The sequence below is a fragment of the Sphingomonas ginsengisoli An et al. 2013 genome (genome assembly GCF_009363895.1).
Taxonomy (GTDB): domain Bacteria; phylum Pseudomonadota; class Alphaproteobacteria; order Sphingomonadales; family Sphingomonadaceae; genus Sphingomicrobium; species Sphingomicrobium ginsengisoli.
In genome coordinates this window covers 2,530,726-2,586,321 of record NZ_CP045434.1, presented here as the reverse complement: position 1 = coordinate 2,586,321, position 55,596 = coordinate 2,530,726, and the positions used below count along the sequence as shown (strand labels likewise).

53 protein-coding genes and 1 pseudogene (2 of these 54 cut by a window edge) are annotated in these 55,596 nt (G+C 68.5%); 25 read left to right on the top strand and 29 right to left on the bottom strand.

All coding sequences use genetic code 11. The features are described 5' to 3' along the window. Nucleotides 1-58 carry the 3' end of a TlpA family protein disulfide reductase gene (locus GCU42_RS12645; protein WP_162789370.1) on the top strand. The gene continues 419 nt to the left of window position 1, outside the view, so 58 of the gene's 477 nt are visible here — the last part of the coding sequence; its start codon lies beyond the left edge, outside the window; its stop codon occupies nucleotides 56-58. Here the strand turns inward: GCU42_RS12645 and GCU42_RS15140 are convergent. Together GCU42_RS15140 and GCU42_RS12635 are read right to left on the bottom strand one after the other, a co-directional pair. Next, nucleotides 55-1,026, bottom strand: coding sequence for a hypothetical protein (locus GCU42_RS15140; protein WP_162789372.1), 972 nt, complete (start codon nucleotides 1,024-1,026; stop codon nucleotides 55-57). The genes GCU42_RS12645 and GCU42_RS15140 overlap by 4 nt on opposite strands. A gap of 60 nt (nucleotides 1,027-1,086) precedes the next feature. Further along, nucleotides 1,087-1,464, bottom strand: a complete 378-nt coding sequence (locus tag GCU42_RS12635; RefSeq protein WP_152569583.1) for a hypothetical protein — start codon at nucleotides 1,462-1,464, stop codon at nucleotides 1,087-1,089. A gap of 187 nt (nucleotides 1,465-1,651) precedes the next feature. Between GCU42_RS12635 and GCU42_RS12630 the strand changes: the two genes are divergently transcribed. After that, entirely contained in the window at nucleotides 1,652-2,551 is a 900-nt protein-coding gene (locus GCU42_RS12630) for an aspartyl protease family protein (RefSeq protein ID WP_152569582.1), read from the top strand. Nucleotides 2,552-2,656: 105 nt separating this feature from the next. On the opposite strand, the gene GCU42_RS12625 is transcribed toward GCU42_RS12630, so the two are convergent. The 3 genes from GCU42_RS12625 to GCU42_RS12615 all read right to left on the bottom strand — a co-directional run bounded on the left by GCU42_RS12625 (nucleotide 2,657) and on the right by GCU42_RS12615 (nucleotide 6,252). Beyond that, nucleotides 2,657-2,872, bottom strand: coding sequence for a hypothetical protein (locus GCU42_RS12625; RefSeq protein ID WP_114229091.1), 216 nt, complete (start codon nucleotides 2,870-2,872; stop codon nucleotides 2,657-2,659). A 570-nt stretch (nucleotides 2,873-3,442) separates the two neighbouring features. Next, nucleotides 3,443-4,306: an SGNH/GDSL hydrolase family protein gene (locus GCU42_RS12620; RefSeq protein ID WP_114229092.1), complete on the bottom strand. Its 864-nt coding sequence runs from the start codon at nucleotides 4,304-4,306 to the stop codon at nucleotides 3,443-3,445. Between the two features lie 191 nt (nucleotides 4,307-4,497). Next, entirely contained in the window at nucleotides 4,498-6,252 is a 1,755-nt protein-coding gene (locus tag GCU42_RS12615) for a sensor domain-containing diguanylate cyclase (protein WP_114229093.1), read from the bottom strand. Nucleotides 6,253-6,420: 168 nt separating this feature from the next. Here GCU42_RS12615 and GCU42_RS12610 point away from each other — a divergent pair, with 168 nt between their 5' ends. Further along, a complete protein-coding gene (locus GCU42_RS12610; RefSeq protein ID WP_114229094.1) occupies nucleotides 6,421-6,906 on the top strand; it encodes a hypothetical protein in 486 nt (161 codons plus the stop codon). Between the two features lie 195 nt (nucleotides 6,907-7,101). On the opposite strand, the gene GCU42_RS12605 is transcribed toward GCU42_RS12610, so the two are convergent. The 5 genes from GCU42_RS12605 to GCU42_RS12585 all read right to left on the bottom strand — a co-directional run bounded on the left by GCU42_RS12605 (nucleotide 7,102) and on the right by GCU42_RS12585 (nucleotide 11,523). Next, nucleotides 7,102-7,452: a hypothetical protein gene (locus tag GCU42_RS12605; RefSeq protein WP_114229095.1), complete on the bottom strand. Its 351-nt coding sequence runs from the start codon at nucleotides 7,450-7,452 to the stop codon at nucleotides 7,102-7,104. Between the two features lie 88 nt (nucleotides 7,453-7,540). Continuing rightward, the gene (locus GCU42_RS12600; protein WP_114229096.1) at nucleotides 7,541-8,731 is read right to left on the bottom strand and encodes an LL-diaminopimelate aminotransferase; all 1,191 of its coding nucleotides are present in this window, start codon (nucleotides 8,729-8,731) and stop codon (nucleotides 7,541-7,543) included. A 45-nt stretch (nucleotides 8,732-8,776) separates the two neighbouring features. Then, nucleotides 8,777-10,339, bottom strand: a complete 1,563-nt coding sequence (locus tag GCU42_RS12595; protein ID WP_114229097.1) for a hypothetical protein — start codon at nucleotides 10,337-10,339, stop codon at nucleotides 8,777-8,779. A gap of 84 nt (nucleotides 10,340-10,423) precedes the next feature. Further along, nucleotides 10,424-10,810 (bottom strand): EF-hand domain-containing protein, encoded by a 387-nt coding sequence (locus tag GCU42_RS12590; RefSeq protein WP_114229168.1) that lies wholly within the window; start codon nucleotides 10,808-10,810, stop codon nucleotides 10,424-10,426. Nucleotides 10,811-10,893: 83 nt separating this feature from the next. Then, entirely contained in the window at nucleotides 10,894-11,523 is a 630-nt protein-coding gene (locus GCU42_RS12585) for a trimeric intracellular cation channel family protein (protein WP_240309581.1), read from the bottom strand. Between the two features lie 100 nt (nucleotides 11,524-11,623). On the opposite strand from GCU42_RS12585, the gene GCU42_RS12580 reads away from it, so the two are divergent. The 3 genes from GCU42_RS12580 (at nucleotide 11,624) to GCU42_RS12570 (ending at nucleotide 14,143) form a co-directional block, all read left to right on the top strand. After that, complete coding sequence (locus GCU42_RS12580; protein ID WP_114229099.1) at nucleotides 11,624-12,058, top strand: hypothetical protein; 435 nt, start codon at nucleotides 11,624-11,626, stop codon at nucleotides 12,056-12,058. Between the two features lie 102 nt (nucleotides 12,059-12,160). Next, a complete protein-coding gene (locus tag GCU42_RS12575) occupies nucleotides 12,161-12,355 on the top strand; it encodes a hypothetical protein (protein ID WP_114229100.1) in 195 nt (64 codons plus the stop codon). Nucleotides 12,356-12,409: 54 nt separating this feature from the next. Beyond that, a complete protein-coding gene (locus GCU42_RS12570; RefSeq protein WP_114229101.1) occupies nucleotides 12,410-14,143 on the top strand; it encodes a PHA/PHB synthase family protein in 1,734 nt (577 codons plus the stop codon). Between the two features lie 10 nt (nucleotides 14,144-14,153). On the opposite strand, the gene mce is transcribed toward GCU42_RS12570, so the two are convergent. Next, on the bottom strand, nucleotides 14,154-14,573 hold the full coding sequence (gene mce, locus GCU42_RS12565; RefSeq protein WP_114229102.1) for a methylmalonyl-CoA epimerase: 420 nt from the start codon (nucleotides 14,571-14,573) through the stop codon (nucleotides 14,154-14,156). Between the two features lie 57 nt (nucleotides 14,574-14,630). Between mce and GCU42_RS12560 the strand changes: the two genes are divergently transcribed. Then, the gene (locus GCU42_RS12560; protein ID WP_114229103.1) at nucleotides 14,631-14,939 is read left to right on the top strand and encodes a GIY-YIG nuclease family protein; all 309 of its coding nucleotides are present in this window, start codon (nucleotides 14,631-14,633) and stop codon (nucleotides 14,937-14,939) included. A gap of 89 nt (nucleotides 14,940-15,028) precedes the next feature. On the opposite strand, the gene GCU42_RS12555 is transcribed toward GCU42_RS12560, so the two are convergent. Then, on the bottom strand, nucleotides 15,029-16,561 hold the full coding sequence (locus GCU42_RS12555; RefSeq protein WP_152569580.1) for an acyl-CoA carboxylase subunit beta: 1,533 nt from the start codon (nucleotides 16,559-16,561) through the stop codon (nucleotides 15,029-15,031). Between the two features lie 147 nt (nucleotides 16,562-16,708). Here GCU42_RS12555 and GCU42_RS12550 point away from each other — a divergent pair, with 147 nt between their 5' ends. The 4 genes from GCU42_RS12550 to GCU42_RS12535 all read left to right on the top strand — a co-directional run bounded on the left by GCU42_RS12550 (nucleotide 16,709) and on the right by GCU42_RS12535 (nucleotide 22,546). Then, on the top strand, nucleotides 16,709-16,891 hold the full coding sequence (locus tag GCU42_RS12550; protein ID WP_114229105.1) for a con-10 family general stress protein: 183 nt from the start codon (nucleotides 16,709-16,711) through the stop codon (nucleotides 16,889-16,891). A gap of 194 nt (nucleotides 16,892-17,085) precedes the next feature. Continuing rightward, a complete protein-coding gene (gene glf, locus GCU42_RS12545) occupies nucleotides 17,086-19,464 on the top strand; it encodes a UDP-galactopyranose mutase (protein ID WP_240309582.1) in 2,379 nt (792 codons plus the stop codon). Between the two features lie 35 nt (nucleotides 19,465-19,499). Beyond that, nucleotides 19,500-21,635, top strand: a complete 2,136-nt coding sequence (locus tag GCU42_RS12540) for a family 1 glycosylhydrolase (protein ID WP_240309583.1) — start codon at nucleotides 19,500-19,502, stop codon at nucleotides 21,633-21,635. A 146-nt stretch (nucleotides 21,636-21,781) separates the two neighbouring features. Beyond that, a complete protein-coding gene (locus GCU42_RS12535; protein WP_114229107.1) occupies nucleotides 21,782-22,546 on the top strand; it encodes a histidine phosphatase family protein in 765 nt (254 codons plus the stop codon). A gap of 6 nt (nucleotides 22,547-22,552) precedes the next feature. On the opposite strand, the gene pyk is transcribed toward GCU42_RS12535, so the two are convergent. Next, nucleotides 22,553-24,013, bottom strand: coding sequence for a pyruvate kinase (pyk, locus tag GCU42_RS12530; protein ID WP_114229108.1), 1,461 nt, complete (start codon nucleotides 24,011-24,013; stop codon nucleotides 22,553-22,555). Nucleotides 24,014-24,137: 124 nt separating this feature from the next. Here pyk and GCU42_RS12525 point away from each other — a divergent pair, with 124 nt between their 5' ends. Further along, nucleotides 24,138-24,380, top strand: coding sequence for a DUF2312 domain-containing protein (locus GCU42_RS12525; RefSeq protein ID WP_114229170.1), 243 nt, complete (start codon nucleotides 24,138-24,140; stop codon nucleotides 24,378-24,380). Here the strand turns inward: GCU42_RS12525 and GCU42_RS12520 are convergent. Beyond that, the gene (locus GCU42_RS12520) at nucleotides 24,377-25,120 is read right to left on the bottom strand and encodes a CPBP family glutamic-type intramembrane protease (RefSeq protein ID WP_114229109.1); all 744 of its coding nucleotides are present in this window, start codon (nucleotides 25,118-25,120) and stop codon (nucleotides 24,377-24,379) included. The genes GCU42_RS12525 and GCU42_RS12520 overlap by 4 nt on opposite strands. A gap of 59 nt (nucleotides 25,121-25,179) precedes the next feature. On the opposite strand from GCU42_RS12520, the gene GCU42_RS12515 reads away from it, so the two are divergent. The 4 genes from GCU42_RS12515 (at nucleotide 25,180) to ruvA (ending at nucleotide 27,472) form a co-directional block, all read left to right on the top strand. Beyond that, complete coding sequence (locus tag GCU42_RS12515; protein WP_114229110.1) at nucleotides 25,180-25,923, top strand: YebC/PmpR family DNA-binding transcriptional regulator; 744 nt, start codon at nucleotides 25,180-25,182, stop codon at nucleotides 25,921-25,923. Further along, nucleotides 25,923-26,273 carry a DUF3147 family protein gene (locus tag GCU42_RS12510; RefSeq protein ID WP_114229111.1) on the top strand — a complete coding sequence of 117 codons (351 nt, stop codon included), beginning with the start codon at nucleotides 25,923-25,925 and terminating at the stop codon, nucleotides 26,271-26,273. The genes GCU42_RS12515 and GCU42_RS12510 overlap by 1 nt, the downstream gene beginning before the upstream one ends. Further along, a complete protein-coding gene (gene ruvC, locus GCU42_RS12505) occupies nucleotides 26,270-26,758 on the top strand; it encodes a crossover junction endodeoxyribonuclease RuvC (protein WP_114229112.1) in 489 nt (162 codons plus the stop codon). Before GCU42_RS12510 ends, ruvC begins: the two co-directional genes overlap by 4 nt. A 120-nt stretch (nucleotides 26,759-26,878) precedes the next feature. Then, nucleotides 26,879-27,472, top strand: a complete 594-nt coding sequence (gene ruvA / locus GCU42_RS12500; protein WP_114229113.1) for a Holliday junction branch migration protein RuvA — start codon at nucleotides 26,879-26,881, stop codon at nucleotides 27,470-27,472. Between the two features lie 57 nt (nucleotides 27,473-27,529). Here the strand turns inward: ruvA and GCU42_RS12495 are convergent, their stop codons facing one another. From GCU42_RS12495 to GCU42_RS12465, 7 genes are all read right to left on the bottom strand, one after another. Next, nucleotides 27,530-29,356 carry an autotransporter domain-containing protein gene (locus GCU42_RS12495; RefSeq protein WP_114229114.1) on the bottom strand — a complete coding sequence of 609 codons (1,827 nt, stop codon included), beginning with the start codon at nucleotides 29,354-29,356 and terminating at the stop codon, nucleotides 27,530-27,532. Between the two features lie 109 nt (nucleotides 29,357-29,465). Next, nucleotides 29,466-29,768: a GNAT family N-acetyltransferase gene (locus GCU42_RS12490; RefSeq protein WP_114229115.1), complete on the bottom strand. Its 303-nt coding sequence runs from the start codon at nucleotides 29,766-29,768 to the stop codon at nucleotides 29,466-29,468. Beyond that, the gene (locus tag GCU42_RS12485; RefSeq protein ID WP_114229116.1) at nucleotides 29,765-31,066 is read right to left on the bottom strand and encodes a M20/M25/M40 family metallo-hydrolase; all 1,302 of its coding nucleotides are present in this window, start codon (nucleotides 31,064-31,066) and stop codon (nucleotides 29,765-29,767) included. The genes GCU42_RS12490 and GCU42_RS12485 overlap by 4 nt, the downstream gene beginning before the upstream one ends. Continuing rightward, the gene (gene fahA, locus GCU42_RS12480) at nucleotides 31,066-32,346 is read right to left on the bottom strand and encodes a fumarylacetoacetase (RefSeq protein ID WP_114229117.1); all 1,281 of its coding nucleotides are present in this window, start codon (nucleotides 32,344-32,346) and stop codon (nucleotides 31,066-31,068) included. Before fahA ends, GCU42_RS12485 begins: the two co-directional genes overlap by 1 nt. Then, entirely contained in the window at nucleotides 32,343-33,641 is a 1,299-nt protein-coding gene (hmgA, locus tag GCU42_RS12475; RefSeq protein WP_114229118.1) for a homogentisate 1,2-dioxygenase, read from the bottom strand. The genes fahA and hmgA overlap by 4 nt, the downstream gene beginning before the upstream one ends. 87 nt (nucleotides 33,642-33,728) lie before the next feature. Continuing rightward, nucleotides 33,729-33,953, bottom strand: coding sequence for a hypothetical protein (locus GCU42_RS12470; protein ID WP_114229119.1), 225 nt, complete (start codon nucleotides 33,951-33,953; stop codon nucleotides 33,729-33,731). An 87-nt stretch (nucleotides 33,954-34,040) separates the two neighbouring features. Next, nucleotides 34,041-34,316, bottom strand: a complete 276-nt coding sequence (locus GCU42_RS12465; protein ID WP_205215034.1) for a KTSC domain-containing protein — start codon at nucleotides 34,314-34,316, stop codon at nucleotides 34,041-34,043. 110 nt (nucleotides 34,317-34,426) lie between these two features. On the opposite strand from GCU42_RS12465, the gene GCU42_RS12460 reads away from it, so the two are divergent. The 3 genes from GCU42_RS12460 (at nucleotide 34,427) to GCU42_RS12450 (ending at nucleotide 41,723) form a co-directional block, all read left to right on the top strand. Continuing rightward, nucleotides 34,427-36,151, top strand: coding sequence for a PAS domain-containing protein (locus GCU42_RS12460; protein ID WP_114229121.1), 1,725 nt, complete (start codon nucleotides 34,427-34,429; stop codon nucleotides 36,149-36,151). A gap of 86 nt (nucleotides 36,152-36,237) precedes the next feature. Next, on the top strand, nucleotides 36,238-40,866 hold the full coding sequence (locus tag GCU42_RS12455; RefSeq protein ID WP_114229122.1) for an NAD-glutamate dehydrogenase: 4,629 nt from the start codon (nucleotides 36,238-36,240) through the stop codon (nucleotides 40,864-40,866). After that, nucleotides 40,866-41,723 (top strand): ATP-grasp domain-containing protein, encoded by an 858-nt coding sequence (locus GCU42_RS12450; RefSeq protein WP_114229123.1) that lies wholly within the window; start codon nucleotides 40,866-40,868, stop codon nucleotides 41,721-41,723. Before GCU42_RS12455 ends, GCU42_RS12450 begins: the two co-directional genes overlap by 1 nt. A gap of 108 nt (nucleotides 41,724-41,831) precedes the next feature. Here GCU42_RS12450 and GCU42_RS12445 read toward each other — a convergent pair whose 3' ends face one another. The 5 genes from GCU42_RS12445 to GCU42_RS12425 form a co-directional block, all read right to left on the bottom strand. After that, nucleotides 41,832-42,074, bottom strand: coding sequence for a ribbon-helix-helix domain-containing protein (locus tag GCU42_RS12445; protein WP_114229124.1), 243 nt, complete (start codon nucleotides 42,072-42,074; stop codon nucleotides 41,832-41,834). A gap of 140 nt (nucleotides 42,075-42,214) precedes the next feature. Further along, on the bottom strand, nucleotides 42,215-42,937 hold the full coding sequence (gene phbB, locus GCU42_RS12440; RefSeq protein ID WP_114229125.1) for an acetoacetyl-CoA reductase: 723 nt from the start codon (nucleotides 42,935-42,937) through the stop codon (nucleotides 42,215-42,217). 25 nt (nucleotides 42,938-42,962) lie between these two features. After that, on the bottom strand, nucleotides 42,963-43,970 hold the full coding sequence (gene hemH, locus GCU42_RS12435; RefSeq protein ID WP_114229126.1) for a ferrochelatase: 1,008 nt from the start codon (nucleotides 43,968-43,970) through the stop codon (nucleotides 42,963-42,965). Then, a complete protein-coding gene (locus tag GCU42_RS12430) occupies nucleotides 43,967-45,928 on the bottom strand; it encodes a molybdopterin cofactor-binding domain-containing protein (RefSeq protein WP_114229127.1) in 1,962 nt (653 codons plus the stop codon). Before GCU42_RS12430 ends, hemH begins: the two co-directional genes overlap by 4 nt. A gap of 7 nt (nucleotides 45,929-45,935) precedes the next feature. Continuing rightward, nucleotides 45,936-47,606, bottom strand: a complete 1,671-nt coding sequence (locus GCU42_RS12425) for a class I adenylate-forming enzyme family protein (RefSeq protein WP_114229128.1) — start codon at nucleotides 47,604-47,606, stop codon at nucleotides 45,936-45,938. A 71-nt stretch (nucleotides 47,607-47,677) separates the two neighbouring features. On the opposite strand from GCU42_RS12425, the gene lgt reads away from it, so the two are divergent. The 4 genes and pseudogenes from lgt (at nucleotide 47,678) to pgeF (ending at nucleotide 50,807) form a co-directional block, all read left to right on the top strand. Continuing rightward, nucleotides 47,678-48,559 (top strand): prolipoprotein diacylglyceryl transferase, encoded by an 882-nt coding sequence (lgt, locus tag GCU42_RS12420; RefSeq protein ID WP_114229129.1) that lies wholly within the window; start codon nucleotides 47,678-47,680, stop codon nucleotides 48,557-48,559. A gap of 65 nt (nucleotides 48,560-48,624) precedes the next feature. Next, nucleotides 48,625-49,533 carry an SAM-dependent methyltransferase gene (locus GCU42_RS12415; RefSeq protein WP_114229130.1) on the top strand — a complete coding sequence of 303 codons (909 nt, stop codon included), beginning with the start codon at nucleotides 48,625-48,627 and terminating at the stop codon, nucleotides 49,531-49,533. Continuing rightward, nucleotides 49,530-49,931, top strand: a pseudogene (locus GCU42_RS15445) (GNAT family N-acetyltransferase); the annotation flags it as partial. The gene GCU42_RS12415 and the pseudogene GCU42_RS15445, both read left to right, overlap by 4 nt. 63 nt (nucleotides 49,932-49,994) lie before the next feature. Next, nucleotides 49,995-50,807 (top strand): peptidoglycan editing factor PgeF, encoded by an 813-nt coding sequence (gene pgeF / locus GCU42_RS15440; protein WP_275887924.1) that lies wholly within the window; start codon nucleotides 49,995-49,997, stop codon nucleotides 50,805-50,807. Nucleotides 50,808-50,810: 3 nt separating this feature from the next. Here the strand turns inward: pgeF and GCU42_RS12405 are convergent, their stop codons facing one another. From GCU42_RS12405 to GCU42_RS12395, 3 genes are all read right to left on the bottom strand, one after another. Beyond that, on the bottom strand, nucleotides 50,811-52,676 hold the full coding sequence (locus GCU42_RS12405) for a DUF885 domain-containing protein (protein ID WP_114229132.1): 1,866 nt from the start codon (nucleotides 52,674-52,676) through the stop codon (nucleotides 50,811-50,813). Between the two features lie 95 nt (nucleotides 52,677-52,771). Beyond that, nucleotides 52,772-53,662 (bottom strand): RcnB family protein, encoded by an 891-nt coding sequence (locus tag GCU42_RS12400; RefSeq protein WP_114229133.1) that lies wholly within the window; start codon nucleotides 53,660-53,662, stop codon nucleotides 52,772-52,774. A 64-nt stretch (nucleotides 53,663-53,726) separates the two neighbouring features. Continuing rightward, the gene (locus GCU42_RS12395) at nucleotides 53,727-54,215 is read right to left on the bottom strand and encodes a (2Fe-2S)-binding protein (protein WP_114229134.1); all 489 of its coding nucleotides are present in this window, start codon (nucleotides 54,213-54,215) and stop codon (nucleotides 53,727-53,729) included. Between the two features lie 46 nt (nucleotides 54,216-54,261). Here GCU42_RS12395 and GCU42_RS12390 point away from each other — a divergent pair, with 46 nt between their 5' ends. Together GCU42_RS12390 and GCU42_RS12385 are read left to right on the top strand one after the other, a co-directional pair. Beyond that, nucleotides 54,262-55,047 (top strand): alpha/beta fold hydrolase, encoded by a 786-nt coding sequence (locus GCU42_RS12390; RefSeq protein ID WP_114229135.1) that lies wholly within the window; start codon nucleotides 54,262-54,264, stop codon nucleotides 55,045-55,047. Nucleotides 55,048-55,082: 35 nt separating this feature from the next. Then, nucleotides 55,083-55,596: the 5' portion of an energy transducer TonB gene (locus GCU42_RS12385; RefSeq protein WP_114229136.1), read on the top strand. Its footprint extends 209 nt past the window's final position; 514 of the gene's 723 nt are visible here — the first part of the coding sequence; it begins with the start codon at nucleotides 55,083-55,085; its stop codon lies off the right edge, out of view.

Genomic DNA, 55,596 nt, shown 5'->3' with positions numbered 1-55,596 from the left:
GCCGCTCGACGCCGCCACCCTCGAGCGCCTGGTCACGCCCCTCCTTGCCGCGCCCTAGAGGTGGACGAGCAGGCCGAGCGACACCTTCGCTTTGGGGACAAGCTGATAGCCGTTGACCTTGTTGGTGAGGGGAAGCTCGACAAAGCCGAAGCCGACGATCCGCTCGGACAGTTTCGCGGACAGGCCTGGCGCGGCATTGACCTGCGTGCCGCCGCTGTTGGGCCGGTCGGCGTTGGGGCCACTGTCGCGCGCGGTATGCCGGACGCTGACCTGCAGCTGCGGCGTGACATTGCGCCAGTGGGTGACGTTCAATGCCGCCGAGGCCTGGACGATGCGGCCCGGTCGATACCCGTCGCGGCGCGTCAGCGCAGCCTGCCCGCTGAGGTGAAGGAAGTAGCCCAGCTCGGGCAGCACAGACCCGAGGCGATAGGCCCCGACGACGGCCTGGACGGTCCCCGTCCCCGGCTGCAGCCCGCGGTCGACCGCTTCGCCTTCCTCCGGTCCTGACTGGAAGGTCTGGCGGAACTGGCCGGTCGGCAGCACCACGCCGGCTTCCAGTCCGGTCACCGACCCCGGCGTCGAAAGCCCCTGCCAGCGCCCGACGACGCGAAGGTCGCCGATGCCTTTCGTGTCCGACAAGCTCGGCTCGATGCTGTCCTCGGCGATGGTCTTGTGCGGCCGCGTCAGCAGCGGCAGCTGGACGTCGGCGCCCCAGTCGTTGGCGAACTGGTGGTCGAGCGTCGCGGTAAGGCTGTGATTGTAGGTGTATCGCTCGATCTCGCGGTCGGTCGGCAGCGCGATCTGACTGCGGTCGAGATCCCGCGTCCCGCTGCGGAGGACCGTCTGCGGCACATAGTCGTAGCGCAGAGAGAAGGTCGTCCCCGGCTGGGAGGCGAGGCCTTGGCTGAGCCAGTCGGCAGTGAGCGTGCAGCCGCAACTGGCGCAGGCCAAAGCCGGCGAGGTGAACGCGAAGAAAAGAGGTGGCGCGAGCCCGCACGCGAGCGCGGCCCTGATCGTTCTGAGCATGTGATGAATCCCCTTTGCCCGCGCAGCCGCACGGGCACCAAAATCGAAATCGGTGTCGGGTCAGGCGGGGATGGGCGGGGCTCTCGTCGGCGGTCGTTTCCCGACATCCCGTCGCTCGATCCATTCGAACGATCGACCCATCAGGACGATCGCCGCGACGATCACGACGGCGAGAAACTGACCGAGGTCGTGGTCGAGCGAGGCGACCGACGCTGCGGCGGCATAGGGACAGGGCGGATGGTCCGCCTTCTTCCCGCCGCCGTGATGCATCTGGTGCGGCGAGGCGGTTGTGCCGCTGCCATCGTCGCAAAGGACGATCGCCAGCGAAGCGTGCTCGAACGACGGCATGAAGCCGACCGGGCTGAGCAGTCGCAGCGCCAGCAGCAGCGCGAGGAACGCCGGCCCGAGCAAAAGCGCGAAACGCGAAGCAGACCTCACAGGAAACACCGCGGCGACCTAGACGGTGGCTCGCTCATTGTCAGGCACTTTGTGATGTCCGGAAGCGGACACCAGGGTACCCCGGGCACGCGTGAAGCCATGCTGCAGGATCAAGCGTTGGCCGGGGACGACATCGAGGAGCTTCAATTCCGTGCCATTTCTTTCCCCTGCGGCGTCAGGTCGCGTGTTGCTGACCGCGTTGGCCATCGCGGCGATGCCGAGCCTCTCCGCCGCGGCGCCGCCCCCGGTCGCGCCCGAGAACGTCACGCTTCAGTTTGAGCGGGTCCACCGCACTCCCGTCCCGTTCGAGGTGGTGCGGGGCAAGTTCGTGTTTCGGGCGACGGTGGCCGAGCGGCCGGTGTGGGCGCTGCTCGACACGGGTATGCAGGTCAGCCTGGTGGACTCGGCCTTCGCGCAGCAGAACCAACTGACCGTCGCGGGGCCGATGCGTCCGCTGGTCACGCCGACCGGCAACCTCCCGATGGTGCGGCTGGACGGGGTCAAGGTCGCCATTCCGGGACAACTGAGCTTCGCAGCGTCGATGGCCGGCGTCGACCTCGGTTTCGCGACCAAATACCTCGGCCGGACGATCGATCTGGTGATCGGCGAACCTTATACGAGCAGCCTGGCGCTGGTGGTGTTCGGACCCAGCCGCCGCCTCGAGATCAGCCCGAGCGGAAGCCTCGCCGTGCCGGCCGGCACCGCCTTCGCGCCGATGACGCCGGGGGGCGAGGTCGAGGTCAGCATCAACGGCAAGACGGTACGGGCCAAGCTCGACCTCGGGTCGGCCGAGGATCTGGTGCTGACCGACGACGGCTGGGCGCGGGTCGGACTGAACGGGGCGGCGGTCACCGCCGGGACCGCGGCCGGGCTCGACGGATCGGCGCGCCCCTCGGCCCACACCACCGTTAGCGAGATGCGGGTGGGCCCGTTCCAGGCCACCAACGTCAGCGTCAGCCGGCAACTCCTCACCGCCAAGGATGGCGAGGCGGTAGTCGGGCTGGGCTTCCTCGCGCGGTTCAACTTCGCGATCGACCAGCAGGCCGGCAAGCTGTGGCTGTTCCCGCCAACGCCGGGATCGCGGTAGCGGTGAAGTGGGATCCGTACGGAAGAAATGAGTGCTTATGCGGTGCCGAGCCGGCCTACCGGTGACTGTTTGCTTTGGACAAAAGGCGGACGATAATTGGCAGCTTCACCCCGAGACGATCTTCATCGCCAGAATAATCACACCAGCGATCCCGACGCACGAGAACACAGCGACGGTCGAGCGGTAGTGGAACGTCTGAGCTTCGTCTGTCAGGTCATCGAACGGCCAATTGCTCGGGATTTTGCCGGTCAGCCAAGCGGGGATCAGGTGAAAGGCCGAAACTCCAATGAGGGCTGCTCCCACGAAAACCTGTTGGTTCATGTCTCAACTCTGCCGTGTTTTCAGGCTCCGTGCCAGCGTCCGCAATGGGTGGAGAGCAGCCATTCGACAGACCTATTTCGGACAGCGGATTGCGGACCCCTTATCGACAGCGAAAAACTTGTGCCCAGTTAGACGGAAATGCTGCGCGAAGCATGCCGGTCCTACCCCGTCCATCGGCCCAAACGTCACTCTAATCACATTGCTGTCACGCTTCGCGGCAACTTCCCAAGTCGTAACTTTGGGCGGATTTCCTTCGGGCGCTGTGACTACGCCGCCACTCCGCCGGTCCACAAAGAAGTAGGTCCCGCAACCCAGCCCACAGGACACATAGGATCGTGAGAAATGGCCGTTGAAGGTAATCGCCTTCTCCATGTTCTCTCGCACAGCTCGGAGGAGCGAAGCGTTCTCTGGCTCATAGAAGAACCGCGCGGATTGCAGTCGGTAGGGAATAGACTGCTCAGCCTGACTGATGGCGATAAGTGAGGTTATGAGCGCTAACATTCATGAGATCGTAGCGGCCGCGCTAATGTCCGCAATGAGTCGAAAGCAGACGTTGCGAGGCCTACTGCGCTAACGCTTGCGCGCCGGACTTCGCAAGGTGATCGCGATCGCGGTGGCGGTCGCGTGCGCGCCCACAAGTGTCGGGTGGAAGGGGGCGATGCCGGCGTAGCCGCGGGCCCACGGCTGGGTGGCGCAGGCGTTGTGGGCCTGGCCGAGGGCCGTCATGTCGATCACGGTTGCTCCCGCTTTCGTCGCGGCCGCGCGGGTGGTGGCGGCGAGGCGGTCGCCGACCGTGCGCATCAGCGCGGCTTCGTTGGCGGTGAGCGCGAGCGCCGGGCAGGTGCCGCGGGGCGGGAGGATGGCGGGGTAGGTCGCGACCACGACCCGGCCCGCGGGCGCCTGGCGGTGGACGGCGGTGATGGTCGCCGCCAGCTCACGCTCGAGGGTGGTCCAGTCGCGCGCTTCGACGGGCTCGGGGCCGGGCCAGAAACTCCGGACCAGCCAGCCCCACAGGCTGTGCGAATGCCGCGCGGCGAGCAGCGAGAGGTCGCCGATGTAGCCGACGTCGTTGCCGCCGACGGTGATGGTGACGAGGCGGGTCGCGGGGCCGACCGCGCGCAGCTGTGGGCCCTGGAAGAATTGGCCGCCGTGCAGCAAGTGGTGGGTGACCGCCCCGCCGCAGCTCATGTCGGTCAGAGGCAGCTTGAGCATCCGCGCGAGCTGCGGGGGATAGCCGGCGGTGCTGCGCGCGCACAGCCACGGGCTGCCGGGCGCGAGCGAGCCGAGCCCGGCGCCGGCTGCGAAGGAACTGCCCATCGCGACGTAGGTCGGCGGGGCCGGCAAGGGACGACGCGCCTGCCACCAGGCAAGCGCGTCGGCCGCCAGCGCGAGGATTGCGAGCGAGGCCAGCAGGCCGAGGCATCCCGTTCGCATTCGCCGCACTTGCCCGTCCTCCCGATGGCGTGGGAATCCATCAAAGGGGGCAAGCCGGAGCAGTTGCAACCGTCACGGCGCTGGTGGGCCGATCGGCATACTCAAAGTGCCGCGCGACATAGTAGGTGGTCTCGTCCGAGCGAGGGCGGAAGAAGATGGACCCCGGATCAAGTCCGGGGTGACGTATCCTCCTAAGCGGCAATGGCGAGCTGGTCGCGGCCGGCGTGCTTGGCCTGGTAGAGGGCGCGGTCGGCGGCCTTAAGCGTCTCGCTGAAGCCGCGCCGACCGACCGCGGCGACACCGCCGCTGACCGTCACCCGGATCGCCACTTCGCCGACGATGGTCAGCGATCCCGCCAGCTCGGTACGCAACCGCTCGCAGATCGCCTGGGCCGAAGCGACGCTCGTGTCGGCGAACAGGATGGCGAACTCCTCACCGCCGAGGCGGGCGACGACCTCACCCTCGCGCACCGCGGCGAGCGCGAGGCAGGCGAAGTTCTGCAGGACGCGATCGCCCGCATCGTGGCCATAGGTGTCGTTGACGCGCTTGAAATGGTCGATGTCGAAGACGGCGATGACATGGTCGGCGTGGGGGCGGCGGCGGTCGGCGAGGCAGGCCTCGACCGCGGCTTCGAAGGCGCGGCGGTTGGCGAGGCCGGTCAGCGGATCGGTCGAGGCGGCCTTGCTCAGCGTCTCCTCGGTCGCCTTGCGGGCCGAGACGTCGCGGATGATGCTGAGCGTGCCGTCGACCCTTCCGCGATCGTCGAGCATGGCCCGCGAATGGGTCTCGAACCAGCGCCGGTCGCCGCCCGCGACCACTGCTTCATATTCGAAGCAATGGGTGGTGTGGGGCTCGCGCAGGGTGGCTTGGTGGAGCGCGCCGAGCAGCGCGCGATAGGGCGGCGCCACCAGCTCTACCGCCGGCGTGCCGAGCAGCGCGTCGGGCTCGTAGCCGCCCAAGTGGCGGACCGAGGGGGAGACGTAGCGGATCAGGCCTGCGGGGGTCAGCTGCATCAGGATGTCGGACGAATTCTCGGCGAGCAGGCGGTAGCGCGCCTCGCTGGTCCTGAGCTGACGATGAAGCCGCGAGCGGTTGGCGAGGTCGGCGGTCACCGGCCAGGCGGTCAGCACGGTCATCGCCAGGTAGAATTGGAAGAATTGCACCCTCATCCCGTGGGTGCCGCCGACCAACTGCGCCGGGCCCGCACCGAGCATGGTCATCATTCCCCCGAACAGAGCGAGGAAAAGGATGGCGAGGACGGTGCCGCCGCGGCCGAGGCGGAAGGTCACCAAGACGATTGGCAGGATCGGCAGGAAGAGCAGCGGCAGCGCGTGCTGCGAGAAGCACAGCAGGGTGGTCGCCGCGCTGAGGCCGAGGAGGGCGACGGCTTCGACGGCGCGATCGGCCATCTTGCGGATGCTCTTGGCGATCTCTCCCTGGAGCAGGAGCGTGAAAACGGGCGCGAAGGTCAGGTTGCTGAGGGCGTGGCCGATGACGAAGTGGCCGCCCGCGCTAAGCACGTCCTTACCAAGCCAGAAGGCGACCCCGGCGGCGATGCAGGCGCTGAAGATGGGCGGGATGATCGCGGCAAAGAGGGTGTAGCGAGCGAGCCAGCTCAGCGTCGTCAGCGCACCCTCGGGGGCGTGGCGCCGGATGTAGTAAGCGGCGACGAACGCTTCGAGTGAGTTGGCGACGGCCATCGGCAGCGCGGCTGGCCAGCCGAGCCCGAACAAACCCGTCGCGATCGTGCCAGACACGGCCCCCACCCCGAGGAGCAGCGGCCAGCGGCGACGCGGAGCGACGCTCAGCTCGGCGATGAGGTAGGATGTCGCAACCCAGAAGAATGCGACCCCGCCGTCGAAGCGGGTAGTGGCCAGCGCGGCGGCGGCGAGGGCGAAATAAATCAGAAAGACGCGGACACAACGCGCCATAACGGACCCGAGCATGGGCCCGTGCTAAGCATCAATGGTTACCATGTTCGTTACGATGGCAAGCGGGTGAAACATTTTTGTGCTGCCTTGCGGTCGGAACGGTGATGGTTGCGGCGTGACGATGGGTGCGACGGCGATTAGGCTGCGGCTTCACGGCCGCCGGCCGTCAGGAGGATCGCGCGGTTGCAATATCTGAGCGACGACGTCGGGGACGTGACCAGACCGAGTGCCCTTATGCAGTGGCGCCGGTTCAGCAGTCGTCCGGAAATCAAGGCCGCGATCCTTCTCCTGCTGGCCTGTCTATTCTTCGGGTCTTCGCGGGACTTCGGCGCCTTTTTGTTGTCGATCCCCGTGTTGATCGGTCTCGGGTTGCTGGCGCTCGGTTTTGTCATTGCGGCGTGGTTCGAGGGCGAGGATCGACCGTCGTTGTTGCTTTCATGTCTGCTGATCGCCGCCGCGCCGGTCACCTTTTCGCACGCTTATGGCGCTTTCGAGCGGGTGAGCTTCTACGCTTGGGCCATGAACCACCGCGAAGAACTTCGCGCCGCCTCCCGTCGGGACGGTCTGGTGATCCGTTGGGACAGCTGGGGATTTGGATCGGGAACCGATGCCTACCTACTCGTCGACACCAAGGACCGGCTCCGGACCGAAGAGCGGTATCGCGAATGAAGCAAGCTGGTCGGTGAGCCTTGCGGCGTCTGGGAAAATCGGCGGGTCTGGCCTGATTTCTACATTGTGACCGCTTACACCGACTGCGAATTCGGCGGCGCGCGCAAGGCGGGCTGAGGATGAGCGCGCCGTCCAGACGAAACGGCCCCGCCGAACATTCGACGAGGCCGCTGCGTCATTCATTCGACTGCCTAATTAGCGTCCGTCGTGACGCATCCAGCGGATCTGCCGGCTGATCTGGTCGAGCCGCGCCTGCACCCGGGCGCGCTGATCCGGGGTCAGGCGACCGCCTTCCCAGTGCATGCGCTGGATCCAGTTGCGGACGCCGTTGATCTCACCGCTGATCCGGTTGGCTTCGCGGCGATTGAGCGAACCGTCGGACAGACCGCGGGTGACGCGATCCTGCAAGAACTGGATGCGCTCATAGGGATTGTCGGGCGCGCCCTGCCAGAAAGTATTGGGATTCCATGGGCCCGGCGCCCACTGCGCGGCGGCAGGCGCCGCGACGATCGCGACCGCCATCGCCGCCAGATAGATCTTCTTCATCAGTCCCTCCTCGAAAACGAGACGGACTTCAAACGACGGCTCGCTTGTCCCGTTTCCAAGATGAAAGCATCTTCATTTTCCGGTCAGGTCAGCCGGCGCGGGGCGCAGTCGCGAGCAGCTTCTTCACCCCGCGCGCGGCCTGGCGGAGGCGCTGCTCATTCTCGACCAGCGCGATGCGGACAAAGCCTTCGCCTTCCTCGCCGAAGCCGACCCCCGGGGCGACCGCGACCCCCGCCTTGACCAGCAGATCCTTGGCAAAGGCCATGCTGCCGGCGGCGCGGAAGGGCTCGGGGATGGGGGCCCAGGCGAACATGCTCGCCTGCGGCACCGGAATGTCCCAGCCGGCGCGGCCGAAGCTTTCCACCAGCACGTCGCGGCGCTTCCTGTAGAGCGCGCGGTTGGCGGCGACGCAGTCCTGCGGGCCGTTAAGGGCAGCGACGGCGGCGGCCTGGACCGGGGTGAAGGCGCCATAGTCGAGGTAGCTCTTCACCCGCGCCAGCGCCTCGATCAGGGTCGGGTTGCCGACCGCGAAGCCGATCCGCCAGCCGGCCATCGAATACGATTTGGACATGGAGGTGAATTCGACCGCCACCTCCTTGGCGCCCTCGACCGCGAGGATCGACGGGGTCGGCTCCTCGCCGAAGTAGATTTCGGCGTAGGCGAGGTCGGAGATGATCCAGATCTGATGCTCGCGAGCGAAGGCGACCAGCCGCTCATAGAAGGGCTTGTCGGCGACATAGGCGGTCGGGTTCGACGGATAGCCGATCACCAATACCTTGGGCCGCGGCACCGTGTAGCGCATCGCCAGGCGCAGCCGCTCGAAGAAGTCCTCGCCCGGGGCAGCGGGGATCGAGCGGATGGCGGCGCCGGCGATGATGAATCCGAAGCTGTGGATCGGGTAGGACGGGTTGGGCGCGAGGACGACGTCGCCCGGCGCGGTGATCGCCTGGGCGAGGTTGGCGAGGCCCTCCTTCGAACCAAGGGTGACGATCACCTCGCGGTCGGGGTCGAGGGTCACCCCGAAGCGGCGCTGGTAGTAAGCGGCCTGGGCCTTGCGCAGTCCCGGGATGCCGCGGCTGGCGCTATAGCCGTGGGCGTCGGGCTTGGCCGCGACTTCGGCGAGCTTGGCGACGACATGCGCCGGCGGGGCGCCGTCGGGATTGCCCATGCCGAGGTCGACGATGTCCTCCCCCCGCGCCCGCGCCGCGGCCTTCATCGCATTCACCTCGGCGAAGACGTAGGGCGGCAGGCGGTGGATGCGGTAGAAGTCGGTGTCCATGGCGAGCGTTGTGACGCCCTTGCTGCAGTGCGGCAAGGCGCCCGCTCAGTTCCCCAGGCGATAGATGGTGGCCTGGGCCGTGGCTGCGACCGGACGAAGGCGGTCGGACCAGGGATTGGCGACCGGCGGGCCGATCAACACCAGCGCGTCATAGGCGTGGGGCCAATCGGCGAGGTAGGTGCGCCCGCTCGAACCCGGGCGGCGGACCTCGCCAGCGAGCAGCGCGAAGGGTGGCAGGCGATAGTCCAGGCCCTTGTCGATGTGGAGCGGGGCGACCGCGGGGCGCGGGGCGACCGGCTGCACCCCCGGCATCGTGTAGAGCGACGGGGTGAAGGCATGGATGTCGTGCACCGCGAGTGTCGGCACGAAGACGATCGGCGCGGAGGAGTATCGCTCGGCGGCGCCGGGAGCGCGGGCGACGAGGAGGCGGCTGCCCGGCGGCAAGGTGGCGACCGCGGCGCGCAGTTCGGCGGCGTCGCGCGAGACGCTGCGCCAACTGGTCGCGGTCACGGCGAGGTTGACGAGGATGAGCACGGTCAGTGCGAGCGCGGCGTGGCGGCGCGCGCGGGCGCTCCACCCCTCGAGCGAGACGAAGGCGGGGACGATCAGGAACAGCGGGACGAGCAGCCGGATATCGATCATGTCGGTCTCGAACAGCTGCCGTGGCATCGCGACGTAGAGCAGCAGAAGCCCACCGGCCACGAACGCGCCCTCGCGGGTCAGGCTCAGCCGCCGCCGCGCGACGAGTATGCCGAGCCACAGCAGCAGCCCGAGCATCATCGCGGCGCTCAGCATGGGCAGGTCGGCGTTGAGGAGCAGCAGCGGCCACAACCACTTGAAGCCGAACGCCCAGACAGTGGTGGTCCCGCCGATCGCACCGCCACTCAGCCGCGTGAGTGCGAGCAGCAGCGCCACTGGCGCGGCCATTACGGCGAGCAGGGCTACTGTCCGAGCCGGGCGCAGCCGGGTCGCCGGGCGGCTCCACCGCGCGAGCTCGAGAAGGCCGATGGTCACGCCGTAAATGCCGAGCGCGAGGAAGTGGCTGAGGAACAGCGCGCCGACGACGCCCGTGTGCACCGCCGCGCGCTGGATGAGCGGACGGCCGGCAAAGGAAACCCACGCCGCGACGCCCCACAGCGCGACGCCCAGCCCGAACTCGAAATTGACGACGCCCCACGAGAAGGGCCAATTGAACAGCACCAGCAGCGCGAACAATCCGGCGAGCAGGTGCCGGCCGCGTACCACGCGTTCGAGCGCGACGGCCCCGGTGACGATCATCAATTTGGCGGCGACCGCGAACAGCTTCAGCGCCGCCTCGACCCCGATCAGCAGCCCGAGCGGCGGGACGATGAGGTCGGCGGCGAGGTTGGGCAGCATCTGCCAGCGGACGGCGTAGAAGGGATTGTCGACCCCCCGCCACCAGTCGGCGATCAGTCCCATCCGCGCGAGGTGATTGTAGTAATCGACCTCGGCCGGGTAGCGGATCAGCAGCAGCGGCAGCAGCGAGAGGATCGTCAGCCCGGCGACCAGCGCCGACAGCGGTGCGACCGCGGGGCGCGGCCAGGGCTTGGCAGTGGGCAGCGCGAGCGTGGCGGTCGTCGTCGTCAACGCTGTCCGCTCCGCCCTACATCGGCGAGCCCCGCGCCCGCCGTCGCGATGGGCTAGCAGGCGCGGTTTGCTTTTCTCTAAACGTCAGCGAACGGCGGCGACCCGTTCGGCGGCGGTGAGGATGCCGTCGTGGTTGGTGTCCATCGCGTCGAAATGGGCGAGCCAAGCGGCCTCGAACTGGGCGCGGGTGACGAACGGCGCGCCGTCGAACTTCGCGCGGAGATATTGCAGCGTGTGGCCGCCGAGCCCCGGCGCTGAATCGCGCCCGGTGGCGAGGCGGAGAAGGACGAGCTTGTGCCCTTCTGCCACCGCTTCGGCGTGGGTGACGAGCCCGTCGTGATTGCGGTCGAAGCGGTCGAACAACTGGTCGGCGCGAATGAGCGCCTCGGCGCGGGTGAGGTCGGGCTCGAGCGCGGGGTCGTTACCCGGGTTGGCGGCGGCGAGCGCGGCGGCGGCGAACAGAATGAACATCGGCACACTCCTTCGCCGCAGCCTCTGCGCGCGGCGGCCTCACTTGAGGGTTGAAGCCGCGTGACAAGCGGGCAATGCACACCTCAGCCGGAGTAAGCGGGCAGGCTCCAGCCGCGGGCGATGGCCAGCCCGCGCAAGCCGAAACCGGCGAGCGCGGCGACGAGCGCGGCAAGCGGCAGCGGCACCCCGATGAGCGGCAGGCCGACGAACAGCCCGGCGCTCAACGCCGCGGCGGTGACGTAGAGCTCGGGCCGCATCAGGATCGACGGCTGTCCGGCGAGGACGTCGCGGATGATCCCGCCCGCGCAGGCGGTCAGCACGCCCATCGCGAAGGCCGGCACCGGGGCAACGCCCCACGCGGTCGCCTTGGCCGCGCCATAGGTCGCGTAGGCGCCGAGCCCGAGCGCGTCGAACCACAGCAGGGTGCGTTCCGAAATGCGACGGCTGCGGACCAGCCAGACCGCCAGCGCGGCCGCCATGCAGATCAGAAGCACCCCGTTGCGGTGGACCCAGAACACCGGCGCCCCGATCAGCAAGTCGCGCAGCGTGCCGCCGCCGACCCCGGTGACGACCGCGAAGAAGATGAAGGTGACGAGGGTCTGGCGCTTCTCGGCGGCGAGCAGTGCGCCCGAAATGGCGAACACCGCGATCCCGAAATAATCGAGCAGGACGATCGCCTGAGGCAGGCTCGGGGTAGGGAGCGCGGGGGTCACCCGCCCCTTTCGCCCGTCCCGAGCGGAGCGCGCAAGCGTGAAGTCCAAAGGCGGTCGTGGCCGACTTCGCGCGAACCCCGTTTTTTGGTAATAATCCGCCATGATCGGGCGGGGGACACGGGCCGCGCTGGCGCGGCAGGATTGGGTGGCGGTCGGGATCGAGTTCGTGCTGGTGGTGCTCGGCGTGCTGCTGGCGTTCAAGATCAGCGACTGGTCCGAGGCCGCCCACGATCGCGACGTGCGCAACCAGGCGGTCGGGCGGTTGCTCAACGAGGCCCAGCAGGACGTCGCCGCGCTGCGCGATCTCGACGTGGCCCTGAAGGAAAATCTCGACCTGATGGAGGTCAGCGCAAAGGCGATGCGCGACCCCACCGCGCGTCCTCCGGGGTTCGACGAGGGAATCGCGGGGTCTCGGGTGCTGCCCAAGCCCGACGCGCCCGACACCATCTATCGCGAGCTCGTGTCGTCGGGGCTGTTCGGCAAGTTGGGCGACGTCGCCATGCGCGACGCGGTGGCCGATTATGTGCGCAGCTAAGGCTATCTCGAGCAGGGGATCGATTATGTCCGCGCGACATCGGGCGGCGACTGGCCGGGCGACACGATCCATTACCGCTACGATCCGACGACCCGGCGACGGGTGGCGTTCGACATCGACCGCGCACGACTCGCGGCGGACCGCAATGCCCAGGACCTTTTGTTGAAACGACTGACCGGAAAGCTCTTCGTCCGCGACAATCTCGGCGAAACGCTGGCTGCGGCGCGGCGGATGTGCCGCGAGGTCGCGCGCGTCGCCGGACGGCCGTGTCGAGTTCCCGCCGAACCGGTCGACTGAGGTCGCGCGCGGCACGGGGTGACGGCTTCGCGGCGCGCGAGTAGAGTTGACGCCATGTCCGACACCACCGCCCCCACCCCGCCCTTCCCCACCCTCGAGGACTGGCAACACTGGACCTCGGTGATGGGGCGGGCGCAGCAGATGCTGATGGAGAGCTGGGCCGAGAGCCTCAAGTCGGGCCAGCCGCTGCCCGGGCTCGCCGCCCCGGCCGCGCCGGCCGATCCGATGGCGCTGTTCACGGCGGGCGCCGACGCGTGGAGCAAGGGGCTCCAGGCGTGGGGCCAGATGCTCGGCCAGGCGCAGGCCGCGGCGACACAGAAGGACAAGCGCTTCGCCGCTCCCGAGTGGCGCGACAACCCGTTATTCGACACCATCCGCCAGAGCTACCTCGCCATCTCCGACCAACTCCTGTCAGGCGTCGACAAAGTCGAGGGCGTCGACGAGGCGACCCGCCAAAAGCTCAAATTCACCACCAAGAGCTTCGTCGACGCGATGAGCCCGTCGAACTTCGCGCTGACCAATCCGCTCGTGCTCAAAAAGACGATGGAGACGCGCGGCGAGAATCTGCTGACCGGGCTGCGCCACATGCTCGACGACATCCGCTCAGGACAGTTGACCCAGACCCGCAAGGGTGCGTTCGAGGTCGGGCGCAATCTCGCGACCACGCCGGGCAAGGTGATCAAGGAGACGCCGCTCTACCAGCTGATCCAGTACACCCCGGTCACCGACAAGGTGCTGGGGACGCCGCTGGTGATCTTCCCGCCGTGGATCAACCGCTATTATATCCTCGACCTGACGCCCGAGAAGAGCTTCGTCCGCTGGTGTGTCGAGCAGGGCATCTCGCTATTCATGGTCAGCTGGAAGTCGGCCGACGAGAGCCTCAAGGACACGACGCTCGACGACTATGTGCTGCGCGGGCAGATCGACGCGGTCGACACCATCCGCGACCTGCTCGGCGTCGAGAGTGTCCACGTGATCGGCTATTGCGTGGCGGGAACGACGCTGGCGGCGACGCTCGCCTACCTTGCCGCCAAGGGTGAGGCGGCCAAGGTCAAGAGCGCGACTTTCTTCACCGCGCAGGTCGACTTCGAGAGCGCGGGCGATTTGAAGCTGTTCCTCGGCGACGAGACGATGGGGCTATTGGATCAGCTCACCGCCGAGAATGGCGTGCTCGACGGGCGCTACATGGCGGCGACATTCAACCTGCTGCGCGGGCGCGACCTCATCTGGAATTACGTGGTCGGCAATTACCTGCTCGGCGAGGAGCCGGCGCCGTTCGACCTGCTCCACTGGAACAGCGACGTCACCAATCTGCCGGCCGGCTGGCACCGCGACTATCTGGAGACGCTCTACCAGGGCAACCGGATGGTGACGGGCGGAGTGTCGGTCGCCGGCACGCCGATCGAGCTGGGGAAGGTCGAGACGCCCTGCTACATCCAGGCCGGACGCGAGGACCATATCGCCCCGCCCGAGAGCGTGTGGAAGATCATGGACCATTTCCGCGGGGCCAAACGGTTCGTGCTGGCGGGCTCGGGCCATATCGCCGGGGTGGTCAACCCGCCGGCCGCGGGCAAATACCAATATTGGGTCAACGACGACGATGCGGCGAGCCTCGACGCGTTCATCGCCGGGGCGACCGAGCATAAGGGGAGCTGGTGGCCCGATTGGCTCGAGTGGCTAAAGGCGCAGGACCCGAGCGAGGTCCCCGCCAAGGGCGCGCGGGTCCCGGGCAAGGGTAAGCTCAAGGCGATCGAGGACGCGCCGGGGCGCTATGTGAAGACGCGCTGAGGCGTGCTTTTCAGTGCGCCTGCTTGGGCGATTCCATGAACTCGGTCAGCACGCCGCCCATGTCCTTGGGGTGGACGAAGAAGATCGGCGTCCCGTGCGCGCCGATCCGGGTCGGCCCGAGGATGCGGACGCCCTGGCCTTCGAAGTGGGTGCGGGCGGCCTCGATGTCGTCGACCTCGAAGCAGACGTGGTGCTGCCCGCCTTCGGGATTCTTCTCGAGGAATTTGGCGATCGGGCTGTCGGGGCCGAGCGGCTCGATCAGTTCGACCTGGCTGTTGGGCGCATCGACGAAACAGACGCGGACACCCTGCGCAGGAAGGTCGAACGGCTCGCCGTGCGGCTCGGCGCCGAACAGGGTGCGGTAGCGCTCGACGCTGCGCTCGATCGAGGGGGTGGCGACCCCGACGTGGTTCAGGCGGCCGAGTTTCATTGTCCACCGTCATGCTGAACTTGTTTCAGCATCCATTCCTCCGCATTCACGGCGGCCGTGAAGCTGCCGTGCGTTTACATCCTTGCCAGCCAACCCCGTGGGACGCTGTACGTCGGAGTAACCTCCGATCTCGTCGCGCGCCTCTATCAGCATCGCAGTGGCGAGGTGAAGGGATTTACGACGCGCTATGGCGTGATGCTCCTGGTGAGGTTCGAGCCGTTCGAAACCATGCTCGACGCGATTGAGCGGGAGAAGCAGCTCAAGCGCTGGCATCGACAGTGGAAGATCAATCTGATTGAGAGTGAGAATCCGGACTGGCACGATCTCGCAGTGGGACTCGGTTTCGATCCTATGCCTTCACCCTGAACTTGTTTCAGGGTCCTTGTCGTCACGCACGGCGTGGCTCGACCATGGATGCTGAAACACGTTCAGCATGACGGATGGGGGAGCTCAACTCACAAAGGAATGTTGTCGTGCTTCTTCCACGGGTTTTCGAGGCTCTTGTCGCGCAGCTTGCGTAATCCCAGCGCCACCTTCCGCCGCGTATCGCGGGGTTCGATGACGTCGTCGATGAAGCCCATGCTCGCCGCGACGAAGGGGTTGGCGAAGCGTTCCTCGTACTCACGGGTGCGCTCGGCGATCGCCTCGGCGTCGCCAATGTCCTTGCGGAAGATGATCTCCACCGCGCCCTTGGCGCCCATCACCGCGATTTCGGCGGTCGGCCAGGCGTAGTTCAAATCCCCGCGCAAATGCTTGGACGCCATGACGTCATAGGCGCCGCCATAGGCCTTGCGGGTGATCACGGTGATCTTGGGAACAGTCGCCTCGGCATAGGCGAACAGCAGCTTGGCGCCGTGCTTGATGATGCCGTTATGCTCCTGGCCGACTCCGGGGAGGAAGCCGGGAACGTCGACGAAGGTCAGGATCGGGATGTCGAAGGCGTCGCAGAAGCGGACGAAGCGCGCGGCCTTCTTGGATGAATTGATGTCGAGCACGCCCGCCAGCACCATCGGCTGGTTGGCGACCACGCCGACCGTGCGGCCCTCGATCCGGCAGAAGCCGATGATGATGTTGCCGGCGTGCGCGGGCTGAAGCTCGAAGAAGTCGCCTTCGTCGGCGACCTTCCGGATGAGCTCGTGCATATCGTAGGGCTGGTTCGCGCTCGGCGGGATCAGCGTGTCGAGGCTCTCCTCGACGCGGTCCCACGGGTCCTCGGTCGGTCGCTCGGGCACGTTCACCCGGTTCGACAGCGGCAGGAAGTCGAAGAACTCGCGCGCGCCGAGCAACGCGTCGATGTCGTTCTCGAACGCCAAGTCGGCGACCGATGACTTGGTGGTGTGGGTGATCGCCCCGCCCAGTTCCTCCTGGGTGACGACCTCGTTGGTGACGGTCTTCACGACATCAGGGCCGGTGACGAACATGTAGCTCGAATCCTTCACCATGAAGATGAAGTCGGTCATCGCCGGCGAATAGACCGCGCCGCCCGCGCACGGGCCCATGATCAGGCTGAGTTGGGGCACGACCCCGCTGGCGAGCACGTTGCGCTGGAAGACCTCGGCATAGCCGGCGAGGCTGGCGACGCCTTCCTGAATGCGCGCGCCGCCCGAGTCGTTGAGGCCGATGACCGGCGCGCCGACCTTCATCGCCGCGTCCATCACCTTGCAGATCTTCTGCGCGTGGCGTTCGGACAGCGGGCCGCCGAAGACGGTGAAGTCCTGCGCGAAGAGGTAGACCAGCCGGCCGTTGATCGTGCCCGACCCGGTGACCACGCCATCGCCGGGGATCTTCTGCTCGGCCATCCCGAACTCGGTGGCGTTATGCTCGACGAAGCTGTCGAGCTCCTCAAAGCTGCCCTCGTCGAGCAGCACGGCGACGCGCTCGCGGGCGGTCAGCCGCCCCTTCGCATGCTGCGCCTCGATGCGCTTCGTGCCTCCGCCAAGCCGGGCGGCTTCGCGCCGGCGCTCCAGTTCCGCGATGGTCGTCGTCATGGCCCAGGCTCTTCGGCGGCGCGGGCGCAATCGTCAACTTTTCCGCCCACGGCCGGCCATCGTCCTAACTAAAGTTATGAACCGCAACCGCTCGCTTGCGCGATGATTGGACACCCTAAACCTTTCAAGAACAGGATTTTCTCAATCATGCCCGACCAAACCAAGACGAAGCGCGGCTTCGCGGCGATGGACCCGGCCCGCCAACGCGAGATTGCGCGAAAGGGCGGCAAGGCCTCGGGCGGCAATTTCGCCAATGATCGCGATCGCGCGGCCGCCGCGGGCCGCGTCGGCGGCAAGGTCAGCCGCACCCGCGACCCGGCGCTGGCGTGACCCGCTTGCTCGGAACCGCAGCCGTGCAGCGGACGTTCTTCAGGTCGCGCCAACACTCGTTTTGGCGCGTTGCAGCGGCCTTTTGCCGCAATGCAGCAAATTAACGCCGAATTCATCCGCCGTCGGCGGAACCCGAATCGGCGGATTGTTGTTACGTCGTAATCATTCGCCTTTTTTCAAAGGATTCCATTCGCATGTTCGAGAAAGTTGGCGTTTCCGCTTCGGGCTCTTCGGCGGTCCCTTCCCTCTCGAACGCGCGCACCACGCTGATCTGCTTTTCGCACTTGCGGTGGGAATTCGTTACCCAGCGGCCGCAGCATCTGATGATGCGGTTCGCGAAATCCCAGCCCGTGGTTTTCTGGGAAGAGCCCGTCCCCGCTGCGGCCGGTGAAGCGCCGTCGCTCGACGCGCGCCCGGCCAAGAACGCGCCCGGCGTGACCATCGTCACCCCGCGGCTGCCCGAGGGGCTCGACGGCGACAAGCAGCAAACGATCTTGAAGGGCCTGCTCGACCAATATGTCTCGACCCTGCCGGGCAAGTTCGTGCGCTGGTATTATACCCCCATGATGCTGCCCTTCTCGCGGCATCTCGAGGCGCTGGCCACCGTCTACGACTGCATGGACGAACTGTCGGCCTTCCGCTTCGCGCCGCAGGAACTGCTCAACCTCGAGACCGAGCTGCTCGAAGCCGCCGACCTGGTCTTCACCGGCGGCTATTCGCTTTATGAGGCGAAGAAGAAGCGCCACGGCAACGTCCACCCCTTCCCATCGTCGGTCGACCGCAAGCATTTCGGCGCGGCTCGCGCGGGGATCGCAGACCCGGCCGACCAGGCGGCAATCGCGCATCCACGGCTCGGCTTCTACGGGGTCATTGACGAGCGGCTCGACCTCGAGCTGCTGGCCGAGGCCGCGGACATGAAGCCCGACTGGCAGCTGGTGATGGTCGGCCCAGTGGTGAAGATCAGCGAAGACGAGCTGCCGCGCCGCGCCAACATCCACTACCTCGGCGGCAAGAGCTATGACGAGCTGCCGGCCTATCTCGGCAACTGGGACGTGGCGATGATGCCGTTCGCCATCAACGAGGCGACGCGCTTCATCTCGCCGACCAAGACCCCCGAATATCTCGCCGCGGGCAAGCCGGTGGTCTCGACCCCGATCCGCGACGTCAAGCGCCACTATGAGAAGCTGTCGGGCGTGCGCATCGCCGCTACCGCCGAGCAGTTCGTCGACGCGGCACAGCGCCTGCTCGACATGACGCAGAGCGGCAGCGACTGGCTTGGCGAAGTCGATTTGGCGCTTGCCGACATGAGCTGGGACACCACCCAGGCGCGGATGGCCGCGCTGATCGACGAAGTCACCGAGCCCGCCCGCAAGATCGAGCGCCCGGCGTTCGGCAACGCCGGCGCCTACACCCACCAGCCCAAGGCCAAGAAGTACGATTATCTGATCGTCGGCTGCGGGTTCGCCGGCTCAGTGCTGGCCGAACGGCTGGCGACCCAGCATGGCGCCCGCGTCTTGATGGTCGACAAGCGCGATCACATCGGCGGCAACGCCTACGACGAGCTCAACGAGCACGGCATCCTGTACCACAAGTACGGGCCGCACATCTTCCATGCCAACAGCGACGAGATCGTCAGCTATCTGTCGCAATTCACCCAGTGGCGGCCGTACGAGCATCGCGTGCTCGCGAGCGTCCGCGACAAGTTGGTACCGATCCCGATCAACCGCACCACGTTGAACGAGTTGTTCAACGCGGGGCTCAAGACCGACGAGGACGCCGCGGCTTTCCTCGCCGCGCGGGCCGAACCGGTCGCCGACATCCAGACCTCCGAGGACGTCGTCGTCAACGCGGTCGGTCGCGAGCTCTACGAGCTGTTCTTCCAGGGCTACACCCGCAAGCAGTGGGGCCTCGATCCGAGCGAGCTCGACAAGCTGGTGACCGCGCGGATCCCGACCCGCACCAACACCGACGATCGCTATTTCACCGACGCGCACCAGATCATGCCGCTCCGCGGCTACACCAAGATGTTCGAGAAGATGCTCGACCATCCGCTGATCGACAAACAGCTCGGCACCGACTATCGCGACATCCGCCACGAGGTCGACGCCGCGCACATCATCTACACCGGGCCGATCGACGAATATTTCGACTGGCGCTTCGGCAAGCTGCCCTATCGCTCGCTGCGCTTCGTCCACTCGACGATCGAGAAGGAGCAGTTCCAGCAGGTCGGGACGGTCAACTATCCGTCGGTCGACATCCCCTACACCCGGATCAGCGAGTATAAGCACCTGACCGGGCAGCAGCACCCGCGGACCACCATCACGCTCGAATATCCGAGCGCGGAGGGCGACCCCTATTATCCGATCCCGCGGCCCGAGAACCAGGCGCTGTTCAAGAAGTATGAGGCGCTGGCCGACTCGACCAGCGGCGTCACCTTCGTCGGCCGGCTGGCGACCTACCGCTACTACAACATGGACCAGATCGTCGGGCAGGCGCTCGCCACCTTCCGCCGGATGGACCAGCAGCGCACCGGGCTGGGCGCGTCGCGCCAGGAGCTTCGCCTGGCCATCTAGGCCAGGAGGACGCCGCCATGGAGAGCCGAGAACCTGTGACCACCCCGCTTGAATTATGGGGCGGGGTGGAGTGCACGGTCGTCCGGATCGGCGACGAATATCGTGACCAGCTGGTCGAGACCGGCCACGCCTATCGTCTGGCCGATCTCGACGAGATCGCCCGGCTCGGCATCCGCACGGTTCGCTATCCGATCGTGTGGGAGCGGGTGGTCGGCGACGACCCGCAGGCGCTCGACTTCAGCTGGCACGACGAGCGGCTGCGCCGGCTGCGCGACCTCGGCATCACGGTCATCGGCGGGCTCGTCCACCACGGGTCGGGGCCGCGGTTCACCAATCTGCTCGATCCGAAGTTCCCGCAATTACTGGCCGACTATGCCGCCAAGGTCGCCGAGCGCTATCCGTGGATCGACCACTGGACCCCGGTCAACGAGCCACTGACCACCGCGCGCTTCGCCGCGCTCTACGGCCACTGGTATCCGCACGCCCACGACTGGGGCAGCTTCATCAAGGCGCTGGTCAACGAATGCGCCGGCTCGCTGCTGGCGATGCGCGCCATCCGCGCGGTCAATCCGGGCGCGCTGCACGTCTCGACCGAGGACCTCGGCAAGACCTTCTCCACCCCCAAGCTCGCCTATCAGGCCGAACATGAGAATGAGCGGCGCTGGCTGAGCATGGACCTGCTCGCCGGCAAGGTCGGGCCCGACCACCCCTTCCGCGCGACGCTCGAGGAACATGCTGGCGCCGCGATGCTCGACCTCCTCGCCACCGGCGAGGCGACGCCCGACATCATCGGCATCAACCATTATCTGACCAGCGAGCGCTTCCTCGACAGCCGCACCGGCCGCTACCGCCATGTCGCGCCGGGCAGCAACGGCCGCGACACCTACGTCGACTTGGAAGCGGTGCGGATGCCGCAGCTGGCCGGCAAGGTCGGCCCCGCCGCCCGGCTGCGCGAGGCGTGGGCGCGCTACCGCATCCCGCTGGCGATCACCGAGGTCCACCACGGCTGCACCCGCGAGGAGCAGGTGCGCTGGCTGCACGACGTGTGGAACGCGGCCGAGGAAGTGCGCCGCGAAGGGGTCGACGTGCGCGCGGTGACCATCTGGTCGCTGTTCGGCAATGTCGACTGGCGCTCGCTGATCACCCGCCGCGAAGGCTTTTACGACGTCGGCGCCTTCGATACTCGCGGCGGTACCCCGCGCCCGACGATGGTCGCCCGCGCCGCGGCCAGCCTCGCGCAGGGCAGACCGCTCGACCACCCGGTGATCGCGGGCCAGCCCTGGTGGAAGCGCCCCGAGCGCTTCTACATCGGCGGCGAAGCGAGCAGCGAGGCGCTGTTCGGCGCGCACCCCTTGCTGATCACCGGGGCGACCGGGACGCTCGGCCAGGCGTTCGCACGCATCTGCCATCGGCGCGGGCTCAAGCACCGCCTGACCGACCGCGCCGCGCTCGACATCACCGATGCCGCCTCGATCGACCGGGCGCTCGAGGAGCTCAAGCCATGGGCGGTGATCAACACCGCCGGCTTCGTTCGCGTGCCAGAGGCCGAGCACCGGCAGGACGACTGCTTCGCGATCAACACCACCGGTCCCGAATTGCTCGCCGCCGCCTGCCACCGTCGCGGCATCCCCTTCGTCACTTTCTCGAGCGACCTGGTGTTCGACGGGCAGAAGGGCGAACCTTACCTTGAACCCGACCCGACCAGCCCGGCGACTGTCTACGGGCGCAGCAAGGCCGACGCCGAACACCGTGTGCTGGCGATCGATCCGCGCGCGCTGATCGTCCGCACCAGCGCCTTCTTCGGCCCGTGGGACCGCTACAACTTCCTCCACGACGTGCTTGGCCGCCTCCACCGCGGCGAGGAGGTCCATGCCAGCGACAATAGTGTCGTCAGCCCGACTTACGTCCCCGACCTCGTCCATGCGACGCTCGACCTGCTGCTCGATGGCGAGCAGGGCATCTGGCACCTCGCCAACGAGGGCAGCGTCAGCTGGCACGGCCTTGCCCACGACATCGCCGACCGTGCGGGCATGAGCGCGCGCAAGATTTTCGACAGCGCCGGTCCCAAGGCCGACAACACGCTCGCCACCAGCCGCGGGCAGGTGATGCGCCCGCTCGAGGAGGCGCTTGCCGACTTCATGCTCCACGCCGAGGAACTGCCGGGGCGCTGAGCCACGCCGCAAACGTCATGCTGAACTTGTTTCAGCATCCATCCTCAAACGTATGCTGAGTATTGGACTTGCTCCCGGCCACTCCCACCATGGATGCTGAAACAAGTTCAGCATGACGGGGTTGAGTGGGGATCGAAGGAGCGAGGATGCCGGTATCGCACTGGCCGGCCCGGTTGTGGCTGGTCCGCCATGGCCAGAGCCAGGGAAATGTCGCGCGCGACCATGCCGACGCGCGCGGGCTGGCCGAGATCGGGATCGACGTGCGCGACGTCGACGTGCCGCTGTCCGACCTCGGGCATGAGCAGGCGCAGGCGACCGGGCGCTGGTTTGCCGCGCTGCCCGACGACCAGCGACCCGAGGTCATCCTCTCCTCTCCCTATTTGCGCGCACGCCAGACCGCGCGCCACATCTGCGAGGCCGACGGATTGGCCGGTGGCAAATCACGCACGGTGATCGACGAGCGCCTGCGCGAGCGCGAGTTCGGAGTGTTCGACGGGCTGACTACGCTCGGCATTCGCGAGCGCTTTCCCGAGGAAGCGGCGCATCGCGCGCGGCTCGGCAAATTCTACCATCGCGCACCGGGCGGGGAGAGCTGGGCCGACGTCATCCTGCGGCTGCGCTCGGCGATGAACTCGATCAATCTCCATTATCCCGAGCGGCGGGTGCTGATCGTCTGCCACCAGGTGGTGGTGCTCTGCATGCGCTACATCCTCGAGGAGCTCGACGAAGCGACCATCCTCCAAATCGACAAGCAGTCGGAGATATTGAACTGCGGCATCTGCGCGTTCGACTTCCAGCCGGCCGAACTCGACTGCGTGCCGCGGCTGGCGCTGTGGAACCAGGCGGCGCCGCTCGAGCAGGAGCAGGCGCCGATCACCAGTGCCCCCGACAAAATGACGGGCACCCGCTAGGGCGGATCAGGCGCCCGCGTAGTCGTCCAGCTCGTCGCCGACCAATTGGGCGACGTGCATCACGTTGGTCGAGCCGGTGGTGCCGAAGGGAATGCCGGCGAGGACGACCAGTCGCTGGCCGGCGCCGGCGAGCTTGGTGCGCAGCGCCATGCGCTTGGCCTTGGCGACCATTTCCTCGAAGCTCGAAACGTCGCGGGTGTTGACCGCGTGGACGCCCCACACGAGCCCCATCCGGCGCGCGACGATCCGGCTCGCGGTCATCACCAATAGCGGCACCGGGCCGCGCTCGCGGGCGATCCGCCGCGCGGTCGAGCCCGAGCTGGTGTAGCAGACCATCGCCGCCACCGGGACGGTGCGCGCGATGTTGCTGGCCGCTTCGGAGAGCGCGTCGGCGGTGGTCGCCTCGGCCGGGGTGGCGGTGAAGTGGACCCGCGCGGCATAGCCGGCATCCGCTTCGACCGTGCGGCCGATCCGGTCCATCATCTGCACCGCTTCGCATGGGAAATCGCCCGCCGCGCTTTCGGCCGACAACATCACCGCGTCCGCCCCGTCGTAGATGGCATTGGCGACGTCGCTGACCTCGGCGCGGGTCGCCGTCGGCGAGTGGATCATGCTCTCGAGCATCTGGGTCGCGACCACCACCGGCTTGCCGAGCTCACGGCAGCGGGCGACGATTCGCTTCTGGATCGCGGGCACCGCCTCGGGCGGCAGCTCGACGCCAAGGTCACCGCGCGCGACCATCGCCGCGTCGGCGATGGCGAGGATGCTCTCGAGCCGGTCGATCGCCGAGGGCTTCTCCAGCTTGACCATCAGCGCGGCCTTGTCGCCGATCAGCGCACGCGCTTCTTCGACGTCCTCGGCTCGCTGGACGAAGCTCAATGCGATGTAGTCGGCGCCCTGCTCGAGCGCGAACTGGAGGTCGCTGCGGTCCTTTTCGGTGAGCGCGGGGATCGGCACCAGCACGTCGGGGACGTTGACGCCCTTGTTGTCGCTGATCCGGCCGCCGACCTCGACGATGGTCTCGATCCGGTCGGCGGTCATGGCGGAGACACGGAGGCGGATCTTGCCGTCGTCGATCAACAGCCGGTCGCCCTCGCCGACCGCCTCGAACAATTCGGGATGGGGCAGCTCGACCCGCTCGGCAGTGCCCGGAGCGGACGAGCGGTCGAGCACGAAGCGGCTGCCGGTCGGAATCTCGACCCCGCCGTCGGCGAAGCGGCCGACCCTGAGCTTGGGCCCCTGGAGGTCGAACAGGATGGTCGAGGGCCGCTTGGTCTGCTCCTCGAGACCGCGGATCGCCTGGACGAGCTTGACCTTGGCGGCCTGGTCGCCGTGGCTCATGTTGATGCGGAAGGCGTCGGCGCCCGCCGCCATCAGCTTGGCGATCTTCTCGCGCGTGTCGCTCGCTGGCCCCAGTGTCGCGAGAATCCGGACCTTGCGCCCGCGCGGGCCGACCGCCTGTACCAAATGCCTGCTCCTTGTTGCGCAACGGCCATAGCCGCAACGCCGCGTGGTTCAACCGCTTGAAACGGTTCGCGCGGCTGGCCTACAGCCCCGCCACAACAAGAATCCGACACTCGGGGAGGAAATCATGGCGGACGGCAACGTCTCGGCGGAACAGCTGCGGCTGTTCATCGAGCGCATCGAGCGGCTCGAGGAAGAGAAGAAGGGCATCGCGGACGACATCAAGGACGTCTACGGCGAGGCCAAGGCGACGGGCTACGACACCAAGACGATGCGGACCATCGTCCGGCTGCGCAAGATGGAGAAGAACGCCCGCGACGAGCAGGATGCGCTGCTCGAAACCTACCGCAACGCGCTCGGCCTCCACTAGGCCGGGGGCGTCTGCCCCGCCAGCATCAGCGTCAAGAACACCGCGTTGCTGCTGGCGTGGAGCAGGATGTTCGCCCACATCCCGTAGCGCACCCGGGCGAAGCCGAAGATCAGCCCGGCTAGCAATTGCGGCAGGACGAACGGCACGAGCAGCCATAAGCGGTCGAGCGGGTAGTTGCCGAAGTGCGACCCGGCGAAGGCGACCGCCTGCAGGTAGAAGATCGCCGGAAAATAGCGCGCGAACCAGCGCGGCACCGACGTCTCGGCGTGCCAGACGAGCAGCGCGCCGACCACCAGCAGCGCGGCCGCCACGCCGATCGCCAGCAGCGGCTGGGCCTGCACCCCGAATTTCCAGAAGGCGCCAAAAGTCAGCAGCACCATCAGAAAGAAGGTGATGTGCCGCCGCGTCCCGTCGAGCCACGAGCGGAACAGGATTTCTTCCAGCACCGGCGCCAGCAATGCGCCCATCAGCAGAGTGAAGACCGGCCCGTGGGTGGTGAGGTCGGAGAATTGCGGCGGCGCCAACGTCTCGCGCTTGCTCAGCCAGCTCAGTAGAGCCGCAAGCGGAACGTTGAAGGCGATGTCGAGCACCAGCAGCCAGCAGACCGCGGCGATGGCGGCGAGGCCGAAGCGCTGGCGCGGAACGGCAAGGGTAGGCTTGCGGAGGAAGGCGAACCAGTCGCGCCAGGCGACCGGACCGAAGCCGTCGGCGGGGCGCACGCTTGTCGTCGGCTCACTCATCCGTCTAAGGGTCCCGCACCGTTTTTCACTTGCACAATCAGGTCAGGAGCCCCGCCAGAATGGCCGGCCATTCCAAATTCAAGAATATCATGCATCGCAAGGGGGCGCAGGACAAGAAGCGCTCGGCGATGTTCAGCAAGCTCAGCCGCGAGATCACCGTCGCGGCCAAGTCGGGGCTGCCCGATCCGGACATGAACGCACGCCTGCGCGCCGCGGTGCTCGCCGCCAAGGCGCAGTCGATGCCCAAGGACAATATCCAGCGCTCGATCGACAAGGCGTCGAGCGCGGACGCCGAAAATTACGAGGAGATTCGCTACGAGGGCTTCGGTCCCGGCGGCGTCGCGCTGATCGTCGAGGCGCTTTCCGACAACCGCAACCGCACCGCGACCAATGTCCGCACTGCGTTCAGCAAGAACGGCGGCAACCTCGGCGCGAGCGGCTCGGTCAGCCACGGCTTCGATCGTCTCGGGCTGGTCGAATATCCGGCGAGCGCGGGCGACAATGACAAGGTGTTCGAGGCCGCGATCGAGGCTGGTGCCGACGACGTGGAGAGCGACGAGGACGGCCACCGCATCTGGACTGCGCAGGACAGCCTGCACGAGGTCGCCAAGGCGCTCGAGGGCAGCCTCGGCGAAGCGGAATCGTCCAAGCTCGCCTGGCGTCCGCAGACCCCGGTCGAGGTCGGCGAAGACGATGCCGGGCAGCTGATGAAGCTGATCGACACGCTCGAGGAGGACGACGACGTCCAGACCGTGTGGGGCAATTACGAGATCAGCGACGCGGTGGCCGAGAAGCTCGGCTGATGTGGTGGCTGGCGGTCAAGGCGCTGGTGAGCGGCGCGATCGTCGCCGCCGTGTCGGAGATCGCCAAGCGCTATCCAGGGTTCGGTGCGCTGGTCGCCTCGCTGCCGCTGGTGTCGGTGCTCGGCATGCTGTGGCTGTGGAACGACAAGCCCGACGCGGCGAACATGGCGGCGCATGCCCAGGCGACCTTCTGGTTCGTCCTGCCGAGCCTGCCGATGTTCCTGCTGATCCCGGCGCTGCTGCGTAATGGCGTCGGATTTTACCTCAGCCTGGCGCTCGGCTGCGCGCTGACGGTGCTGCTCTATCTGCTGATGGTCTGGGCCGGGCCGCGCTTCGGGCTCAAGCTGTGATCGTGCTCGGCCTCGACCCGAGCCTCAGCTGCACCGGGTGGGGCCTGATCCGGGCCGAGGGCAATCGCCTGGCCCACCTCGCTAACGGGCAGATCCGAACCAAAGCGTCGGCGCCCTTCGCCACGCGGCTGGTCGAGCTGGCCGACACGCTCGACCGGCTGATCGCTGAGCACCGTCCCGAAGCCGCGGCGGCGGAGGAAGTGTTCGTCAACCAGAACCCGGGCTCAACTCTCAAGCTGGCGCAGGCGCGCGGGGTGGCATTGCTGTGCGCCGCGCGGGGCGGGCTGGCGGTCGGCGAATATGCCCCGACCTTGGTCAAGAAAGCGGTGGTCGGGACCGGCGGCGCGTCCAAGGACCAGGTCCACGCGATGATCGCACGGCTGCTGCCGGGAGCGGTGATTGCCGGTCCGGACGCGGCCGACGCGCTGGCGGTGGCGGTGACCCATGCGCATCATCTGGCAAGTGCCGGGCGCGGGGTACGCTGATATCCTCCGTCATGCTGAACTTGTTTCAGCATCCATCTTTGCGACCGAGCCGTGGCTGACGACATGGACCCTGAAACAAGTTCAGGGTGACGGGTCGGGAAAGCGCGCTAAACAATCGCCATGATCGCGCGCCTCGCCGGAACACTGATCGAAACCTCGTCCGACACCGCCGTCGTCGACGTGGCCGGGGTCGGCTATCTCGTCCTCCTCTCGGGCAAGACGCTCTCCGCCCTCCCCGCGCCTGGCGGGGAGGTCGTGCTGCTGACCGAATTGCAGGTGCGCGAGGATAGCATGACTTTGTTCGCCTTCGGCTCGGCGGCCGAGCGCGAGGCGTTCCGCCAGCTGACCTCGGTGCAGGGGGTCGGCGGGCGACTGGCGCTGGCGATCCTGACGATCCTCTCTCCCGACGAACTGGCGCGCGCCGTGTCGGCGGGCGACAAAGCGATGATTTCGCGGGCGAGCGGGGTCGGCCCCAAGCTCGCCCAGCGGATCGCGCTCGAACTGCAGGGCAAGCTCGGGCTGGCGGTCGGCGTCGCGGGCGGCCCGGCGCCGGTCCGCGGCGGCGCGGCCAATGATGCGCTGTCGGCGCTTGCCAACCTCGGCTTCAAGCCGGCCGAGGCGAGTGCGGCGGTGGCGGCGGCGCAGGAGGAATTGGGTGCCGACGCCGGCCTCGACGCACTGGTCCGGCTGGCGCTGCGCAAGGCCGCCAAATAGCGGACATGAAAAAGGGCGCCGGCACGCGGCCGACGCCCTTTTCACAAGGTTGAGGCCTTAGAAGCCGAGCTTGAAGCCGAGCTGGGCGTTGACCTCATTGCCTTCCTTCTTGCCGACGGTGGTGCCGAGCTGGACGTCGAGGCTGGCCTTGCCGCCGAGCGGCGCGCTCGCCCCGCCGGTGATGCGGCCGTAGACCTTCTTCGAGCGGTCGCCGAGCTGCCAGGTGTCGACGATGGTCGGCGAGGCCGTCTGCGCGAACTGGACGAACTGCGCATCGCCCGACAGCAGCTTTTCTGCGCTGGCGGCGATGAACGGGTGGACGATTACGCCGCTGGTGTCCCAATTGGTCCGCGCCTCGAGCCCGAGGTTGCCGACGAACGCCTTGGCCCGCTGGCGGCTGACGCTCAGGTTCAGCGCCTCGTCGCCGGTCTCGGTGTAGCCGTCGAGCTTGATCTTGGCATAGTTGGCGGCGACGAACGGGCCGACCTTGAGGCCACCCAGATCGGCGAGATAGCCGGCCTTGGCGCCCGCGACCCAGTGATGCCCCTTGGGATCGGCGGTGATCGGGAGGACCACGCCGACGCGGTCGATATTGTGACGGGTGCGGCCGTAGCCGAGATGACCCTGGACGAACAGGCCGTTGGCGGCGACGCCGCCGTAGACGCCCGCCTGGAGGGTCTTGCCCTTGTCGGTGAGGCCGCCGCCGTCACGGACGCTGGCGCGGTCGCGGTCGTAGTTGACCGCGACGCCGACCACGCCGCTGTCGCCGAGGCCCGCTTCGGCCCCGACGGTCACGCCGTAGCCGCGCAGCTCGAAGCGGTCGCTCTGCTCGGTTGCCTTGGCGTTGCGCTGGAAGCCGTCGCCGGTGATGTAGAGGTGCAGGCCCTCGGCGGGCGCGCCGGCGCGCGCGGCGCTGATGTCGACCCGGTTGTCGAGCGTGCGGCCGAACTGGCGCGCGGTGTCGAGCTGGAGGTTGATCGGCGCACCGAGCACCAGCGGCGCGCGCAGCTGCGCGGCGACATACTGACCGACCACCGCGAAGCCGTCCGAGCTCAGGTGCAGCCCGTCGACGTAGAAAAGATAGCCCTTGCAGCCCGACAGGACGTTCGCCTGGGTCGGCGCGCAAACCACGCCGTTGCCGAGGCCGTAGGCGGTCGGGTTGGTCTGGATGCTGGTCAGCACCTTGGTGAGGTCGAGATAGTGGACCATCACGCCGTTGGCGGCGAAGCCGGCGAGCTGCGCCTGTACCGCATTATTGTAGCTGGTCGAGAAGGCCGCACGGGTCGCCTGTGCGGTCGGGTTGGTGGCGACCTCGGGTAAGAGCGCGGTGTTGCCGGCGAGCACGCTAATCGTCTGTGCGCCCGCGCCGACCAGGCGGCTGAACTGCGTGGTCGTCGCGTTGATCGAATCGGTCAGGGTGCGGCCGTTGTTAAGGCCTTGCTGGAAGTAGCGCGCATCATTGCCGCCGATCGAGACGGTGACGAGATCGTGCGGGCCGAAGCTCGGCGTCCCGTTAGGAAGCACCGGCGACTGGGTGCCGACGTTGAGGAACTGGTCGACCTCGAACTGGAGGTCGAAGGACGAGCTGCTGCCGCGCACCGCGGTGGCACCGCCGACGGCGAAATTCTCGACCGGCGCGTTCAAAATCTGCGACAGCGTGTCGATGTAGTTGGTGCCGCCCGAGAAACGCCCGGTCGAATAGATGCCGTTCTGGAAGGTCAGCGGGTTGAGGCCGGTGAGAGCAAACAGGTTGCCGGTGTCGGCATAGCTGTCGCCGAAGGTGACGATGCGGGTGACCCGCTGTGCCGACGCGGGCGTGGCGGCGCCGAGCGCGGCGAGACCGAACAGACTGGCGCCCAGCAGGGCGCGGCTGAACTTCGACATGGTGTTATTCCTCCCCAGGCCGCGACGGCGCGGCCGTTGGGGCGGTTATGGCCTGTGGCCGCGGTGACTGACAAGTGACTGGGAGGTCACAGTTTGCGGCCGATTGGCCCTAATCCAGGAGGTGAGCCGAGGCCGGATCGAGCAGGCCGCGGGTCTCGGGATGCCGCTTCATGTAGGCGCGGAAGAAGGGGCATTGGGGGACGACCTTGAGTCCATGCTCGCGGGCGTAGGCGAGCCCGGCCTCGACCAGCTTGGTGCCGTAGCCATGACCCTCGTGGCCCTCGGGCACCACCGTGTGTGGGAAGAGGATGCGGTCGCCGGTCAGCAGGTGATATTCGGCGAAACCGACTTCGCCGTCGCCGAGGTCGAGTTCGAAGCGGTGGTGGGCGGGGTTGATGACGACCTTGGTCATCTGGCGCGGCGCTCGCTGCTGAGGCGGCTGATGAGGATCGCGGCGCGGGTCGCCTGCGGCCACAGCGAGGGGAGGTCGACCCGCTCGGCGGGAGTATGGTCGCCGCTGCTCGATGGCCCGAGGCCCGCCAGGCCGTCGACGTCGGCGGCGACGAAACTGATATCGCCCGCGCCGCGCTTGACCGGGTCGAGCGCGGGCATGGCGGGCAAGCCGAGGTCGGCGTTCACGCCGTTGAGGCGGTCGAGCACGCGCTGGTTGCCCGGCGTCGGCGCCATCGGCGGATAGCCGTCCTCGAAGGCCAGCTCGACGCCGGTGACGCCCGCGAGCCGGCCCTGATCGACGATCTGCTGCATCCGTTGCTTGGTCTGCGCGATTTGTTCGTTGCTGAGGGCGCGCAGATCGCCGCGGGCGACCGCCTCGGCGGCGATGATGTTGGTCTTGCCGGCGACCTCGGCGCGGATCTTGCCGGCGTCGAGCGTGGCGCTCTGCCCGCCGGCGATCAGCCCGACGTTGTAGGTGAGGTTCGGTTCGCGCAGCTCGCGGCGGAACTGGTCGAGGATGCGAATGAGCTCGTAATTGGCGCCGTAGGAGCTGCTGCCAACCCCGCTGCTGTGGCCCGGGCGGGCGTGGACGGTGAGCGTCCAGTCGGTCACGCTACGCCGCGAAATCGAGCCCATGTCTTGCCCATTCTCGCGCACCAGCCCCTCGAAATCGAGGTCGACGTCGGCGGCCTTGCCGGCGGCGATCAGGTCGCGGCGGGCGAGGCTCAGCGGCGTGCCCGGATCCTCCTCGTCGCCGGTCATCACCACCGTGATGTTGGCATTCTTGAGCGTGCCCGCGGCCTGCATCGCCCGCAGCGCGGCGATGATCACCACGTCGCCGCCCTTGTCGTCGGCAGCGCCGGGCCCGTGTCCGAAATCGCCCTCGCGGACGAATTTCTGGAAGGGCGAGTCCGGCTCGAACACGGTGTCGAGGTGACCGATCAGCAGGATGCGCTTGGTTCCCGCCCGCCCGCGATGGGTGGCGACGAGGTGGCCCGCGCGGCCGGTTTCGCGGAGCGGGATGAAGCGCACGTCGAAGCCGAGCGGCTCCAATTCGGCGCGGACCATCCGCCCGACCGCCTCGACCCCGGCAATGTTTTGCGAGCCGCTGTTCTGGTTCACCAGCCGCTCGAGCAGCGCGAGGGTGCGGCCCTGCTCGGCGTTTATGGTAGCGGCCATCCGCAGCTCGGCGGGGGTCAGCGCGGCGGCGGCGGGCGTGGCTGCCAATGCGGCAGCGGCCAACAAGGCCAGGCGCATCAAGCGACCACCAGCCCGCGGCACTCGCCAAAACCGATCGGCACCGCGCCGTCCGCCTCGGCGCGCGCAGTGAGGATCAGCTCGTCGCCATCCTCGAGGAAGCTGCGCGTCTCGCCACCCGGCAGCGTCAGCGGCGCCTTGCCGCCCTGACTGATCTCGAGCAGCGAGCCGAGGCCATCGCCGTCGGCGGTCGACAGCGTGCCGGTGCCAATGAGGTCGCCGGGCTGGAGGTTGCAGCCGTTGGCGCTGTGGTGGGCGACGATCTGGTTGACGGTCCAGTACATCGCCGCCGCGACATCGCCGTGGCTGAGGCGATGCGCCGGCTGGCCGGCGGCGCGCATCTTTTCGGTCGACAGCAGCGCCTCGACCGTCAGTCCGAGACCCGGGTTCGGCTCGGCATCGGCGAGATAGTCGAGCGGCGCGGGATCGCCTGCCGGCCGCGCCATGGCGGGGACACGGAAGGGCTTCAACGCCTCGGCGGTCACCACCCACGGCGAGATGGAGGTGAGGAAGTTCTTGGCGAGGAAGGGGCCGAGCGGCTGATATTCCCAAGCCTGCAGGTCGCGCGCGGACCAGTCGTTGAGCAGGCAATAGCCGGCGATATGATCCGCCGCCTCCCCGATCGGGATCGGCGAGCCCAGGCGGTTGCCGCGCCCGATCCACACACCGAGCTCGAGCTCATAATCGAGCCGACGCGAGGGTCCGTAGACGGGCGCCTCGGCCTCGGGCGGCTTGCGCTGGCCGCTGGGGCGGATCACCGGCTCGCCCGACACCCGCACGCTCGACGCGCGGCCGTGGTAGCCGATGGGGACATATTTATAGTTGGGCAGCAGCGGCTGGTCGGGGCGGAATTGCTTGCCGACGTTGGTCGCGTGATGGATGCCGACGTAGAAATCGGTGTAGTCGCCGATCAGGCACGGCAGGTGCATCGTCGCTTCGGACTGGCCGATCAGCAGCGGCTCGACATCGTCGCGGTAGCGCGCGTCGCTGAGCAATTCGGACAGACGGTGGCGGAGCGCACGTTGATCCTCCGGCCCGCGCGCCAGCCACGCATTGAGCACCGGGTGCGCCAGATCCTCGCGCCACTCCTCGTCGAGCAGCTCGGCCGCCTGGGTCAGGTCGAGGATGAAGTCGCCGATCGCGACGCCGATGCGGCGGCCGGCACCCTCGGCGCTGAACACGCCCAAGGGCAGGTTCTGCACCGGGAAATCGCGGTGGCCGTTGGCGCTGTCGACCCAGCTGGTCAGCGTCGGCGCGTGGGTGTGGTCGAGGTCGCTCACGGCAGTTTCGCTTTCGGGAAATCGGCCCAGGCCTGGTCGTAATCGGCATCGAGCGCCGAGGTGTCCTGCGCGAAGGCGGTCGGGGCGAACACCCAGCGGCTTTCGATCATGAAGGCCATGGTGCCCTCGATCTTGTGCGGCTGGAGCGCCGCGTTGCTCGCCCCCTGCCAGGTGGCGAGATCGGGGCCGTGACCGCTCAGCTGGTTGTGCAGGCTGATCGCGCCGGGACGGAAGCCTTCCGCCTTGGCGTCATAGGCACCGTAGAGCAGGCCCATGCACTCGCTCATCACGTTGCGGTGGAACCACGGCGGGCGGAAGGTGTCCTCGGCGACCATCCAGCGCGGCGGGAAGATGACGAAGTCGACGTTGGCGGTGCCGGGCACGTCGCTCGGTGAGGTCAGCACGGTGAAGATCGAGGGATCGGGATGGTCGAAGCTGACCGTGCCGATGGTGTTGAATTTCTTGAGGTCGTAGCGGCACGGCGCATAATTGCCGTGCCAGGCGACGACGTCGAGCGGGCTGCGGCCAAGCTCGGTCCGCCACAGCGAGCCGCGGAATTTTTGCACCAACTCGTAGGGGCCTTCGACGTCCTCAAACCAGGCGACCGGCGTCTCGAAGTCGCGCGGGTTGGCGAGGCCGTTGGCGCCGATCGGGCCGAGGTCGGGCAGCCGAAACGGCGCGCCGTGGTTCTCCGCGACATAGCCGCGCGCCGGGCCGTCGGGGAGCGTCACCCGGAAGCGGATTCCGCGCGGAATCAGCGCGACTTCGCCTGGGCCGACGTCGATCCGGCCGAGCTCGGTCAGCAGGGTGAGCCCGCCCTGCTCGGGCAGGATCAGCAATTCGCCGTCGCCGCTGACGAACGCCCTCTGCTCCATGTCCCGGCCGCAGCGATAGACGTGCATGGCGACGCCCGCCTGCGCCTGCGGGCCCTCGCCGGCGACGCACATGGTGGTGAGGCTGTCGAGCCAGTCCTTGTCGGCCTCGACCTCGAGCGGGCCCCAGCGAAGGCGGTTGGGCGCGAACGGGTGACGGACGGTGCCGGGGGCGAACAGCTCGGCGCCCTCATAGCGGGTGAAGGCGGGGTGCGCCGCGCTCGGCCGCAGGCGGTAGAGCCACGAGCGCCGGTTCTCGTGCCGGGGCGCGGTGAAGGCGGTGCCGCTCAGTTGCTCGGTGTAGAGTCCGAAGGCGGGCTTCTGCGGGCTGTTGCGCCCCTGCGGCAGCGCGCCGGTGACCGCCTCGGTCGCGAAGTGATTGCCGAAGCCGGTCTGGTAATCGCAAGGATCGTCGTTGGGCATGGACGCCGCTCTACGCCCGGCGCGGAAAAGAGAAAACCCGCCCGTGCCAGGCACGAGCGGGCTTTCCGCGCGACGAACCGAAGGTCGTCAGTTGACGTTGACGTTGATCTGGTCGGGGATCTTGACCTCGGTCTTGTGGCTGCCGAAGCCGAGGCTGTCGCGGAACACGTAGGCGAGCAGCAGGAGCACGAGCACCAGCAGCACTACCGCGATCACGCCGCCGCTGCCGCCGCCGCCACCCGTCTCGACGATGGTGGTGCGCTCGACGGTCGGGCCGGTGTCGTTGACACCGTCATTGTTGAGATCGGCCATGAAAGTCCCTCCTGTTATACTGGCGTAACGAACCAGCGAGCGGGAGCGCGGTTCCGTAGCGTCCCGCGTCCGGTCAATCAGGAGAGGTCAGTCGTTGGCGGCCCGCCGTCGCCGCGGCGCCGCCGGGCTGGCGAGTTCGTGGCACAGGAAGCGGCCCTTGATCGCCTGGTTGAAGAAGCGCCCCTTGGACGGCGCATCGACGAAACTTTCCGCCACCCGCGGCGGCACGCCGAGATAAAGGAAGCGGCGCCCGGTCGCGAAGCACAGCTCGAGCGCCCGCTCCTCCGGCCAGTAGCGCGCATCGCGGATCGGGCTCGACGCCATAATGGCGGGAACGCCAACCGAGCAGAAACGAATGGTCATTGCGACCGGACGATTCAGATGCGAGTCGAGCCGAAATCCATAACGCTTTGGTAACCTTGACCTGCCACACGATCATCCCGGAATTCTTGGGAAAAGGGCGTGGGGTACCGATGGACAGTTTTCGCGATTTCGCCAGCGAGCTCGAGCCGGCGTTCGGCAGCCATGCCGCGGACACCCCCGAAGTCCTCGACGATGCCGAAGAGCGGCGGATGCAGGTCAAGGCCTACAACTACTGGACCTCGCTCCTCAACGGACGCGATTTTCCCTCGATCGAGGACCTCGAGCCGTCGAGCATCGCCGAATTCGCCAAGCATAGCGTGCTGATCGACTTCACCAGCGGCCCCGCCAGCGCGACGACCGCTTATGTCGGCGCCGCGCTGCGCCGCGAGTGCGACCTCGATCCCGACAGCGACCGGCTGGCCGATGCCCCTGCGGGCTCGCTGGTGGCGCGGCTGCCTTCCTATCACGACCAGATCCTCGACAGCCGCGCGCCGGTCGGGTTCGAAACCAGCTTCCGCAACCAGCGCGGCCAGGGCCACGCCTATCGCGGCATCCTGATGCCCTTTTCGTCGGACGGCGACACGATCGACTTCGTCTACGGCGTGTTCAACTGGAACGAGGTCGACATCGTCGAGGAAGCCGCTGCGCCTGCCGACGATGTGCTCGAACTGTCTGACGAGCCAGCGCCGCAGCCGGTCGCCGGGCTCGATCACCTGATGGGCCGCAGCGCGTTCGGTGAGGACGACGCGCCGATCTACGGCGAAGAGGCCGAGGACGAGCAGCCCGAAGCCGCCGCGTTTGAGGACGAAGTGTTCGAACTGGCCGAGCCCATCGAGACCCCCGACGACGTGCTCGAACTCGACATGGCCGCCTACGAGCCCGAGCCGCACGCTGCCGAAACCGCTTCGGAGAGCTCGGCCGAGGACACGATCAGCGCGGTGCCGTTCGGCGGCTTCGACCAGACCGAGGACACCCAGCCCGAGGCGTGGCTGCAGGAATTCGCCGGCTACAGCGCCCCTGAACCAGTCGTGCAGGACTTCGTCGCTGACGAAGCGCCGACGCCCGTCGCCGACTTCACCCACCAGCCCGCCCCCGAGCCCGCGCCCGCGCCGCTGCCCGTCGCGACGATCACCTCGGTGTCGATCGGCGACGTGCCGGTGCCGATCGAGCCGGTCGCCGACGAGGAGCAATTGTCGGCCTGGCAGCAGGAAGCCGAAAGCGACCATGCCTTCGCCGACGAGGCCGGCGAGGCGAGCCTCGACGAATGGCTGACCGCCGCCCGCGCCACCGCCGAGGACGCCAAGGCGGCCGACGGCCGTAGCCGCCAGGCGCTCTACCGCGCGCTCGCCGAAGCCTATGATTTCGCCTGCGCCGCGGTGAGCGCGCCGGTCGAATATGATCGCCTGCTCGAGGACAGCGGCATCTCGGTGCAGGCGCGCGCGCCGATGACCGCGGTCGCCAAGCTCGTCTTCGGCGTCGACTATGACAAGGCGCGGCTGACCGAATATGCCGCGGCGCTGTCCTACGGCGCGCGCCAGGGCATCGAGGCGGGCGAGTTCCTGCCTTTCATCGACAGCATGGAAGGCGGCCTCAAGGCGATGGTTGAGGCCGAGCGCCGCGAACGCCGCCCGACCGCCCAGCCCGCCCCGACCTGGCGCGACCGCGCGATCAGCCGCCTGCGCAGCGCCGAGGCGCAGCCGCTCGGCCAGCTCGCCGGCAATGGCGAGTTCGCGCTGGTGCTGGTGCGCCGCGACGCCGACGGTTCGGTCTCGCCGGTGGCAGCGGTCACCGACGAAGCGCTGCTCGAAAAGGCGATGAAGAAGGCGGCGCACTGACCTTCTGCCCGGCGGGTAGGGTTGTCCCCCTGCCCGCCCGGGCCTAAAGCCCCGGCCATCCTTCACAGACCGGGCACGACAAAAGCATGTTGGCAGGTGAGCGCGTTGCGCCGTCCCTCGAAGACCAGTTGCGCGAGGCATTGATCCGCGGCGCCCTCCCGGGCGAGACAGCCGAATTCACCCCCGAAGAACAGGACGAGGCCGCGCGCTTCGTCGCCGAGGTGTCGGCCAAGCGCGAACCCGGCCATGTCGCGCTCAAGCTCCAGTCGCTGGGTGGCGAGGCCGGGCGGCGGACGATGCGGCTGGCAGTAGTCAACGACGACATGCCGTTCCTGGTCGACAGCGTCGCCGGGGTCATCGCCGGGCACGGGCTGACCGTCCGCCGCCTGCTCCACCCGATCCTCAAGATCGGCCGCAATCCCGACGGCAGCCTCCAGGCGATCGGCGAGGGCAATCCTGAGTCGCTCATCTACGTCGAATTGGACCGCGCCGACGCGCGCGGCCGGCAGGAACTGGCGCATGACGTCGAGGCGGTGCTCGACCACGTCCGCAGCGCGGTCGCCGACTGGCAGCCGATGCGCGCGCAGATGCAGGCCGACGCCGCCGCGCTCGAGGCCGACGACCCCGAGAATGCCGCGCTGCTCCACTGGTTCGCGGCCAACCATTTCACCTTGCTCGGTCACGCCGACCTCGCCCCCGACGGCCGGATCAGCAACGGTCTCGGCATCCTCCGCGACGAAAAGCTCGAGCTGTGGGACGGCGGCCTCGGCAGCGCGGCCGTGGAGCATCTCGCGGGCGAGGACCGACGCGTCCTGATCCTCAAGGCCGACCGCATCTCGCCGGTCCACCGCCGGGTCCCGCTCGATGTCGTCATGGTCCGCCGCGCTGACGGCAGCGTCTCGCTCCACACCGGCCTGTGGACCAGCGCCGCACTGCGCTCGCCGCCGCTCGACGTCCCGGTCCTCCGCCAGCACCTCGCCGCGCTCGACGAGGAGTTCGGCTTCGCCCCCTCGAGCCATGGCGCCAAGGCACTGGCGCACGTCATCTCGACTCTGCCCCACGACCTGCTGGTCTCATTCGGCACCGCCGAGGTGCGCGCCGCCGCGCTGACCGCGATGAGCCTCGCTGACCGCCCGCGGCCGGCGCTGCTGCTCCTCCCCGGCGCGCTTCGCCGCCATCTGTTCGCGTTCGTCTGGCTCCCGCGCGACGAGCTCACCACCAGCCGCCGGCTGGCGATCAGCCGGATGATCGAGGAAGCCGTGCTGAGCTCGGTGCAGAGCTTCTCGATCGAGCTCGGCGACGGCGACTTGGCGCTCATCCGCCTGACCCTTGGCTTCGACCCCTCGCGCCCGCTCCCCGACGTCGCCGCGCTCGACCGCCAATTGGTCGAGATGGTTCGCGGCTGGGCCCCGTCGGTCGAAGCGCAATTGGTCGAGCAGGTCGGCAGCGGCCGCGCCACCCGCCTCGCCTTGAGCTACCTCCCCAGCTTCCCCGAGGGCTATCGCCTGCGCACCGCGTCGGACGAGGCGGCGGCGGACATCCTCCGCCTGTGCGCGCTCGACGGCGACACCCACCGCGGCGTCCGCCTGCTGCGCGGCGGCAGCGAACGTCCCGGACAATTGCGGCTCAAGGTCTATCGCCAGGGCTCGATCGTGCCGCTGTCCGACGCCGTCCCGGTGCTCGAGAATTTCGGTTTCCGCGTGCTCGAAGAGCAGCCGACCGCGCTTGGCGACGGCACCCTCGGCCACATCCACGACTTCCTCGTCGCCCTTCCCGACGGCCACGGCACCGAGGCGCTGCTCGCCCGCGCCGAGGTGATCGAGACCGCGATCGGCGCCGTCCTCGAAGGCCGCGCCGAGAATGACGAGTTCAACCAGCTCGTGCTGCTCGCCGGGCTCGACCCGCAGCCGGTGGTGTGGCTGCGCGCATGGTTCCGCTATCTGCGCCAGACCGGCGTCGCCTACGGCCTGCTGACCATCGTCGAGGCGCTGCGCCGCTCGCCCGGCGCGACCCGCGCGCTCATTCGCTGGTTCAACGCCGCCCACGATCCCGCCAGCCGCGCCGACCGCGACGCCGAGGTCGCCAAGGCCAACGATTCGTTCGACGACGCGCTGACCACGGTCAAGGCGATCGACGACGACCGCATCCTGCGGCTGTTCCGCGCGGTGGTCGCCGCCACGCTCCGCACCAACGCCTTCGCCCCGGCGGCGGCCGAAGCGCTGGCGTTCAAGCTCGACCCGACCAAGGTCCCGGGGCTGCCGGCGCCGATCCCCTACCGCGAGATCTGGGTCTACTCACCCCGCGTCGAGGGCATCCACCTGCGCGGCGGCCCGGTCGCCCGCGGCGGCCTGCGCTGGTCCGACCGGCGCGACGATTTCCGCACCGAGATCCTCGGCCTGATGAAGGCCCAGCTAGTCAAGAATGCGGTCATCGTCCCGACCGGGGCCAAGGGCGGCTTCTATCCCAAGCAGCTGCCGCCGTCGGTCAACCGCGACGCCTGGCTGGCCGAGGGGACCGAGAGCTACCGGATCTTCATCCGTTCGCTCCTGTCGGTCACCGACAACATCGTCGACGATAAGGTCGTCCACCCCGAGCAGGTCGTCATCCACGACGGCGACGATCCCTATTTTGTGGTCGCCGCCGACAAGGGCACGGCGACCTTCTCCGACGTCGCCAACCAGATCGCGCTCGAGCACGGTTTCTGGCTCGGCGATGCCTTCGCCAGCGGCGGCTCGAACGGCTACGACCACAAGGCGATGGGAATCACCGCAAAGGGCGCGTGGATCTCGGTCCAGCGGCACTTCCGTGAGATGGGCACCGACATCCAGTCGTCGCCGGTGCGCGTGGTCGGCTGCGGCGACATGTCGGGCGACGTGTTCGGCAACGGCATGCTGCTCAGCAAGTGTCTCAAGCTGGTGGCCGCCTTCGATCACCGCCACATCTTCATCGATCCCAATCCCGATCCCGCCGACGCCTGGCGTGAGCGCCAGCGGTTGTTCGAGCTGCCGCGGTCGAGCTGGGACGATTACAACCGCAAGGAACTGAGCCCCGGCGGGATGATCGTCCCGCGGACCGAGAAGTCGATCCGTCTCAGCAAGGAAGCGCGCGAGGCACTCTCCATCGAGGCCGAGACGATCGACCCGACCAGCCTCATCAACGCGATCCTGAAGGCGCCGGTCGACCTCATCTGGTTCGGCGGGATCGGCACCTATGTGAAGGCCTCGACCCAGGCCAACAGCAGCGTCGGCGATCCCACCAACGACGCGCTTCGGGTCGACGCCAGCGAGATCAAGGCCAAGGTCATCGGCGAGGGCGCCAACCTTGCCATCACCCAGGCCGCGCGGATCGAGTTCGCATTGGGCGGCGGCCGCTGCAACACCGACTTCATCGACAATTCGGCGGGCGTCGATTGCTCGGATAATGAGGTCAACATCAAGATCCCCCTCAACCGCGAGATGCGCGAGGGGCGCCTGTCCGAACACGACCGCAACCTGCTGCTCGCGCGGATGACCGACGACGTCGGCCAGCTCGTGCTCGAGGACAACCGGCTGCAGACGCTGGCGATCTCAATCGCCGAGCATGGCGGGGTGGCGGCGTTGCCCAGCCAGGTCCGCACGCTCGAACTGCTCGAGGCGAGCGGCCGGCTCGACCGCCGGGTCGAAGGGCTCGACGGGTCGGAGCAATTGTTGCGCCGTGCCAGCGACGGCCGCGGGCTGACCCGCCCCGAATTGAGCGTGCTGATCAGCCTGTCCAAGATCGCGCTTCAGGCAGCGGCCGAGAAGAAGCCGCTGGCCGACGATCCGTTGCTCCAGCCGCAACTGCTCGAGGCCTTCCCGTCGGCAATGCGCCGCGCCCACCGCGAGGCGATCCTCGCCCACCGACTGCGTCACGAGATCGTCGCGACCAAGGTCGCCAACCGCTTCGTCAACCGCCTCGGGCCGAGCACCGCGCTCGACATGACCGAGGAGGAAGGGGCCAGCCTCGCGCAGGTGGTAGTGGCGTTTCTCGCCGCCGAACATCTGCTCCAGCTGCGCGTGCTGTGGGACCGGATCGACGGCGCCGACCTGACCGAGAACGCCCGGCTCGAGCTGTTCAGCCTCGCCGCGGTCAGCATCCGCGCGCACATCGCCGACATCCTCCGCGCCGGCGGCGGCGAGACCAGCCTGTCGAAGCTGGTCGCGCTGCTCGAACCGGGGATGAGCAAGGTCAATTCGGCCGCGCGCTACATCATCCGCGAGGAAGTGCGGCACGAGGCCGGGGAGCGGCGCGAGCGGCTGCAGGCCCTGGGCGCGAGCCCCGAGATCACCCGCGGGATGGTCAAGCTGTTCGAATTGGACGGCGTGTTCGGCATCGCCGCGCTCGCCGCCCGTAAGGACACCGACGAGCTCAAGATCGCCCACGCCTACGTCCGCCTGGGCGAAGCGCTGGGGATCGACTGGGCGACCGGGCAGATCGGCCGCTTCGCCCCCGCCGACCAGTGGGAGCGGCTGCTCGTCGCCGGCCTCGCGCGCGAGTTCGAGCAGCTCCGGCTCGACTGGCTGTCGCGCAGCCGCGGCGACGATCCCGAGGCGGCGGTCGAGCGCTGGTGCGAGCGCCATGCTCCGCGGATAGAGCAGTTCCGCGAAGTCGTCGCCCGCGCCCGCGCCAGCGCCAATCCGACGGTGCCGATGCTCGCCCAGATCGCCAACCAGGCGCGGATCCTGCTGTCGCGCTGATGCCGCATTTGCTGCTGCTGACCCCGGACCCCGCCTATCCGGAGGAGTTCGGCTGGGCTTTCGACGTCCAGTCAGGCGCGCTGCGCGAGGCGGGGGCGGAGGTGACCGCGCGGCCGTGGTCGCAGGCCGGCGACCTTGCCGGCTTCGACGCAGTGCTGCCGCTGGTCGCCTGGGGCTACCATCTCCAATATCCCGAGTGGCTCGCCTTCCTCGACCGCGCCGAGCGTGAGGCGAAGCGGGTGATCAATCCGGCGGCGCTGCTGCGCTGGAACAGCGACAAAGTGTATCTTAAACAGCTCGGCGCGGCGGGAGTGCCGACCGTGCCGACGCTCGAGGTCGATCATCTGAACGAAGCGGCGCTGGCGGCGGCGTTCGGGACGCTCGGCACCGATCAGGTGGTGATCAAGCCGCCGGTCTCGGCCGGCGCGTCGGGTACCTATCGGTTGCGCGAGGGCGAGGCGGCGCACGTGCCGGAGGACGTCCACGGCCAGCGGATGCTGATCCAGCCGTGGCTGCCGACCATCCAGACCACCGGCGAATATTCGCTCATCCTGTTCGGCGGCGAGCTCAGCCACACGGTCGTCAAGCGCCCGGTCGGCGGTGACTTTCGGGTCCAGCCCAACTTCGGCGGTGAGACGCTGGCGTGCGACCCGCCCGCGGGCGCGCTCGCACTGGCCAAGGCCGCACTCGCGCTCGCGCCGGGCGAGGCCACCTATGCGCGGGTCGATCTGGTCGAAGGGCTGGACGGCGCGCTGCAGGTGATCGAGCTCGAGCTGATCGAACCGGCGTTGTTCCTGCATTGCGCCGAGGAAGCGAAACCCCGGTTCGCCGAGGCGATCCTGCGCGCAGCAGGCTAAGTGTCGCTCGTCCTGAGCGAAGCGTAGCGAAGTCGAAGGGCGATTCGCGATGCGCCCTTTGACTACGGCCTAGCGGCCTCCGCTCAGGACGAGCGGGTTTTCAGTCTCTCAATTCCCGAGCGCGCGTCCGAATAGCCACTGACGCAAGGCCGACGTCAGGTTGGGCGGCTCGCTCACCTTCAGCCTTTCCTCGTCGATCAGCGCGACCAGCGCGTTGACCGGCAATGCCATGTCCGCCGCCGCCACCTCGAGCGCGCGCCAGAACAGAGGCTCCAGGCTGACGCTGGTCTGGTGGCCGGCGACGAGCACGCTGCGCTTGACCGGCGGGGCGTAGGTGAGGGTTTCGGGCAAGAGTTCATCCTAGCGGGCCGCAGCGGAGTAAATCCGCTGCGTCGGTCCTGTCGGCGTTCAACGCCGCAGGCCGGCCGGCGCTCCGCGTCTCTCGCGCAGCTTGCCCGCCGTGGCGGGCTTCGCTGCGCTCGGCGCGTCGCTCAGTACATGTGCTGCCCGCCGTTGATCGACAGGGTCGAACCGGTGATGAAGCCGCCGTTGACGTCGCACAGGAAGGCGACCCCGCGGGCGATCTCCTCGGCCTTGCCGAGCCGGCCGACGGGAATCTTGGCGACGATCTTGCCCAGCACTTCCTCGGGCACCGCGGCGACCATGTCGGTGTCGATATAGCCCGGGGCGATCGCGTTGACGGTGATGCCGCTGCGCGCACCTTCCTGCGCCAGCGCCTTGGTGAAGCCGTGGATGCCCGACTTGGCGGCGGCGTAATTGACCTGGCCGTATTGACCCGCCTGCCCGTTGATCGAGCCGATGTTGACGATCCGTCCGTAGCTGCGGCTGGTCATCCCTTCCCACACCGCCTTGGCCATGTTGAAGCACCCGCCCAGATTGGTGTCGATCACCTCCTGCCACTTGGCATGGTCCATCCGCTTCATCGTCGTGTCGCGGGTGATGCCGGCGTTGTTGACCAGCACGTCGACGGGCCCGAGCTCCTCCTCGATCTGGCGGACGCCGGCCTGGCAGGCGTCATAGTCGCTGACGTCCCACTTGAAGGCGCGGATGCCGGTGCGCCCGGTGAACGCCTTGGCGCGCTCGTCATTGCCGGCGTAATTGGCGGCGACGATCATCCCGGCATTCTTGAGCGCGATGCTGATCGCCTCGCCAATGCCGCGGCTGCCGCCGGTCACGATTGCTACTCGGGCCATGCTGTATCTCCTCCAAAGGAGGGGCTTAGGCAGGCGGCACCCAGCCCGCAAGTTCACGGCTGAGGATGGTGTCGAGCATATCCATCCCTTCCGCACTGTCGTTGAGGCAGTCGAGCCGCGCGAAGTGGGTGCCGCCGGAGGACGCGAACGTCTCCTTGCCGCGGATGCCGAGCTCCTCGATCGTCTCGATGCAGTCAGCCGAGAAGCCCGGCGCGGCGATCGCCAGCTTCCTGACCCCCTGCCCCGGATAGGCGGCGAGCACGGTCTCGGTCGCGGGCTCGAGCCACTTGGCGCGCCCGAACCGCGACTGGAACGCGGTGTCGGTCGGAATGGAAAGCTGCTCACCCACCAGCCGCGCGGTCTTGCGGCAGTGGCAATGATAGGGATCGCCGAGCATGAGCGTCCGCTCGGGCATCCCGTGGAAGCTCAGCAGCAGCCGGTCGGGAGCGAAGTCGAGCGCGCCGAGCTGCCGCTCGAGGCTCGCCTTCAGCGCGCCGATATAGGCGGGGTCGTCATGATAGGGCGGAAGCGTCCGGAGCGCCGGTTGCCAGCGCAATTCGGCAAGATAGCCGAACAGGCTGTCGTTGGCGGTCGCGGTCGTGGCGGCGCAATATTGCGGATAGAGCGGCGCGGCGAGGATCCGGTCGCAGCCGGCGGCGAACAGTTTCTCGACCGCCGGGCGGATGCCGGGGTTGCCATAGCGCATCGCCCAATCGACCATCACCCGCTCGCCCCAGCGCGCCTGCAACGCCTCGGCCTGGCGGCGGGTGATCGCGGCGAGCGGGCTGCCCTCGTCGGTCCACACCTGCTGGTAGGCGTGCGCCGACTTTTTCGGGCGGGTGCGCAGGATAATGCCGTGGAGGATCGGCTTCCACGCGAGCGGCGGGATCTCGACCACCCGCCGGTCGGAAAGGAATTCGGCGAGGTAGCGGCGGACCGCCGGCGCTTCTGGCGCATCTGGGGTGCCGAGGTTGATCAGCAGCACGCCGACCTTGCGCGGGAGAATGGCGGGATGATCGGCGGGCGGGTTCATGCCGCCGCCATCGGGTCGAACGGAAGCGCGCGCAAGCGCCTGCCGCTCGCCGCCGCTACGGCATTTGCGACAGCTGGCGCGAGGAGAGGAACCGCAAGGCCGCTCAGCCCCCCAGGGGTGGCGGCGCTCGGAATGACCTCGACCCCGATGCGCGGCACCCCGGCCATTCTGCCGGCGCGGCCGCCACCGCCGCGAAGCAGGCCGTCGCTGAAGCTCGGCACCGCCGTGCGGGCGTAGGCCAGTCCCGCGAGGAGCGCGGATTCGACTTGCTGGCCGACAAGCTGCGGATTGACGACCCGCCCGCAGTCGACCGCACAGACCAGCCGATCGACCGCCACCTGTCCGTCGCTGCCGACCGTCGCGCTGGCGAGCAAAGCGGCGTGGCTGCCGTAGGCGCTATGCACCGCGAGGCCGAGCGTGCTGCCCGCCCCGCCGCCGTCCCAGCCGCCCAGCGCCGCGGCGGTGGTCAGCACCCGCGCCAACCGCGGATGGCCGCCGAGCATCGCGACCCGGAAGGCGAGCGGCTCGAACCCGCTCTGCCGCGCCAGTTCGTCGACGAAGCTTTCGCGGGAGAATACGCCGAACAGTTCCTCACCCCCGCGCAAGGGTCCTGTGCGCAGCTTGAGCGCCGGGTCGACCAGCCGCAGGTCGACCTGCGGCACCGTGTAGGGGATCGCCACCGCCGCGCTCCCGACCACCCGCCCAACCCAGGCAAGCAGCCGGTTGTCGGGGCCGAGCTGGGCGCGGAAACGAGCCTGCGCCGGCGCAAGCACCGGGTCGATCGCGCGGGCGTGCGCCGGGCTTAGCGTCACCTGCACCGGGCGTCCGAGCGTGCGCGCCAGCGCGGCGGCGATCGGCGCCGCCTCATTGCTCCACAGCCGATGGTCGGGACCGCCGACCGGCAGCGGGTAGAGGTGCGAGCCGGGCGCCGAGCCGCTGCCCGCCAGCGTCTCGTCGGGGCGTTGGGTCCCCGCCCATAGTTCGAGCCGACCGTCGGTCCACCGTGCGGTGGCGCTTGGGCTCTCGAGCGCGAGATGGGGGACGGCGGCCATCCGATAGTCGGCGGTGACAGTGCGGCCGGTCAGCGGCGGCAATTCCTCGCCCTCGAGCGCGGCGGCCATGGCGAGCTCGATGCCGCGGTCGTCGAGGCGGGTGGTGCGGAACGCCGGCGCCGCCTTGGCGAGCATCAGCCGCGCCGCCCAGCTCGTCGGCCCGACCGCCGCGACCCAGCCGTCGCCGCTGTGTAGCCCGGGGATGTCGCGCTCGACCCGCTCGCCGATCAGCGCGGCGGCATAGACCATGCCGGGGAGGCGGATGTCGGCGGCGAAGCGGAGGCTGCCGTCACTCTTGGGCGGGCCGTCGAGGCGCGGCAGCGGCTGCATCGCCAGCCCGGCGGGACGGGCACGCAACATCGGAGTGGTCGGCACCCTTTCTCCCGCCGCCGCTTCGGCCAGCTCGCCGAATGCCAGCCTGCGGCCCTCATGGACGACATATCCGTCGGCGGTGTCGCAGTCCCTGGCGCTGACGCCCCACCGAGCCGCCGCCGCGGCGCACAGCATCGCCCGCGCAGTCGCGCCTGCTTGGCGCAGCGGATCGCCAAAGGCGCGGACCGAGGTCGCGCCGCCGGTCACGCGCCCCTTGCCGAGCGACCCCGCCAGCGCATTGTCATAGGCGTGCCCCGCCGGCGCCGGGATCACCGCGACCCGCTTCCAGTCGGCACCCAACTCGTCGGCGAGCGATTGCGGCAAGGCGGTCCACACCCCCTGCCCATGCTCGACCTGCGGCACGGCCACCGTCACCAGCCCCGAGGGCGCGATCTTGAGGAAGGCGTTGAAGGCGCGTTCGCCCTTGGCCAACGGCAGGTCGGGCGTGAAGCGCCGCGGCCACAGCCCCCAGGCGACGACCAGCCCAACTCCGGCCCCGCCGCCGATCAGCAGCGTGCGGCGATCGACCTTCATGCGCGCATCAGGCGGCGAACTGCGCTTTCAGCGCGACACGGTCGATCTTGCCGGTGCCGAGCCGCGGCAGCGGCTGGTCGGCGATGATGAAGCGGCCGGGAATCTTGAAGCTCGCCAGTCGCGGTTCGAGGAAGGTGCGCAGTTCGTCCGCGCTCAACGCCGCGCCCTCGGCCGGATGGACGATCGCGATCGGCACTTCGCCCAGCCTTTCGTCGGGCACCCCGAACACCGCTGCCTCGGCGACCCGGTCGGAGCCGTAGATCGCCGCTTCGACCTCGGCCGCGCTGATATTCTCGCCGCCGCGGATGATGATGTCTTTCTTTCGGTCGACGATGAACAGATAGCCGTCGGCGTCGAGATAGCCGATGTCGCCGGTCTTCATATAGCCGTCGGCGCTGAAGGCAGCGGCGGTCGCCAGCGGGTTCTTCCAATAGCCCTTGATGTTGGCGGCGGCCTTGATCCCGACCTCGCCCCGCTCGCCCTGCGGCAGCGGCGCGTCGCCGGCCCCGAGGATAGCGACCTTGACGAACGGCAGCGAACGCCCGGTCGAGGCCGGCTTGGCGATGTAATTGCCCCAGTAATTGCCGCAGCCGACCGCGTTGGTCTCGGTCAGCCCGTAGCCGAGCGCCGGCTGGGCGGTGTCGAAGCTCTCCTTCAAGCGCTGGACGTGCGCGACCGGGCGCGGCGCCCCGCCGGCGGCGATGTCGGTCAGCGTCGAGAGGTCATGCTTGTCGCGCTCGGGATGGTTCATCAGCTCGAGGCTCATCGTCGGGACTCCGACGAAGTAGGTGATCTTCTCCTTCTCGATCAGCCGCAGCGCTTCGCCCGCGTCCCATTTCGGCATCAGTACCATGCCGCGCCCGATGACGAAGCTGTTGAGCAGCACCGGGATTTCGCCGGTGACGTGGAAGAAGGGCACGCTGACCAGCGTCCGCGGCGGGTTCTTGGGGCCCTCGCCCAGGCTCTCGAGGATGCCGAGCAGGCACATCAGGCTGGTCGCATAGGTGTAGACCGCCTGGGTCACCGCGCCGTGCGTAGACACCGCGCCCTTGGCCTCGCCGGTCGAGCCCGAGGTGAACAGGATGGTCGCGTCGTCGGTCGGCGACAGCTCAGGCAGCGGGGCGTCGGCGGCGACCTCATCGCCGAGCAACGGCGCCAGCGCCTCGCCGATCGGCTGCTCGATCGGCAGCGCCACCGTCGGCCACTTGCCGCACGCCGCCGCCATCCGCGTCGCACGCTGGGTGTCGGCGATGATCAGCCTGGGCTCGGTCAACTCGAGCGCATGGGCCATCTCATGTCCCTGCCACCAGCCGTTGAGCAGGGTCGACACGCCGCCGGCCTTGAGGATCGCCATGTGGCTGACGATCCAACTCGGGCAATTGCGCATCGCAATGCCGACCCGGTCGCCCTTCTCGATCCCGTGAATGTGGACCAGCGCCCGCGCCAGTTCGTCCGAGACGCGGTCGAGCTCGGCGAAGGTCAGCCGCTCGTCCCCCGCGACCACCGCCTCGACCGCACCGTTCAGCCCGCAGAAGGCCTTGAAGAAGCCCGGCAGCGTCGGCGGGAAGTTGGTGACCACCGTTCGCCCCAGCGCGTCCTCGCCCGTGACGATCCGCCCGCCCGGACCCGTGACCGCCGCCAACACCGCATCGTAGCGTTGGTCGAGTTCACTGGGCATCCGGCTCTCCTTGGCACTTGCTTGCGCCCTCCTTATGAGGCGGGCACCTGCAACGGGGAAGAGCTTAAACGATGACAATGATGGCGGCGGCGACCAACGGCATTGCCTGGACCAGCCTGCACCTTTCGCCCGTCGCGCTCGACCTCGGCTTCTTCCAGCTGCGCTGGTACAGCCTGGCCTATCTCGCCGGCATCTTCCTCGGCTACTGGTACATGCTCCGGCTGATCCGCGAGCCCGGCGCGCCGATGGCCCGCCGCCACGCCGACGACCTCGTCTTCTACGCCGCGCTGGGCGTGATCCTGGGCGGGCGGATCGGCTACATCCTCTTCTACAACCTCGACAAATATCTCGCCGACCCGATTGAGATGTTCAAGCTGTGGGACGGCGGGATGAGCTTCCACGGCGGCGTCGTCGGGACCAGTCTCGGGATCATCTACCTCGCCTGGAAGAACAAGCTGAACTGGCTGCGGCTGCACGACTATGTCGCCTGCGTGGTGCCGATCGGGCTATTCTTCGGCCGCCTCGCCAACTTCGTGAACGGCGAATTGTGGGGCGCGCCGACCACCGTGCCGTGGGCGGTCCGCTTCCCCGAGGTGATCGGCGGGATGACGGTGATCGGCCCGCCGCGCCACCCCAGCCAGCTCTATGAAGCCGCGCTCGAAGGCCTCGCTTTGTTCGCCATCCTCTGGGTGATGTTCTGGAAGACCCGCGCCCGCTACGAGCCGGGCAAGCTGGTCGGCACCTTCCTGCTCTTCTACGGCATCTTCCGCTTCGGGGTGGAGTTCATCCGCGAGCCCGACGAGCAACTGGTCGGCTTCGCCCGCGCGACCGGGCTGCACATGGGCCAGTGGCTGTGCGTGCCGATGATCCTCGGCGGCGTCTACCTCATCGCCACCGCCAAGGGCCGCCGCCACCGGGTCGAGCCGATCGCGGGCACGGAGAGCGTGGCCTGACTCCGTTCGAGCGCGCCGTCCGCGAGCGGATCCGGGGCGCCGGCGGGCTCCCGCTCGAGGCCTATATGGAGGCCTGCAACGACTATTATTACGCCACCCGCGATCCGCTCGGCGCGGGGGGCGATTTCACCACCGCGCCCGAGATCAGCCAGATGTTCGGCGAGCTGGTCGGCGCGGCGCTGGCGGACGCCTGGGCGCGCGCCGGCCGGCCGGAACAGGCGCGCTACGTCGAGCTCGGACCGGGGCGCGGCACGCTGGCGAGCGATGCGCTGCGGGTGATGCGTTCGGCCGGGCTGACGCCGCCGGTGCATTTCGTCGAAACCAGCGAGACGCTGCGCGCCGCGCAGCTCGCAGCGGCGCCGGGCGCGTCGCATTATGACAGCATCGCCCACCTACCGAGCGACGGCCCGCTACTGATGGTCGCCAACGAATTCCTCGACGCCCTCCCGATCCGCCAGTTCGCCGACGGCATGGAGCGCAAGGTCGTGCTGACTGGCGGGCACCTGGCGTTCGATCGTGACGGGGCGATCGTCGAGGATTCGCCCGCACGCGACGGGGTGGTGCGGGCGTTGAGCGAACGGCTCGTGGCGCAGGGCGGGATCGCGTTGGTGATCGACTATGGCCACGAGCGGACCGCGCCGGGCGACACGCTGCAAGCGGTGCGGGGACATCGCTTCGCGCCGGTGCTGGCCGACCCGGGCGAGCAGGACCTCACCTCCCATGTCGACTTCCAGCGCGTCGCCGAGGTGGCGCGCGCGGCCGACGCCGCGGTCGACGGCCCCGCCGAGCAGGGCGGCTGGCTCGAGCGGCTCGGGATCATGGCCCGCGCCCGCGCACTGGCCAACGCCGCCCCCGACCGCGCCGAGGAGATCGAGGCGGCGCGGGCGCGGCTGTGCCGTCCCGACCAGATGGGCAGCCTGTTCAAGCTGCTTGCCATCCGCGCGCCCGACTGGCCAAAAGTCGCGGGCCTATGACCACCGCCCTCACCGTCCGCCCCGCGACCGCCGCCGACCTGCCCGCGATCGACCACGTCTTCCGCACCAGCTTCTGCGACACCTTCGCGCACCTTTATCACCCGCGCGATCTCGCGACCTTCCTCGCCGAGTTCACGCCGGAAGCCTGGGGCGCCGAGCTCGGCAACCCGGCCTACGCCTTCCAGGTCGGCGAGCGTGACGGTGACATCGTCGGCTACGCCAAGGTCGGCCCCAACAAGCTGCCCCACGTGCCCGCCGACGGGACGATCGAGCTCAAGCAATTCTATCTGCTCAAGGCCGCCCACGGCTCCGGCCTTGCCCAGCGGCTGATGGCGTGGGTGATCGACGAGGCCCGCCACCGCGACGCGGAGCGGATCGCGCTGTCGGTGTTCGGCGAGAACCACCGCGCGCAGGCGTTCTACGCGCAATATGGCTTCGTGGACCGCGGGCCCGTCACCTTCATGGTCGGCGAGCACCCCGACGAGGACCGGGTCTGGTCGCGCGAGCTTGGGCCGGCGCCGCGGGTGTGGCGTGCGCCGGCGCTTGGCGGCGTGGCGCACGGCTTCCTCGGCCGCATCGGTGGCCGCAGCACCGGCGCGATGGCGAGTCTCAATTGCGGCTGGGGCAGCGGCGAGGATTTGCGGATCGTCCGCGCCAACCGCCGGATCGCCGCCGACGCGGTGCTGCCCGGCGCGCGGATCGTCTCGCCGCACCAGGTCCATTCGGCCGTGGCGGTCGTCGCGGGCGACTGGCCCGATAGCGACCGGCCCCACGCCGACGCGCTGGTGACCGACCGACCCGGCATCCTCCTCGGCATCCTTACCGCCGATTGCGCGCCGGTGCTGTTCGCCGATGTCGAGGCCGGCGTGGTCGGTGCCGCGCACGCCGGGTGGAAGGGCGCGCTGGCCGGAGTCACCGATTCGACGATCGCGACGATGGAGCGCTTGGGCGCCCGCCGCGAGCGGATCGCTGCCGCGGTCGGCCCGTGCATCGCGAGAGCCAGCTACGAGGTCGACCACGCCTTCCCCGAACCGTTCCTGCGCGACGATCCCGCCGCCGAGCGCTTCTTCGCCGAAGGGCCCGCGGGCAAGCCGCACTTCGACCTCGAAAGCTACGTCGTCGCGCGGTTGGCGACCGCGGGCATCCGCAAGGTCGAAGCGCTCGGGCAGGACACCTATGCGCAGGAGGATGCTTTCTACAGCTACCGCCGCGCCACCCACCGCGGCGAGCCGAGCTACGGCCGCCAGATCAGTCTGATCGGACTGCCGGGCTAAGCCTCACGCCGCCTTCTTGCTCGCAATCCAGCGGTCGATCTTCTGCTCGAGGATCGTGAGCGGCAGCGCGCCGGTCATCAGCACCTGCGCATGGAATTCGCGGATGTCGAACTTGGGCCCGAGCTCGGTCTCGGCCTTCTTGCGCAGCCGCTGGATGGTCAGCGCGCCCAGCTTGTAGGCGAGCGCCTGGCTGGGAATGGCGATGTAGCGCTCGACCTCGGCGGTGGCGTCGGTCCGGCTCATCCCCGAATGGCCAAGCATGTAGGCGATCGCCTGGTCGCGGGTCCAACCCTTGGAATGGATGCCCGTGTCCACCACCAGCCGCATCGCCCGCAACATCTCGTCATTCAAGGTGCCGAAGCGCTGATAGGGGTCCTTGTAGAAGCCCATCTCGTAGCCGAGCGTCTCCGAATAAAGCGCCCAGCCTTCCACATATGCCGTGTTGCCACCGAAGCGCATGAACTCGGGCAAGTCCTTGTTCTCCTGCGCTAGGCTGATCTGGAAGTGGTGGCCCGGCTCACCCTCGTGGAGGAACAGCGTCGTCTCCTCCCACGTGCTGCGCGACGGGAGGTCATAGGCGTTGAAGTAGAAGGTGCCGGGCCGGCTGCCATCGACCGTGCCCTGCTCATACGAGCCGCCGGCCTCGAACTTCTCGCGGAACGGCTCGTAGGGGCGGATCACCAGCGGCGCCTTGGGCAGCGTGCTGAAGAAGCGCGGGGTCTGCGCCTCGACCGCCTTGCCGATCCGGTAATAGTCCTGCGTCAGGCTCTCGCGGCTCTGCGGCTGGAAGCGCTTGGCGGTGCGCATATAGTCGAAGAATTGCGGCAGCGTGCCCTTGAAGCCGACTTCCTTGCGGACGCCTTCGAAGCCGGCGGTGATCCGCGCGACCTCGGACAGGCCGAGCTGGTGGATCTCCTCCGGGCTCATGTCGAGCGTGGTCGTCGACTTGACGAGGTAGCGGTAAAGCTGGTCCCCGCCCTTCATCTGGCTGAGCCCGACGCTGTCGCGCGCGTGCGGCAGATATTCGTCGCGCAGGAAATTCCGCAGCTTGGTCAGCGCCGGGTAAAGCTCGGTGACGATCGCCTGCCGCGTCGCCGTCCGCAGTCGCGCCTGGTCGGCGGCGCTGATCCCGGCGGGGAATTCCTTGACCGGGCCGTAGTAAGGCGAATCCTCGGGCCGCTGCTTCAGTTGCGTGTCGAGCTGCTCGATCATGTTGCGGACGGTCAGCTTGGTGTCGACCACGCCGCTCGCCAGCCCCTCGCGCCAGCGGCCGATCGCCCGGTCGATATAGACCACCGCCTGGTGGTGGCGAGTGAGGTTGTCCTCATAATCCTTGAGCGTCTTGAACGGCGCCGCGCCCTTGCCGCTCGCGAAGGTCGGGTAGAAAGTGTGGAAGCCGTAGAAGTGGTTCATCGGCCGCACCTTGGTCAGCGCCAGCAGGTCGGGCTGGAGCCCGCGCAGCGTGTCCTCGGTCGAAAATTTGAAGGTATCGTAGGCGAGCTGGTCGGTCTCATCGAGCACCGCCCGGTTCACCGTCTGCAGCGCCGCCAGATCATGCTCGGCCGCCGCTTTCTCGCCGGCGTAATAAGCGTCGGTGATGCTGTCGCCGAGCTGGTCGGCATAGCGCATGTCGCCGCGGAACAGCGCGTTCAATGGATTGCGCTTGAGGCTCGCCTCGTCGCTGGCGGTGAAGATGGCGAACAGCTTGGCATGCTCGCTTTGCGCCGTCGCGGCCGGGGCCGGGGCCGGCGGCGGGGTGACGATGTCGGTGAGGTTGTCGGGTGCGAGCGGCGCGGGCGCCGGCGCGGGCGTCGTCGCGCAGGCGGCGAGCGACACGAGGCTGGCGGACAACAGGAGCAGGCGGGTCATCGGCAAACCTCGATTGAGTGAATTGGGGTTGTCGATACGAAAACGGGCGCTGCCCCTCAAGGCAACGCCCGCTTCGATGAGGGGGGTGTCCCGCTCTACCAGAAGAAGGACTGGATCGCGTCGACCACCCGGCCGTCGCGCACGTCGATCAACAGCGCGTCGTCGTAATATCGCACCCAGCGATAGGGCCAGCTGACCGGCGGCAGGCTGTAGTAGCTCGGATCGCTCAGCCAATATTGGTCCGAATAATAGTTCGGGTAGAGCTGATAGCCGATCCCGATCTGCTGATAGCCCCAGCCGAACGGATCGATGTAGGCGCCGATCCGGAAGATCGAGCGGTTGGCGTTGCGATAGCGCTGCCAGTCGTAGCGCGGGTCACGGCGCCAGTCGCGGCTCCAGTTGCCACCGTTGCGGCCGTCACGACCGGTCCACGTGCCATTATAACGCCCGTCGCGCCCGGTCCACGTGCCGTTATTGCGTCCATCGCGCCCATCGCGGCCCTGCCAGCGGCCGTCACGGTTGGGATCGCGCCCGTCGCGATAGCCGTAGGTGCCGCCGTCGATCCGCACCACCGGGCTGGGGGCAGTCGCGTTGGGACGGTCACCGCCGCGGCGATCGCGCGAACGCCAGTCGGCGACATTGTTGGGGGTCGGCTGGCCGGGCGCGCCGTTGAACACCGGCGGCTGCGGCTGCTGACCGCCGCGGCCCTGCCAACGCTGGCCGCCATTGGGATCGGCTGGACGCCCGCCGTCGAAGCGGCGCTGCGAGCGATCGAACTGCGGCGCCGGCGCGTCGACGCGCTGGACCTGGGGGGCCGCCGGAGCGGGCCGCTCGAACCGCGGCTGCGGGCGCTCGGCGCGCTCCTGCCGCTGTTCCTGGCGCTGCTCGACACGAGCGGCGCGGGCGTCGCGATGATCCTGATCACCGGGGTCGGCCAGCGCCGGAGTCGCGGCCGAAAGAAGCAGCAGGGGAATGAGAAAACGCATGGTTCACACTCGCTTAGCTAAAGGTCGTTAGCCGCCAATTGCGCCTTTGCCGATGAGCGGCGGCTTAACGCTTCGGTAGCGCAACGTTCACCGACGGGGCGGGCTGGGCGAGCGCCGCCGAAGCGCGCGCGATCGCCTTCAGGATTCGCGGTTGCGCCCCGCAGGCGCAGCGATTGGGCAGCGCCTCGATCTGCTCGCGACTCGGCCGCGGGCTCGCCTGCAGCAGCGCCGCGATCGCCATGATGAAGCCCGGCTCGCAAAAGCCGCACTGGGTGACCTGCTCGGCCAGCCACGCCTGCTGCACTGGATGCGCGCGATCCGCCGACAGCCCTTCGATGGTCGTCACCACCGACCCCTCGAGCGAGCCGAGCGGTAACTGGCAGCTGAGCTGCGCGCGCCCGTCGACGATCACCGTGCAGGCGCCGCAGCCGCCGTCGTCGCAGCCGTGCTTGGTGCCGGTGAGGTTCGACGCCTCGCGCAGCGCCCACAGCAAGGGCGTCTGCGGGTCGAGCTTATATTCGAGTGCCTGGCCGTTGACGGTCATCCGGGTCATTCCCCACGGCTAGCCGCCGCGACCCCGACCTGCCAAGAGCAGGCCGATGGGAGCGATCGACACGGATGCCGGCCGGATTGGCCTGATCGAACAGGGCCATGGCGGAACATCGCTGGTGCTTCTCCACGGGGTCGGCTCGGACAAGAGCGTGTGGCAGCCCCAGCTCGACGCCTTCGGTGGAGAGCGGCGGACGGTCGCGCTCGACTATCCCGGCTATGGCGACAGCGCGCCGCGCGCCGGCGCCGGGCTCGACGACTTCGCCGCTTCCTGCTGGGCCGCGCTCGACGCGCTCGGCATCGAGAACGCGCACCTGTGCGGCCTGTCGCTCGGCGGGGTGGTAGCCATCGCGATGTATGCCGCGGCGCCCGAGCGCTGTGCCTCGCTCATTCTCGCCGACAGCTTCGCACGGCATCCCGACGGGCAGGCGATCCACGATCGCTCGGTCGCCGCCGCCGCCAATCTCGGCATGCGCGGGCTGGCCGAGGCGCGGGTCGGCGCGCTGGTTGCTCCGGGAACCTCGGCGGTGCTGCAGGCCAACCTGATCGAGACGATGGCGGCGATCGACCCCGCGGCCTACGTCCAGGGCGCAGCGGCGGTGTGGCTCGCCGACCAGCGCGAGCGGGTTAGTCTCATTCGCTGCCCGGTGCTGATCCTGTGCGGCAGCGAGGACGCCATCACGCCCCCGGCGCTGAGCGAGGACCTCAAAGACCGCATTCCCCATGCGGCGCTGGTCGAGATCGTCGGCGCCGGCCACCTCAGCAACATCGAGCAGCCGGCGATCTTCAACCGCGTACTCGCCGGCTTCCTCGCCGGGGTCGAGGACGCACGCTGACACCCGAGCCGGCAACGTGCGTTGATGGCTGCGTCATGCCTTACCGCACCGACCGCCGCGACCGCGCCAAGTCCCTCGGATTGGTGCTCGGCGTGCACCTCGCGCTCGGGCTGGCGCTGATCGCCGGCTTGCGCGGCCCCGCCCTCATCCGCGCCGCGCGCGACCAGCTGACCACCTTCGACGTCGCGCCGCCTCCGCCGACTCCACTCCCACCGCCGGCGCGCGAGACGCAGGCCGCGCCCAAGGAAGCCGAAGGGGCGACCGACCTCGCGGCCAAGCCCGCGCCGGTCATCCTGCCGGTCCCGCCACGCCCGCTGCCCACCCCGCTACCGGTCGCGCGCGAACCCGCGCCAGTGACGGGACGCGACCAGTCGAGCGGCGCCGGGCTCCAGTCCGGTACGGGCAATGGCGCGGGCGCCAACGGTGCCGGGATTGGCGGAGGCGGCAACGGCGGGCAGGGTGACGGGGTCGGTCGCGGCACCGGGGCGCGCTGGCTCGGCGGCGGGTTGGCTCGCCCCGACTATCGCGTGATCCGCTCCTACGACGTTC

Coding starts and splice junctions, on each gene's coding strand:
- GCU42_RS12580 (WP_114229099.1), top strand. CDS start 11,624: ATGATCGGGCGGGGGACACGGGCCGCGCTGGCGCGGCAGGATTGGGTG.
- GCU42_RS12525 (WP_114229170.1), top strand. CDS start 24,138: ATGGCGGACGGCAACGTCTCGGCGGAACAGCTGCGGCTGTTCATCGAG.
- GCU42_RS12550 (WP_114229105.1), top strand. CDS start 16,709: ATGCCCGACCAAACCAAGACGAAGCGCGGCTTCGCGGCGATGGACCCG.
- GCU42_RS12515 (WP_114229110.1), top strand. CDS start 25,180: ATGGCCGGCCATTCCAAATTCAAGAATATCATGCATCGCAAGGGGGCG.
- GCU42_RS12425 (WP_114229128.1), bottom strand. CDS start 47,606: ATGCCCAGTGAACTCGACCAACGCTACGATGCGGTGTTGGCGGCGGTC.
- GCU42_RS12520 (WP_114229109.1), bottom strand. CDS start 25,120: ATGAGTGAGCCGACGACAAGCGTGCGCCCCGCCGACGGCTTCGGTCCG.
- GCU42_RS12455 (WP_114229122.1), top strand. CDS start 36,238: ATGTTGGCAGGTGAGCGCGTTGCGCCGTCCCTCGAAGACCAGTTGCGC.
- pgeF (WP_275887924.1), top strand. CDS start 49,995: ATGGTCGGCGAGCACCCCGACGAGGACCGGGTCTGGTCGCGCGAGCTT.
- GCU42_RS12625 (WP_114229091.1), bottom strand. CDS start 2,872: ATGAACCAACAGGTTTTCGTGGGAGCAGCCCTCATTGGAGTTTCGGCC.
- hmgA (WP_114229118.1), bottom strand. CDS start 33,641: ATGCCCAACGACGATCCTTGCGATTACCAGACCGGCTTCGGCAATCAC.
- GCU42_RS12615 (WP_114229093.1), bottom strand. CDS start 6,252: ATGCTCGGGTCCGTTATGGCGCGTTGTGTCCGCGTCTTTCTGATTTAT.
- GCU42_RS12495 (WP_114229114.1), bottom strand. CDS start 29,356: ATGTCGAAGTTCAGCCGCGCCCTGCTGGGCGCCAGTCTGTTCGGTCTC.
- hemH (WP_114229126.1), bottom strand. CDS start 43,970: ATGAACCCGCCCGCCGATCATCCCGCCATTCTCCCGCGCAAGGTCGGC.
- mce (WP_114229102.1), bottom strand. CDS start 14,573: ATGAAACTCGGCCGCCTGAACCACGTCGGGGTCGCCACCCCCTCGATC.
- GCU42_RS12415 (WP_114229130.1), top strand. CDS start 48,625: ATGGAGGCCTGCAACGACTATTATTACGCCACCCGCGATCCGCTCGGC.
- GCU42_RS12400 (WP_114229133.1), bottom strand. CDS start 53,662: ATGCGTTTTCTCATTCCCCTGCTGCTTCTTTCGGCCGCGACTCCGGCG.
- glf (WP_240309582.1), top strand. CDS start 17,086: ATGTTCGAGAAAGTTGGCGTTTCCGCTTCGGGCTCTTCGGCGGTCCCT.
- GCU42_RS12470 (WP_114229119.1), bottom strand. CDS start 33,953: ATGGCCGATCTCAACAATGACGGTGTCAACGACACCGGCCCGACCGTC.
- ruvA (WP_114229113.1), top strand. CDS start 26,879: ATGATCGCGCGCCTCGCCGGAACACTGATCGAAACCTCGTCCGACACC.
- GCU42_RS12395 (WP_114229134.1), bottom strand. CDS start 54,215: ATGACCCGGATGACCGTCAACGGCCAGGCACTCGAATATAAGCTCGAC.
- phbB (WP_114229125.1), bottom strand. CDS start 42,937: ATGGCCCGAGTAGCAATCGTGACCGGCGGCAGCCGCGGCATTGGCGAG.
- GCU42_RS12465 (WP_205215034.1), bottom strand. CDS start 34,316: ATGACCATTCGTTTCTGCTCGGTTGGCGTTCCCGCCATTATGGCGTCG.
- GCU42_RS12490 (WP_114229115.1), bottom strand. CDS start 29,768: ATGACCAAGGTCGTCATCAACCCCGCCCACCACCGCTTCGAACTCGAC.
- GCU42_RS12590 (WP_114229168.1), bottom strand. CDS start 10,810: ATGTTCATTCTGTTCGCCGCCGCCGCGCTCGCCGCCGCCAACCCGGGT.
- lgt (WP_114229129.1), top strand. CDS start 47,678: ATGACAATGATGGCGGCGGCGACCAACGGCATTGCCTGGACCAGCCTG.
- GCU42_RS15140 (WP_162789372.1), bottom strand. CDS start 1,026: ATGCTCAGAACGATCAGGGCCGCGCTCGCGTGCGGGCTCGCGCCACCT.
- GCU42_RS12390 (WP_114229135.1), top strand. CDS start 54,262: ATGGGAGCGATCGACACGGATGCCGGCCGGATTGGCCTGATCGAACAG.
- GCU42_RS12405 (WP_114229132.1), bottom strand. CDS start 52,676: ATGACCCGCCTGCTCCTGTTGTCCGCCAGCCTCGTGTCGCTCGCCGCC.
- GCU42_RS12430 (WP_114229127.1), bottom strand. CDS start 45,928: ATGAAGGTCGATCGCCGCACGCTGCTGATCGGCGGCGGGGCCGGAGTT.
- GCU42_RS12605 (WP_114229095.1), bottom strand. CDS start 7,452: ATGAAGAAGATCTATCTGGCGGCGATGGCGGTCGCGATCGTCGCGGCG.
- GCU42_RS12535 (WP_114229107.1), top strand. CDS start 21,782: ATGCCGGTATCGCACTGGCCGGCCCGGTTGTGGCTGGTCCGCCATGGC.
- GCU42_RS12510 (WP_114229111.1), top strand. CDS start 25,923: ATGTGGTGGCTGGCGGTCAAGGCGCTGGTGAGCGGCGCGATCGTCGCC.
- GCU42_RS12555 (WP_152569580.1), bottom strand. CDS start 16,561: ATGACGACGACCATCGCGGAACTGGAGCGCCGGCGCGAAGCCGCCCGG.
- GCU42_RS12450 (WP_114229123.1), top strand. CDS start 40,866: ATGCCGCATTTGCTGCTGCTGACCCCGGACCCCGCCTATCCGGAGGAG.
- GCU42_RS12570 (WP_114229101.1), top strand. CDS start 12,410: ATGTCCGACACCACCGCCCCCACCCCGCCCTTCCCCACCCTCGAGGAC.
- GCU42_RS12460 (WP_114229121.1), top strand. CDS start 34,427: ATGGACAGTTTTCGCGATTTCGCCAGCGAGCTCGAGCCGGCGTTCGGC.
- GCU42_RS12620 (WP_114229092.1), bottom strand. CDS start 4,306: ATGCGAACGGGATGCCTCGGCCTGCTGGCCTCGCTCGCAATCCTCGCG.
- GCU42_RS12600 (WP_114229096.1), bottom strand. CDS start 8,731: ATGGACACCGACTTCTACCGCATCCACCGCCTGCCGCCCTACGTCTTC.
- GCU42_RS12485 (WP_114229116.1), bottom strand. CDS start 31,066: ATGCGCCTGGCCTTGTTGGCCGCTGCCGCATTGGCAGCCACGCCCGCC.